The organism is Marinobacter lipolyticus SM19, assembly GCF_000397065.2.
GTDB classification, from domain to species: domain Bacteria; phylum Pseudomonadota; class Gammaproteobacteria; order Pseudomonadales; family Oleiphilaceae; genus Marinobacter; species Marinobacter lipolyticus.
In genome coordinates, this window is sequence record NZ_KE007327.1 from 209,919 (window position 1) to 266,970 (window position 57,052).

General features: G+C 56.9%; 50 protein-coding genes and 1 tRNA gene (1 of these 51 running past the window's edge). 21 read left to right on the forward strand and 30 right to left on the reverse strand.

Annotated elements, in window-relative coordinates:
- Positions 1-1,258 (reverse strand): ammonium transporter (locus MARLIPOL_RS15540; RefSeq protein WP_012139246.1); only part of this gene is annotated, 1,258 nt, incomplete at its 3' end.
- 71 nt (positions 1,259-1,329) lie between these two features.
- Entirely contained in the window at positions 1,330-1,668 is a 339-nt protein-coding gene (gene glnK / locus MARLIPOL_RS15545; RefSeq protein WP_004578958.1) for a P-II family nitrogen regulator, read from the reverse strand.
- A 386-nt stretch (positions 1,669-2,054) separates the two neighbouring features.
- Between glnK and MARLIPOL_RS15550 the strand changes: the two genes are divergently transcribed.
- From MARLIPOL_RS15550 to trmB, 3 genes are all read left to right on the forward strand, one after another.
- Positions 2,055-2,309: an accessory factor UbiK family protein gene (locus tag MARLIPOL_RS15550; protein ID WP_012139247.1), complete on the forward strand. Its 255-nt coding sequence runs from the start codon at positions 2,055-2,057 to the stop codon at positions 2,307-2,309.
- 69 nt (positions 2,310-2,378) lie between these two features.
- Entirely contained in the window at positions 2,379-3,902 is a 1,524-nt protein-coding gene (locus tag MARLIPOL_RS15555; RefSeq protein ID WP_012139248.1) for a YifB family Mg chelatase-like AAA ATPase, read from the forward strand.
- Between the two features lie 92 nt (positions 3,903-3,994).
- Positions 3,995-4,711, forward strand: a complete 717-nt coding sequence (gene trmB / locus MARLIPOL_RS15560; protein ID WP_012139249.1) for a tRNA (guanosine(46)-N7)-methyltransferase TrmB — start codon at positions 3,995-3,997, stop codon at positions 4,709-4,711.
- 14 nt (positions 4,712-4,725) lie between these two features.
- Here the strand turns inward: trmB and MARLIPOL_RS15565 are convergent, their stop codons facing one another.
- The 10 genes from MARLIPOL_RS15565 to MARLIPOL_RS15610 form a co-directional block, all read right to left on the reverse strand.
- Complete coding sequence (locus MARLIPOL_RS15565; RefSeq protein WP_012139250.1) at positions 4,726-5,259, reverse strand: hypothetical protein; 534 nt, start codon at positions 5,257-5,259, stop codon at positions 4,726-4,728.
- Positions 5,259-6,416: a radical SAM family heme chaperone HemW gene (hemW, locus tag MARLIPOL_RS15570; RefSeq protein ID WP_036192009.1), complete on the reverse strand. Its 1,158-nt coding sequence runs from the start codon at positions 6,414-6,416 to the stop codon at positions 5,259-5,261. Before hemW ends, MARLIPOL_RS15565 begins: the two co-directional genes overlap by 1 nt.
- A complete protein-coding gene (rdgB, locus tag MARLIPOL_RS15575) occupies positions 6,407-7,024 on the reverse strand; it encodes an RdgB/HAM1 family non-canonical purine NTP pyrophosphatase (protein WP_012139252.1) in 618 nt (205 codons plus the stop codon). Before rdgB ends, hemW begins: the two co-directional genes overlap by 10 nt.
- The gene (locus tag MARLIPOL_RS15580) at positions 7,024-7,473 is read right to left on the reverse strand and encodes a DUF4426 domain-containing protein (protein WP_012139253.1); all 450 of its coding nucleotides are present in this window, start codon (positions 7,471-7,473) and stop codon (positions 7,024-7,026) included. Before MARLIPOL_RS15580 ends, rdgB begins: the two co-directional genes overlap by 1 nt.
- Positions 7,473-8,075: a methionine biosynthesis protein MetW gene (metW, locus tag MARLIPOL_RS15585; protein WP_012139254.1), complete on the reverse strand. Its 603-nt coding sequence runs from the start codon at positions 8,073-8,075 to the stop codon at positions 7,473-7,475. The genes MARLIPOL_RS15580 and metW overlap by 1 nt, the downstream gene beginning before the upstream one ends.
- A complete protein-coding gene (gene metX, locus MARLIPOL_RS15590) occupies positions 8,072-9,220 on the reverse strand; it encodes a homoserine O-succinyltransferase MetX (RefSeq protein ID WP_012139255.1) in 1,149 nt (382 codons plus the stop codon). Before metX ends, metW begins: the two co-directional genes overlap by 4 nt.
- Positions 9,221-9,340: 120 nt before the next feature.
- Positions 9,341-11,305, reverse strand: coding sequence for a dynamin family protein (locus tag MARLIPOL_RS15595; protein WP_012139256.1), 1,965 nt, complete (start codon positions 11,303-11,305; stop codon positions 9,341-9,343).
- A 223-nt stretch (positions 11,306-11,528) separates the two neighbouring features.
- A complete protein-coding gene (locus MARLIPOL_RS15600) occupies positions 11,529-12,110 on the reverse strand; it encodes a YggT family protein (protein WP_012139257.1) in 582 nt (193 codons plus the stop codon).
- A 103-nt stretch (positions 12,111-12,213) separates the two neighbouring features.
- Positions 12,214-13,044: a pyrroline-5-carboxylate reductase gene (proC, locus tag MARLIPOL_RS15605; RefSeq protein ID WP_012139258.1), complete on the reverse strand. Its 831-nt coding sequence runs from the start codon at positions 13,042-13,044 to the stop codon at positions 12,214-12,216.
- 62 nt (positions 13,045-13,106) lie between these two features.
- The gene (locus tag MARLIPOL_RS15610) at positions 13,107-13,811 is read right to left on the reverse strand and encodes a YggS family pyridoxal phosphate-dependent enzyme (RefSeq protein ID WP_012139259.1); all 705 of its coding nucleotides are present in this window, start codon (positions 13,809-13,811) and stop codon (positions 13,107-13,109) included.
- 147 nt (positions 13,812-13,958) lie between these two features.
- On the opposite strand from MARLIPOL_RS15610, the gene MARLIPOL_RS15615 reads away from it, so the two are divergent.
- From MARLIPOL_RS15615 to MARLIPOL_RS15625, 3 genes are all read left to right on the forward strand, one after another.
- The gene (locus tag MARLIPOL_RS15615) at positions 13,959-14,993 is read left to right on the forward strand and encodes a type IV pilus twitching motility protein PilT (RefSeq protein WP_012139260.1); all 1,035 of its coding nucleotides are present in this window, start codon (positions 13,959-13,961) and stop codon (positions 14,991-14,993) included.
- 71 nt (positions 14,994-15,064) lie between these two features.
- The gene (locus MARLIPOL_RS15620) at positions 15,065-16,186 is read left to right on the forward strand and encodes a PilT/PilU family type 4a pilus ATPase (protein WP_012139261.1); all 1,122 of its coding nucleotides are present in this window, start codon (positions 15,065-15,067) and stop codon (positions 16,184-16,186) included.
- 122 nt (positions 16,187-16,308) lie between these two features.
- Positions 16,309-17,730, forward strand: coding sequence for an OmpP1/FadL family transporter (locus MARLIPOL_RS15625; protein ID WP_012139262.1), 1,422 nt, complete (start codon positions 16,309-16,311; stop codon positions 17,728-17,730).
- Positions 17,731-17,762: 32 nt separating this feature from the next.
- On the opposite strand, the gene MARLIPOL_RS15630 is transcribed toward MARLIPOL_RS15625, so the two are convergent.
- Both MARLIPOL_RS15630 and polA read right to left on the reverse strand, forming a co-directional pair.
- Positions 17,763-18,140, reverse strand: a complete 378-nt coding sequence (locus MARLIPOL_RS15630) for a hypothetical protein (protein ID WP_036192012.1) — start codon at positions 18,138-18,140, stop codon at positions 17,763-17,765.
- Between the two features lie 223 nt (positions 18,141-18,363).
- Positions 18,364-21,093 (reverse strand): DNA polymerase I, encoded by a 2,730-nt coding sequence (gene polA / locus MARLIPOL_RS15635; protein WP_012139265.1) that lies wholly within the window; start codon positions 21,091-21,093, stop codon positions 18,364-18,366.
- An 84-nt stretch (positions 21,094-21,177) separates the two neighbouring features.
- Here polA and MARLIPOL_RS15640 point away from each other — a divergent pair, with 84 nt between their 5' ends.
- Positions 21,178-21,516 carry a DUF2782 domain-containing protein gene (locus tag MARLIPOL_RS15640; RefSeq protein WP_012139266.1) on the forward strand — a complete coding sequence of 113 codons (339 nt, stop codon included), beginning with the start codon at positions 21,178-21,180 and terminating at the stop codon, positions 21,514-21,516.
- A gap of 133 nt (positions 21,517-21,649) precedes the next feature.
- Entirely contained in the window at positions 21,650-22,066 is a 417-nt protein-coding gene (locus MARLIPOL_RS15645) for a hypothetical protein (protein ID WP_012139267.1), read from the forward strand.
- A gap of 82 nt (positions 22,067-22,148) precedes the next feature.
- Here the strand turns inward: MARLIPOL_RS15645 and MARLIPOL_RS15650 are convergent, their stop codons facing one another.
- Both MARLIPOL_RS15650 and pyrE read right to left on the reverse strand, forming a co-directional pair.
- Entirely contained in the window at positions 22,149-22,790 is a 642-nt protein-coding gene (locus MARLIPOL_RS15650) for a DUF4124 domain-containing protein (RefSeq protein WP_012139268.1), read from the reverse strand.
- Positions 22,791-22,796: 6 nt separating this feature from the next.
- Complete coding sequence (gene pyrE / locus MARLIPOL_RS15655) at positions 22,797-23,435, reverse strand: orotate phosphoribosyltransferase (RefSeq protein ID WP_012139269.1); 639 nt, start codon at positions 23,433-23,435, stop codon at positions 22,797-22,799.
- A gap of 81 nt (positions 23,436-23,516) precedes the next feature.
- Between pyrE and MARLIPOL_RS15660 the strand changes: the two genes are divergently transcribed.
- The gene (locus tag MARLIPOL_RS15660; RefSeq protein WP_012139270.1) at positions 23,517-24,323 is read left to right on the forward strand and encodes an exodeoxyribonuclease III; all 807 of its coding nucleotides are present in this window, start codon (positions 23,517-23,519) and stop codon (positions 24,321-24,323) included.
- Positions 24,324-24,516: 193 nt separating this feature from the next.
- Here the strand turns inward: MARLIPOL_RS15660 and rph are convergent, their stop codons facing one another.
- On the reverse strand, positions 24,517-25,233 hold the full coding sequence (gene rph, locus MARLIPOL_RS15665; RefSeq protein WP_012139271.1) for a ribonuclease PH: 717 nt from the start codon (positions 25,231-25,233) through the stop codon (positions 24,517-24,519).
- A 191-nt stretch (positions 25,234-25,424) separates the two neighbouring features.
- Here rph and MARLIPOL_RS15670 point away from each other — a divergent pair, with 191 nt between their 5' ends.
- From MARLIPOL_RS15670 to MARLIPOL_RS15690, 5 genes are all read left to right on the forward strand, one after another.
- Positions 25,425-26,291, forward strand: a complete 867-nt coding sequence (locus tag MARLIPOL_RS15670; RefSeq protein ID WP_012139272.1) for a YicC/YloC family endoribonuclease — start codon at positions 25,425-25,427, stop codon at positions 26,289-26,291.
- A gap of 105 nt (positions 26,292-26,396) precedes the next feature.
- Positions 26,397-27,029, forward strand: a complete 633-nt coding sequence (gene gmk, locus MARLIPOL_RS15675) for a guanylate kinase (RefSeq protein ID WP_012139273.1) — start codon at positions 26,397-26,399, stop codon at positions 27,027-27,029.
- Positions 27,030-27,120: 91 nt separating this feature from the next.
- Positions 27,121-27,333, forward strand: a complete 213-nt coding sequence (gene rpoZ / locus MARLIPOL_RS15680) for a DNA-directed RNA polymerase subunit omega (RefSeq protein WP_012139274.1) — start codon at positions 27,121-27,123, stop codon at positions 27,331-27,333.
- A gap of 182 nt (positions 27,334-27,515) precedes the next feature.
- Positions 27,516-29,648, forward strand: a complete 2,133-nt coding sequence (locus tag MARLIPOL_RS15685) for a RelA/SpoT family protein (RefSeq protein WP_036192014.1) — start codon at positions 27,516-27,518, stop codon at positions 29,646-29,648.
- An 85-nt stretch (positions 29,649-29,733) separates the two neighbouring features.
- On the forward strand, positions 29,734-30,120 hold the full coding sequence (locus MARLIPOL_RS15690) for a RidA family protein (RefSeq protein WP_012139276.1): 387 nt from the start codon (positions 29,734-29,736) through the stop codon (positions 30,118-30,120).
- A gap of 51 nt (positions 30,121-30,171) precedes the next feature.
- Here MARLIPOL_RS15690 and MARLIPOL_RS15695 read toward each other — a convergent pair whose 3' ends face one another.
- Entirely contained in the window at positions 30,172-31,041 is an 870-nt protein-coding gene (locus tag MARLIPOL_RS15695; protein ID WP_012139277.1) for an NAD-dependent epimerase/dehydratase family protein, read from the reverse strand.
- 111 nt (positions 31,042-31,152) lie between these two features.
- On the opposite strand from MARLIPOL_RS15695, the gene MARLIPOL_RS15700 reads away from it, so the two are divergent.
- The 3 genes from MARLIPOL_RS15700 to MARLIPOL_RS15710 are packed head-to-tail and all read left to right on the forward strand — an operon-like array spanning position 31,153 to position 35,606.
- Positions 31,153-32,112, forward strand: coding sequence for a hydrogen peroxide-inducible genes activator (locus tag MARLIPOL_RS15700; RefSeq protein WP_012139278.1), 960 nt, complete (start codon positions 31,153-31,155; stop codon positions 32,110-32,112).
- 8 nt (positions 32,113-32,120) lie between these two features.
- Complete coding sequence (recG, locus tag MARLIPOL_RS15705) at positions 32,121-34,196, forward strand: ATP-dependent DNA helicase RecG (RefSeq protein ID WP_012139279.1); 2,076 nt, start codon at positions 32,121-32,123, stop codon at positions 34,194-34,196.
- A gap of 45 nt (positions 34,197-34,241) precedes the next feature.
- Positions 34,242-35,606, forward strand: coding sequence for an aminoacyl-tRNA deacylase and HDOD domain-containing protein (locus MARLIPOL_RS15710; RefSeq protein WP_012139280.1), 1,365 nt, complete (start codon positions 34,242-34,244; stop codon positions 35,604-35,606).
- Between the two features lie 303 nt (positions 35,607-35,909).
- Here MARLIPOL_RS15710 and MARLIPOL_RS15715 read toward each other — a convergent pair whose 3' ends face one another.
- From MARLIPOL_RS15715 to MARLIPOL_RS15735, 5 genes are all read right to left on the reverse strand, one after another.
- Positions 35,910-36,365: a DUF2489 domain-containing protein gene (locus MARLIPOL_RS15715; RefSeq protein WP_012139281.1), complete on the reverse strand. Its 456-nt coding sequence runs from the start codon at positions 36,363-36,365 to the stop codon at positions 35,910-35,912.
- A 19-nt stretch (positions 36,366-36,384) separates the two neighbouring features.
- On the reverse strand, positions 36,385-38,691 hold the full coding sequence (locus MARLIPOL_RS15720; RefSeq protein WP_012139282.1) for a molybdopterin-dependent oxidoreductase: 2,307 nt from the start codon (positions 38,689-38,691) through the stop codon (positions 36,385-36,387).
- A gap of 177 nt (positions 38,692-38,868) precedes the next feature.
- Entirely contained in the window at positions 38,869-42,096 is a 3,228-nt protein-coding gene (locus MARLIPOL_RS15725) for an Ig-like domain-containing protein (RefSeq protein WP_012139283.1), read from the reverse strand.
- A gap of 13 nt (positions 42,097-42,109) precedes the next feature.
- Positions 42,110-43,447, reverse strand: coding sequence for an alkane uptake protein AupA (gene aupA, locus MARLIPOL_RS15730; RefSeq protein ID WP_012139284.1), 1,338 nt, complete (start codon positions 43,445-43,447; stop codon positions 42,110-42,112).
- A 319-nt stretch (positions 43,448-43,766) separates the two neighbouring features.
- Entirely contained in the window at positions 43,767-46,937 is a 3,171-nt protein-coding gene (locus tag MARLIPOL_RS15735) for an Ig-like domain-containing protein (RefSeq protein WP_012139285.1), read from the reverse strand.
- 592 nt (positions 46,938-47,529) lie between these two features.
- On the opposite strand from MARLIPOL_RS15735, the gene MARLIPOL_RS15740 reads away from it, so the two are divergent.
- Complete coding sequence (locus MARLIPOL_RS15740) at positions 47,530-48,078, forward strand: PEP-CTERM sorting domain-containing protein (protein ID WP_012139286.1); 549 nt, start codon at positions 47,530-47,532, stop codon at positions 48,076-48,078.
- Between the two features lie 72 nt (positions 48,079-48,150).
- Here the strand turns inward: MARLIPOL_RS15740 and MARLIPOL_RS15745 are convergent, their stop codons facing one another.
- Both MARLIPOL_RS15745 and MARLIPOL_RS15750 read right to left on the reverse strand, forming a co-directional pair.
- Complete coding sequence (locus MARLIPOL_RS15745; RefSeq protein ID WP_012139287.1) at positions 48,151-49,542, reverse strand: GGDEF domain-containing protein; 1,392 nt, start codon at positions 49,540-49,542, stop codon at positions 48,151-48,153.
- 16 nt (positions 49,543-49,558) lie between these two features.
- Complete coding sequence (locus MARLIPOL_RS15750) at positions 49,559-50,722, reverse strand: acyl-CoA dehydrogenase family protein (protein ID WP_012139288.1); 1,164 nt, start codon at positions 50,720-50,722, stop codon at positions 49,559-49,561.
- Between the two features lie 357 nt (positions 50,723-51,079).
- On the opposite strand from MARLIPOL_RS15750, the gene MARLIPOL_RS15755 reads away from it, so the two are divergent.
- Both MARLIPOL_RS15755 and MARLIPOL_RS18875 read left to right on the forward strand, forming a co-directional pair.
- Complete coding sequence (locus MARLIPOL_RS15755; RefSeq protein WP_012139289.1) at positions 51,080-51,280, forward strand: hypothetical protein; 201 nt, start codon at positions 51,080-51,082, stop codon at positions 51,278-51,280.
- A gap of 41 nt (positions 51,281-51,321) precedes the next feature.
- Positions 51,322-51,447: a hypothetical protein gene (locus tag MARLIPOL_RS18875; RefSeq protein ID WP_267283625.1), complete on the forward strand. Its 126-nt coding sequence runs from the start codon at positions 51,322-51,324 to the stop codon at positions 51,445-51,447.
- 120 nt (positions 51,448-51,567) lie between these two features.
- Here MARLIPOL_RS18875 and MARLIPOL_RS15760 read toward each other — a convergent pair whose 3' ends face one another.
- From MARLIPOL_RS15760 to rpsU, 5 genes are all read right to left on the reverse strand, one after another.
- Entirely contained in the window at positions 51,568-51,867 is a 300-nt protein-coding gene (locus MARLIPOL_RS15760) for a hypothetical protein (protein WP_012139290.1), read from the reverse strand.
- 301 nt (positions 51,868-52,168) lie between these two features.
- Positions 52,169-52,245: transfer RNA gene (locus MARLIPOL_RS15765), tRNA-Ile, on the reverse strand.
- A gap of 113 nt (positions 52,246-52,358) precedes the next feature.
- Positions 52,359-54,197, reverse strand: coding sequence for an RNA polymerase sigma factor RpoD (gene rpoD, locus MARLIPOL_RS15770; protein ID WP_012139291.1), 1,839 nt, complete (start codon positions 54,195-54,197; stop codon positions 52,359-52,361).
- Between the two features lie 176 nt (positions 54,198-54,373).
- Positions 54,374-56,110 (reverse strand): DNA primase, encoded by a 1,737-nt coding sequence (gene dnaG / locus MARLIPOL_RS15775; protein ID WP_012139292.1) that lies wholly within the window; start codon positions 56,108-56,110, stop codon positions 54,374-54,376.
- Between the two features lie 154 nt (positions 56,111-56,264).
- On the reverse strand, positions 56,265-56,480 hold the full coding sequence (rpsU, locus tag MARLIPOL_RS15780) for a 30S ribosomal protein S21 (RefSeq protein ID WP_007153483.1): 216 nt from the start codon (positions 56,478-56,480) through the stop codon (positions 56,265-56,267).
- A gap of 240 nt (positions 56,481-56,720) precedes the next feature.
- Between rpsU and tsaD the strand changes: the two genes are divergently transcribed.
- Positions 56,721-57,052, forward strand: the 5' end (the start) of a protein-coding gene (gene tsaD / locus MARLIPOL_RS15785) for a tRNA (adenosine(37)-N6)-threonylcarbamoyltransferase complex transferase subunit TsaD (protein WP_012139293.1). It continues 724 nt past the right edge of the window; only the first 332 of its 1,056 coding nucleotides appear in the window; the start codon lies at positions 56,721-56,723; the stop codon falls past the right edge of the window.

The window sequence follows — 57,052 nt, forward strand, 5'->3', positions numbered from 1 at the left end:
TGACAAACTCCGGATAGGCTTCCATACCACACTCCGACAGATCGACGCCTTCGTATTCGTCTTCTTCGCTGACGCGGATGCCGATGACCGCCTTGAGGATACCCCAGACAATCAGGCTGGCACCGAAGACCCAGACGAAGATGGTGAGGGCACCAATGATCTGGCCGGTAAAGGTAGAGTCGCCATTGGTGATCGGCACCAGCAGCAGGCCAAGCAGACCGCAGACACCGTGAACCGAAATGGCACCCACGGGATCGTCGATGCGAAGCTTGTCCATGGTGACGATGCTCAGTACCACCAGAACACCACCCAGGGCACCAAAGATGGTTGCAGTCAGAGCTGTCGGCGTGGACGGCTCAGCAGTGATGGTCACCAGGCCGGCCAGTGCGCCGTTCAGCAGCATGGTCAGGTCAGCCTTACCGAACATTAGGCGAGCAGTGATCAGTGCGGCGATGGCGCCACCAGCTGCTGCTGCGTTGGTGTTCAGGAAGACCATGGCAACGGCATGCGCGCTGGAGACATCTCCCAGTTTCAGAACTGAGCCGCCGTTGAAGCCGAACCAGCCCATCCAAAGGATGAACGTACCCAGTGTCGCCAGTGGCAGGTTAGCACCCGGGAAGGCGCGAATCTCGCCGTTCGGGCCGTACTTGCCTTTACGGGCGCCGAGCAGCAGAACGCCTGCCAGAGCCGCGGCTGCACCGGCCATATGAACGATGCCAGAGCCGGCAAAGTCACTGAAACCAAGGTCGCCGAGGTTGAACATGCCGAAGACATCCTCACCGTTCCAGGTCCAGGCGCCTTCCATCGGATAGATGAAGCCGGTCATGACGACGGCGAATACCAGGAACGCCCACAGTTTCATGCGCTCGGCAACCGCACCAGACACGATGGACATGGCTGTGGCTACGAATACCACCTGGAAGAAGAAGTCAGACGCGCCGGAGTAGATGGAACCACCCTCGAAGCCGTCTTCACGGCTGGCGAACTCGCCCATCACACCGCCGACGTCCACGTCGCCCATGCCGGACAGGAAGATGTTGCCGCCGTACATGATTGCGTAACCGCAAATCAGGTACATGGTGCAGGACACCGCGAACAGGGCCACGTTCTTGGTGAGAATCTCAGTGGTGTTTTTGGCGCGAACCAGCCCGGATTCCAGCATGGCAAAGCCAGCTGCCATCCACATGACTAATGCGCCGCACACCAGGAAATAAAAAGTATCTATAGCATACTGCAGGTGAAAGATGTTGCTTTCCATATGAAGCCCTCCGCACGAGGCTTTTCAGGTTATAAGTTTTTTGCGTTGGCTATCGGGAATTCAGGCTGTTATCAGACCGCTTCCTCGCCGGTTTCACCGGTCCGGATACGGATCGCCTGTTCGAGTTCTGTCACGAAGATCTTGCCGTCACCGATCTTGCCGGTATTGGCAGCCTTGGTGATCGACTCAATAACCTGGTCCAGCAGGTTGTCACCGATGGCGACTTCAACCTTGACCTTGGGCAGGAAGTCCACCACGTATTCCGCGCCACGATAGAGTTCTGTGTGGCCTTTCTGCCGCCCGAAGCCTTTCACTTCGGTGACGGTTACGCCTTGCACGCCAATCTCGGATAGTGCCTCACGGACATCATCCAATTTGAAAGGCTTGATGATCGCTGTCACAAGTTTCATTGCTTTCTCCTTGGTAAAGCCGTCCCAACAGTGAGGGCCCATTGGCCGTTTGTGTTGAGGTCGGGATGCTGCCACCTCGCACACCAATTGTGCGGATTGCGTACGAGGTTTATTGCATCGGGTGTGCCAACGCAAAAAAGTTGCATAATTTCAAATTGTTAGAAATATAACGCTCCAGTTTGGAACATTATGCTGCACCAAAAAAGAGCATTGATCTCCACGGCGAGCCATATTGGCGCACCATGCAAACCGTCCTGCGGCGCTATTATACTGCGGACAGGGCACAGTATGGCAGGGCCAGTGTTGTGTTACACTCCCGCAAGTCCATTCCGGGCGCCTGATCGTCGGTTGGCACCGGAACCCGTTGATGCCAGAGAGGTGATGTTGTGAAAGGTCCGCAGGATTTTTTGGCCCAGTTACAGGGCCAGTTTGGCCAGTTCGTGCCCGATATGGCCCGTGCGGCCCGGGAAGATTTCGAAACCCAGGCAAGGGCAACGGTGATGTCGGTGCTTTCCCGCCTTGAGCTGGTAACCCGTGAAGAGTTTGATGCCCAGCAGGCGGTGCTGATGAAGACCCGCGAAAAGGTGGAGGAGCTGGAGAAGCGCGTTGCCGCACTGGAGAGCAAACTGCAGGACAACTGAGCCTGCACCGATATGGGCCGACGTGCCCATGGGTTGAACACCGAGAGAATCTGACCACGGAAGGTCGCTATGTTAGCTATTGTCCATGCCCGCGCCAGTATTGGCGTATCTGCCCCGGCCGTTACAGTTGAGGTGCACCTGTCCGGCGGCTTGCCGGCTCTTTCCATTGTCGGACTTCCGGAAACCGGAGTCCGGGAAAGCAGGGAGCGGGTCCGAAGTGCGCTGTTGAATGCCGGTTTCGAGTTCCCCGCCCGACGTATAACCATCAATCTGGCACCTGCCGATCTCCCCAAGGAGGGAGGCCGCTTTGACCTGCCCATTGCCCTGGGGATTCTCGCGGCCTCGGGCCAGATACCCCCGGAAAGCCTGACGGCCTGCGAGTTCGTGGGGGAGTTGTCCCTCGATGGCGCCTTGCGTCCCCTTAAAGGCATACTGCCGGCAGTGCTGGCCGCACGCGGGGAAGGCAGGAAGTTGCTGGTGCCACAAGCGAATGCGTCCGAGGCCGCCCTGGCGAGCCAGGACGACGTGCTCTCTGCCGCCCACCTGCTCACCGTATGTGAGCATTTGTGTGGTCGGGCGACACTGGTGCCCATTCCGCCTGCGTCACTGGACGAAGGTGCCGTTTCCGGACCGGATCTTGCGGATGTCCGGGGGCAGTCTGTACCAAGACGTGCGTTGGAAGTGGCGGCCGCTGGAGCTCACAACCTGCTGTTTTATGGCCCGCCGGGAACCGGGAAGAGTATGTTGGCCAGCCGGCTGCCCGGTATTTTGCCACCGCTCACCACCGAGGCTGCGCTGGAAGTGGCCAGTGTCCATTCGGTGGCGGGTCTGCCCGTGCGCGACGGATACTGGCGGCAGCCGCCGTTTCGTTCTCCCCATCACACCGCTTCTGCTGTAGCCATGGTCGGAGGTGGCAGCAGCCCCCGCCCGGGAGAAATCTCCCTCGCCCATCGTGGCGTATTGTTTCTTGATGAATTGCCAGAGTTTGAGCGACGGGTGCTCGAGGTGCTTCGCGAACCCATGGAGAGCGGGGAGATATCCATCAGTCGCGCCGCCCGGCAGGTGTGTTTCCCGGCCCGCTTCCAGGTCGTGGGCGCCATGAATCCGTGCCCATGCGGTTACAACGGCCATCCGACGATTGAATGCCAGTGTACGCCGCAGCAGGTGATGCGCTACCGGGGTAAGGTGTCGGGGCCGTTGCTTGACCGCTTTGACCTGCACGTGGAAGTGCCGGTTCAGGGTGGGGATGTGTTAATGCAAAAACAGGCGGATGGTGAATCCAGTGAGGCGGTCAGAGTCAGGGTGGCCCAGGCGCGTGATCGCCAGCTGCAGCGGGGAACCATCAATGCCGGCCTGGGTGGCAGCGAGCTGCATCGGCACTGTCGGCTGGACAGTCAGGGAGAGGTCTTGTTGTCCGGCGCGATGGAGAAGCTTGGACTTTCCGCCCGCGCCTTGCACCGAATCCTCCGTGTGGCGAGAACACTGGCGGACCTGGATGACTCCGATGGAATCGGCAATGGCCATCTCGTGGAGGCGTTGGGCTATCGCAAGCTGGACCGGCAGCAATCCGCTAATTCAGTTGTGTCGGCCTGAATCGATCCACTCTGGTAAACTGTGCGGTAATTTCTCCAGAACCAGAACCAGAACCAGAACCAGAACCCGCTTCCTGCGGTTGAGGAACCCAGATGACCGACGAAAAAGATCTGTCCAACGATTCCCCGGTAACCACACGCCGTGGCATTCGTAGTTTTGTTCTGCGCCAGGGGCGCATGACCGAAGGCCAGAAGAAAGCGTATGAGCGTAGCTGGCCGATCTATGGGTTGACCCGTGAGCAGGGCATGGTTGATCCGCGCCAGGTGTTCGGACGCGATGCCGTGCTGAATCTGGAAATCGGCTTCGGGATGGGCAAATCCCTGGCTGATATGGCCGAAGCGGCACCTGAGCAGGACTTCATCGGCGTCGAGGTGCACCTGCCGGGGGTGGGGGCGTTGCTGAAGGAAGTTGAGGATCGGGGGCTTGAGAATGTGCGGGTCTACTCCATTGATGCCAACGATGTCATCGACCTGTGCCTGCCGGATGCCTGTCTTGACCGCGTGATGGTGTTCTTCCCGGATCCCTGGCACAAGAAGCGGCATCATAAGCGCCGCTTGATCCAGCACGACTTTGTCCAGCGTATTCGCCACAAGCTCCGTGTCGGCGGCATTTTGCACCTGGCAACGGACTGGGAAAACTACGCTGAACATATGATGGAAGTGATGAATGAGGCGGAAGGCTTTGCCAATGCCGCCGGGGCCGGCCAGTATTCGCCCCGTCCTGACGATCGTCCGATGACAAAGTTCGAGAGGCGCGGTGAACGGCTTGGTCACAGTGTCTGGGATCTGCTCTTCCACCGTACCAACTGACATTGTTGATGGCGTTACCCGTGGGCGAGCGGGTGGCGCCTTGCCGCACGAATAATCACCAGCCCTGCTAGTCCCAGCATCAGCCCGGTGTATTTGACGAGAGCGCAAATCGTAGCGGACAGGCTGAGCGTATCCGTTGGCGGATTGAGGTTGTTCAGCAGAAGAATGTTCTCCAGCACGTCACTGACACCGGCACACACAAACAGCGCCCTGACCCAGCGCGCCACGTTGCGCTCACGAACCCCCGGGCGATCCCGCATAAGCAGGTTGGTCACCATCAACAGGGTAATGACATAAACGGGAATAAACAGGAAATCCAGCCACAGGGAGAGATGCGCCCAGATCATGATGTCTCCGCGCCAGCTGCGCAGAATGGCCAGGGAATGATCTGCAGTGGCGGCCAGCTGAAAGCTGATGATGCCCTGTGGAGCTGAACCGGTTTGCAGAGGTTGGTTAATGGCCAGCAGGGTCACCAGCAGGATGATGGAGAAGATCATGCCCAGCTTCAGGCGTTTGGGCAGTGATCGGATGATGCTTGGCATGTCCATTACAGAAAGCGCTCCAGCAGGCTGTTCAGGTACCTGTGGCCAAGTTCGGTGGCTTTGATCCGATCCGGGGCCAGCAGGTTTTCCTTTCTTAGTTGTTCAAGTTTTACCGCAACCGTACTCAGGGGTAAACCAGTTCGTGTGCTGAACAATTGATCATCCACGCCCTCTGTGAGGCGCAGCGCATTCATCAGGAACTCCAGGGGTAAATCGCCAGGTTCGATGGTCTCGCTGCCGGCGGTGCGGCTGCCAATGCGATTCAGGTAGGCCGAAGGCTGCCGGGTTTTCCAGTACCTTGATACGTTTCCGGTTCCGGTAATTTTGCCATGGGCGCCAGCACCAAGTGCCAGATAGTCACCAAAGGTCCAGTAGTTCAGGTTATGTCGGGAAGCCATGCCGGGACGGGACCAGGCAGACACCTCATAATCGCTGTAACCGTTCTGTCTCAGGAAATCGCCCCCTTTCTCATAGATATCCCATAAGCGTTCGTCATCCGGCAAAACCGGGGGGCGACTGTAGAACTCGGTATTGGGCTCCAGGGTCAGCTGATACCAGGAGACGTGGGGTGGTTCCCAGGCCAGTGCGGCTTCAAGGTCGGCAATGGCATCGTCCGGTGTCTGGCCTGGCAGGCCGTGCATCAGGTCCAGGTTGAAGTTGTCAAAGCCCGCCTGTCTGGCGGCCTGGATCGCTCGATGGGCGGCCTTGTCATCGTGGATACGGCCGAGAACCTTCAGATGTTCCGGGTTGAAACTCTGGATGCCCAGGGAGAGACGATTTATGCCGGCTTCATGAAACCCCTCAAATCGTGCCTGCTCCACGGTTCCGGGATTGGCCTCGAGGGTGATCTCGGCGCCGGGGCTGAAATCCAGGCGTTGTCTCAGAGCCTGAAAAAGCTGCTGATAGAATGCCGGCGACATCAGCGAGGGTGTGCCGCCACCAATAAAGACGGTCTGGATGCTACGACCTCCGGTCAGGGAAAGGTCCTGATCCAGATCCTCCAGTAGTGCCCGCAGGTAGGCCTCTTCCGGGATATCACCGCTAAAGGCATGGGAATTGAAGTCGCAATAGGGGCACTTGCGCACGCACCAGGGCACGTGGATATAAAGGCTCAGGGGCGGCAGTGTTGTCTCCGACCCTGCGGGGGAAGAGGTCACGACGATGCCGTCCTGGCCTTCAGCTGTTCCAGCAGTTGAGCCAGGGCTCGGCCGCGATGGCTGATCCGGCCCTTTTGATCACGACTCAGTTCGGCGGCACTGCAGTTTGTTTCCGGGACCAGGAACACGGGGTCGTAGCCAAATCCGCCTTCACCACGCCGGTTTCTCAGAATGCTTCCGGGCCAGCGGCCATGGCAGATAACGGGTGTTGGATCATCGGCGTGGCGCAGGTACACCAGTACACAGTTGAACTGGGCGCCTCGTTCTCCGTCCGCAACGGATGACATGGCTTCGAGTAACGCCTGGACGTTGTCGTCATCACTCGCGTTTTCGCCTGCGTAACGGGCGGAGCGAACACCGGGGGCGCCGCCCAGGGCATCAACCGCAAGCCCGGAATCGTCCGCCAGTGCTGGCAGACCGGTTTCGCGGGCGGCATGGCGGGCCTTGAGGATGGCGTTTTCGACAAAGGTAACTGCCGGCTCCTCCGCTTCGCTGACGCCAAGCTCACCTTGCGACACTGGCTGAATGCCGAGTGGGCTCAGCAAGTCAGTCAGTTCCGCGATCTTGCCTTTGTTGTTGCTGGCGATGACCAGCTGCGTAGGTGTTGAAGTCATCAGTTGTTAAACAGCGTGTGGGCGAATCGGATGGGCAGGTCCTTGCCAGCACCCGCGGGACGGGCGGTGATCTGGAACGTCATCAGTTCGGCATCGCGGTACTGGTACTCCGCTATAAAATACACGGACTCACCTTCCTGAATGCGACGGAATGCCAGGAATTTTGGCTGCTGGATATCATTCAGGGCCTTGCCTTCCACTTGCCCGGACACCGGTGTCAGGCTGCCGTTTTCCCCTTCGCGCATAATGGCGATGTTGACGATACCAATACCCCGGGAACGGGTGAGGTTATTGGCCTTGGCCACCTCAGGATCTAGGAAGGTGCTCGGAAATACGCTGTAGTGCACCTGATACTCGCCAAAGTCCTTCGAATCGGCGGCGTGGGTCTGAAAGCTGATGAAGGCAAGGCAGATCAGGGTGGCTGCCAGCCAGTTTCGGGCATTCCGCATTAGGTTTCCTCCCGTGTAATACGATAGATGGCAATCTCTCCCAACATATTAGGCCATAGGCGGGCGAGCCAGCTATTCTGGTGTTGTCCGTCCACCACCCGACGACTTTTGATGCGGATGTTTTTCTGACGGCACAAGGCTTCAAAATCCCGGAATGTGCACAGCCGGATGTTGGGCGTGTTGTACCATTTGTATGGCAATGCTTCGGACTCCGGCATGCGCCCTTTCAGGGTCAGGCCCCATCTCAGGCGCCAGTGGGCAAAGTTGGGGAAGGTGACGATGCCTTCACGGCCAACCCTGAGCATTTCCTCCAGCACCATGTCTGGCCGTCGTACGGCTTGCAGTGCCTGGGTCATCAGTACGGTATCGAAGGTCCTGTCGTCGAAGTTGCCCAGTCCCTGGGTGTCCAGGTTTTGTTCAATCACCGAAACGCCACGACCCATGCAGGTGGTAATGTGGTCTGGATTAATTTCCAGGCCAAAACCGCTGGCACCGCGCTCGCGCTGTAGAAAGTCCAGCAGGGTGCCGTCACCACAGCCCAGGTCGAGCACCCGATTGCCGGGTTTGACCCATTGCTGAATGATTTCCAGATCCGGTCTCATGCGCCCACCTCCCGTGCAACACGATCCATATAGGCGTTAAAGATATCGGTATACCTGGGGGTGGGAATCAGGAAGGCATCGTGTCCCCAGGGCGCGTCGATTTCCGCGTAACTCACCCGTTTTTTTGCTGCGATCATGGCATTGACCATTTCTTCGGAGCGGGCCGGCGTGAAGCGCCAGTCGGTGCTGAAGGACAATACCAGGTATTCACAGTTCGAAGGCGCCAGCGCCTTGGACAGATCGCCACCATACTCGTAGGCAGGGTCGAAATAATCGAGGGCGCGGGTCATCAGCAGATAGGTGTTGGCATCGAACATCTCGGAAAAGCGTTCGCCCTGATAGCGCAGGTAACTCTCCACCTGGAATTCCGCGTCATAGCCGAATTTGTAGGCCTGGTCCCGCAATTCCCGGCCGAATTTTTCACCCATGGAGGCATCGGAAAGATAAGTGATGTGGCCCACCATTCGTGCCAGCATCAGGCCGCGACGAGGCACGGTATCGAAATCCTGGTAACGGCCGTCGTGAAACTCCCGGTCCGAGGTGATGGCTTGCCGTGCCACTTCGTTGAAGGCAATGTTCTGGGCCGTCAGGCGGGGGGTGGAGGCAATCACTACCGAATGGCGCAGCCGGTCTGGGTAATCCAGACTCCACTGCAGCGCCTGCATGCCGCCAAGGGAGCCGCCCACGACAGCGGCCCAGCATTCGATGCCGAGCCGGTCTGCGAGCAAGGCCTGACTCTGTACCCAGTCGCTGACAGTTATCACCGGGAAATCCGGGCCGTAGGGTTTGGCCGTCTTCGGATTGACGCTGTTGGGGCCGGTGCTGCCATGGCAGCCCCCGAGATTGTTCAGGCTGACGACGAAGAAGCGATTTGTATCGATAGGCTTGCCCGGGCCAATGCAGCTATCCCACCAGCCAGGTTTTCGCTCTTCCATGGAGTGGTAGCCGGCGGCGTGGTGATGGCCGCTGAGGGCATGACAAATCAGAACGGCATTGCTGGCATCGGCATTCAGTGTGCCGTAGGTTTCGATCACCAGATCGTAACTATCCAGCGTTTGCCCACACGCCAGGGTGATGGGCGCGTCAAAATGTAACGTCTGCGGGGTGACAATCCCGACAGAATCCGTTGGCAGGGAATCGGGCATCGGCGCGACAGGTTCCTGGTTCAGTCAGTGAAAGTCTGGAACAACGCAGGGAGAGCGGTTGCCAGCCCAGCAGTTTAAAGGCCGCTCTCCGTGCCTGCAACCGCAGGATGACCGGGCGCCTCAGACGGCGCCGGATATATTGACGACTTTCTGTTGAATCAGCGTGGGGGCGGGCTTGCGGATTTGCCGATGCATAGCGTCCGCCAGTTCCAGTTGCCGGCACAAATCGCTTATGGCGTTCTGCAGGCGTTCTCGCTCGGCACGACTGTCTCGATCATTACGTACCATGTCTCTCAGGCGTCGGATCTGGTGTTCCAGAAGCTGCTTCTGTTCCATCGAATACTGCATGATCGGTAGCAGGGCCTCCGACGGCCAGCGTTCCACATCGTTCCTGGCTCTTTGATGCAGGGTACGGGCTTCATTGACCATGACATTGAAGAAGCGCCTGACCAGCACGGATTGTTCGGCCAGCAGGTTTTTTGGGTTGGCCCGGAAACGCCGGGCTTTCTTGCGCAGTTCTCTGAGGGAAATGATATGGCGGCCTGAACGCAGGGGAATGGGCTCCAGGTGACGGGCGCGGGTGTCTTCGTTATAACGACGGTAGATGGCTCCGACCATCTTTTCCGCCAGTAAGCCCTCGCTCATGAGGTTGTTCAGGTCGCTTTCCAATAGCTCGAAAAAATGTTCCATGCCACGGTTCATGCCGACGGTCGTCCAGCTTTTTGACATGATTGTACGAACTTTGCTGGCGTGTGCTTCAAACCGCTGCTCATCGACCAGCTTTTTCAGCATTTCGCCCTGGGATTCCATCAGTCGACGGCTGGAACGCAGGGTGATCAGTTTCTTGTAGTAGAAGTCGTAGTCGTTCTGGGCCCGGTCAGCGAGGCGGCGCAACGCTTCCTTGTCCATGGTGACGCCGGAACAGGCGTGTAGTTCCTCTTCCAGGGCATCAAGGCGGGTTTGCATGGCGGCCTGACTGTTCTGCAGCATGCCCAGCAGATCGTTGATCAGGCTCTGGGTGATCAGTTCTTCCTTGTGCATCAGGATGCGTTTGACGATCAGCTGTTCCAGCTGGTCCAGATTGGAGCGGTCAAGCAGGTCCGGATTCTGCTTGATGCGGGCTATGAGGCCTTGCTTGGCTGACAGCGGAATGACATCACCACTGCGGATGCCAAGATGGTCCGCCGTGTACCCGCAAACCCGGTCAATGGCGTCGCGGGTGTGCTGCTCGCCCTGAAGGTCGTCCCAGAGCACGTCGATCTTGTTGAGTACAGCGAACCGGCCAGCACGATGATCGGCATGCTCGGTGTCGATGTGGTCCTTCCAGATGGTCATGTCACTGGCGGTGACTCCGGTGTCGGCGCTGAGAAGGAAAATGATGGCATGAGCCCGCGGCAGCATGCTGATGGTCAGTTCGGGTTCCGATCCCAGGGCATTCAGGCCGGGTGTGTCGAGAATACGCAGGCCGCGTTCGAACAACGGGTGACGGATGCTGATCTGGGCGTTGCGCCAGGCGGGAACCAGTACGTTGCCGGGGTTGTTCCGGTCGTGCTCCAGCATGTTTTCGTCGAAGCCCAGGTTCCGTGCCTCAGCGGGGGTAACGCTTTTGACCCGTGCAACCTCGGCGAGGACTTCCCGCATGACATCGGGGTTGCGCTCGTCCAGCTCATGTTTGACCCAGCGGTCGGGCTGCTTTCGAAGCTGATGCAATGACAGCTCCCCGGTGCGGGTTTCGATAGGGAGGAGTAACAGATAGTTGGCGTTTTCGGTGCGATCAAAGAACAGCTCCGTAGGGCACATGGTCGTGCGTCCAGCCTGGGACGGCAGCATGCGCTGGCCATACTCGGAGAAAAACAGGGCATTGATCAGTTCGGTTTTGCCACGGGAGTATTCCCCGACAAAGGCAATGGTCAGTTCGTCTTCGATCAATAATTCCAGGCCGTGCCGGATGCGGCGGCTCACGTCCTCTGAGAACAGGTTGTTATCCTGCAACCACAATCGATATCGACCTATCTGGCGGATCAGTTCCTTTTTCCAATTGTGGTAGGCCTCTACCTGCTGCGACAGAGTTCCTTGTTTGTTCATCGGAATTTCCTTCTGCGCGACTTCCGGGTAACGGTGTTGTTGCATTAATTAAAGGTAATAGTATCCCAATTTTTGTGGGTGTCTTTGTGAGCTAAAAGGGATGTATATAGCAGGGCAGCAGGTGTTGGTCAAAAAAAGCCGCAAAATCAACAGGATGAAGTGGCGGCTCTGGAATGATGTTTTGCGTTGATAACTGTAACGAAATGTATTTCCGAGACCTGGTTTACATTCCGGCCAGGGCACCCATGCCGGCACCGATCTTCAGGTGGTTGATAACCACCGATATCACGTTAAGGATCAGGAACACGACAATGGGCGACAGATCCAGGCCACCCATGGACGGTATCACGTTGCGTACCGGGCGCATGACCGGCTCGGTAATCTGAGCCACCAGTTGAATGGCGGGATGATGGCTGCTGGGGGCAATCCAGCTGACAATGACCACGGCAATCACCGACCAGAAGTAAATCTTGACGACGAGATCCAGCACGTTAAGGGCTGCCCACACCAGCAGGGTGATCGGATTAATGCTCGGTATGCCGCTGTTCATGGCCACCAGGATCAGCAGGAACGCGATGGCCTGAATGACGATTGCAAGCACCAGTGCGGCACCGTCGATGCCTCCCCAGCCCGGAATGACTTTCCGCAGCGGCCGTAGCAGAGGGTTGGTGGCTTTCACCACGAACTGGGAAATGGGATTGTAGAAATCCGCTCTCGCCAGCTGCAGCAGAAAGCGCAGCAGGACGATGGTCATGTAGAAGGTCGACGCGATGAGCAGGATCGTGATCAGAATGTCAGCCAGCATGAAGCCGTGTCTCCGTTATCGGTTACTGTTTGCCTTGGAGCCTCTGAATAACTCCTGAATCGCCTCTGCGCGCTCTGAAAGCCAGAGGCGATCCAGGAGTTGTTCAGAGGCTCCTCAATTCTTTGGCCATTTCTTCAGAGCGTGAGAATGCCGCGGAATAGGCTTTTTTGACCAGATCCCGCAGGCCACCGTCCTCAAAGGTATGGATCGCACGCTCGGTGGTGCCCCCCGGGGACATCACGTTACGTTTCAGTTGCGCCGGGTCGTGCTCGCTGCGACCGGCCATTTCTGCGGCGCCTGCCATGGTCTGGATCGCCAGTTGGCGGGCCGTCTCCGGAGCAATGCCGGCCTCTGTGGCCGCATCTTCCAGAGCTTCAAGCATCAGGAAAAAGTAGGCGGGGCCACTGCCCGACAGGGCTGTGACGGCGTGCAGCAGGGATTCCTCATCAACCCAGAGAGCGGAACCGATGCTGTTGAAGACGGTTTCGACCATCTTCTTCTGTTTGTCGCTGACCTGATCGTTGGCGAACAGTCCGGCGGCGCCTTTGCCAACCAGGGAGGGCGTATTGGGCATAACCCGGGCCAGTGGCAGGCCACCGCCGAGCCATTCGTCCAGTGTGTCGGCTTCCAGGCCGGCGGCAATGGAGACCATCAGCGGGCGGGTATTCTGTACCACCGGGGCGATGTCGCGGCAGACATCCGCCATGACCTGAGGTTTCACCGCCAGAATCACCATGTCGGCCTGCTGGGCGCAGTAGCGGTTATCCGTGGTCACGCTGACTCCGAAACGCTTGCGAATGGACTGCAGGTGACTGTCATCGGGAGCGCTGACCCAGATATCGGCTCCTTTGAAACCGTTGTCCAGCATACCGCCAATGATGGCGCTGGCCATGTTGCCTGCCCCGATAAACGAAATGGTTGGTGATGTGCTCAAAGTTCACTCCACAAGTTGATCTGTCGTTGATCCGGCCCCGATGATAACAGGAACTGGCCGATTCAGCTCTTTGGTGACCGTTTGCCGAAGAGGGCGGTACCAACGCGAACCCAGGTAGCCCCTTCTTCTATGGCCGTTTCCATATCCCCGGACATGCCCATTGAAAGTGTATCCAGGGGCCCGGCTTCGGGCTGGGCCTGGCGCAGGGTTTTCAGAGCATTGGCCAGTTTGCGGAAACTGGCCCGCAGTTTTGCCTCCGGCTGGTTGGGGGCTGGTATGGCCATCAGTCCCCGGAGGCGGAGATTGGGCAGCTCACCGATGGCGCTGGCCAACCCTTCCAGTTCTTCGAGCGAACACCCGGATTTGCTCTCTTCTTCATTGATATTGACCTGCAGGCAAATATTCAAGGGCGGCAGGTCGGAATTCCGTTGCTCGCTCAGGCGGCAGGCAATTTTCAGGCGGTCGACACTGTGGACCCAGGAAAACGCATTGGCAATCTGGCGGGTCTTGTTGGATTGGATGGGGCCGATAAAGTGCCAGTCAATGCCTGGCAAATCCTCCAGCGCGGCAATCTTGTCCAGGGCCTCCTGCAGATAATTCTCGCCAAAGGCTGTTTGGCCGGCGGCTGCAGCTTCCCTGAGGTCTTCTGCTGCACGTGTCTTGCTGACTGCCAACAGGTGCACAGAACCGGGAGGCCGCCCGGCTTTCAATGTTGCTTTTTGTATGCGTCGGGTTACGCTCCCGATGTTGTCTGCTATGCTGCTCATAGTGTGAATCCGCCGAGTCCGGTCTGTCACTGTCTCGCTGACACGTTACCCGCAGGTTACTGAAATGCCAAGTGATACTGAATGCGGGGGCCGTACCGGATCTGGCTCCAGACCGGGATAAAAGAAAAACGCCTTCCGAGGAAATCTATGGATATTACTGAACTGCTTGCCTTCTCGGCCAAACAGGGTGCGTCTGACTTGCACCTGTCCGCCGGATTGCCCCCGATGATTCGTGTTGATGGCGATGTGCGTCGGATCAACCTTCCGCCCATGGAGCACAAAGAAGTCCACGGGCTGATTTACGACATCATGAACGACAAGCAGCGGAAGGACTACGAAGAATTTTTCGAGACCGATTTTTCCTTTGAAGTTCCCGGTGTCGCCCGCTTCCGTGTCAACGCCTTCAACCAGAACCGGGGTGCGGGTGCGGTATTCCGGACCATCCCGTCCAAGGTCCTGACGATGGAAGATCTGGGCATGGGGCAGGTCTTCAAGGACGTGTCCTCGGTACCGCGGGGGCTGGTGCTGGTGACAGGCCCGACGGGTTCCGGTAAGTCCACGACCCTGGCGGCGATGATCGACTACATCAATGACAGTCGTTATGAGCATGTCCTCACCATCGAGGACCCCATCGAATTCGTGCATGAATCCAAGAAGTGCCTGGTCAACCAGCGCGAAGTGCACCGGGATACCCTGGGCTTTAACGAAGCATTGCGCTCGGCCCTGCGGGAAGACCCCGACATTATCCTGGTGGGCGAATTGCGGGATCTGGAAACCATCCGCCTGGCGCTGACCGCGGCGGAAACCGGTCATCTGGTATTCGGCACCCTGCACACCACCTCCGCGGCCAAGACCATTGACCGGGTAGTTGACGTGTTCCCGGCGGAAGAAAAGTCCATGGTCCGTTCCATGCTGTCGGAATCCCTGCAGGCGGTTATCTCCCAGACCCTGATGAAGAAAATGGGTGGCGGCCGGATTGCCGCCCACGAAATCATGATCGGCACGGCGGCGATCCGCAACCTGATCCGGGAAGACAAGATCGCCCAGATGTACTCGTCTATCCAGACCGGCGGTTCCATTGGCATGCAGACCCTGGATCAATGCCTGGAGCGCCTGTTGCAGAAAGGCCTTATCTCGCGTGAAGCGGCAAAGGCCAAGGCAAAAATGCCAGACAATTTCTGATCTGGCCAGCAGGCACGAACAACGTATCCGGTGCGCCCTTGCACCATAGATCGACGAATAGGTAATAAGTCATGGAATTCGAGAAACTGTTGCGGCTGATGGTGGAGAAGGGCGGTTCCGACCTGTTTATTACCGCTGGTGTGCCACCGAGCATGAAGGTGAACGGCAAGGTGCTCCCGGTCACCAAGAACGCTCTGACCCCAGAGCAAACCCGTGAGTTTGTCTACGGTGCCATGAACGACAGGCAGCGGGCCGAATTCGAGGAGAGCCACGAATGCAACTTTGCCATCAGTGCCCGGGGCATTGGCCGTTTCCGGGTGAGCGCCTTCTTCCAGCGTAACCTGTGTGGCATGGTACTGCGTCGGATCGAAGTGAAGATTCCCCTGATCGATGATCTCTCCCTGCCGGAGGTGATCAAGGACCTGGCGATGACCAAGCGGGGTCTGATCATGTTCGTCGGTGCCACCGGCACCGGCAAGTCCACATCCCTGGCAGCCATGTTGGGCCACCGTAACCGTAACAGTCGTGGCCACATTATCTCTATTGAAGATCCCATCGAATTCGTCCACCAACACCACGGTTGCATCGTGACCCAGCGGGAAGTGGGGATTGATACCGAAAGTTTCGAGGTGGCCCTGAAGAACACGCTGCGCCAGGCGCCCGACGTTATCCTCATCGGTGAGGTGCGAACCCGCCAGACCATGGAGTACTCGGTGCAGTTCGCGGAAACCGGTCACCTGTGTCTGGCCACGCTCCACGCCAACAACGCCAACCAGGCGCTGGACCGCATCATCCAGTTCTTCCCGCCGGAACAGCACAATCAGATCTGGATGGATCTGTCTCTGAACCTCAAAGCCATTGTGGCCCAGCAGCTGATTCCGACCCCGGACGGTCAGGGCCGCAAGGCCGTAATCGAGGTACTGATCAACACCCCGCTGGTGGCGGATCTGATTCGTAAGGCCGAAGTGCACAAGCTCAAGGAATTGATGTCCAAGTCCAATGAAGCCGGTATGCAGACCTTCGATCAGGCGCTTTACAAGCTTTATGCTGAAGGCTCGATCACCTACGAGGATGCCCTGGCTCACGCGGATTCCGCCAATGACCTGCGCCTGATGATCAAGCTTGGTACTGATGCCCAGGGCGCCGACCAGCTGTCATCATCCGTGGATAAGTTGTCGATTCAGGACGATTGATCAGTCGTCCTGCGGATTAGACTTTAGTATGAAATGATTAGCCTCCCGAACCAGTAGGGATGGCATTTGAGGCCATTGGCCCGAGATGCGTATACTCCGCCGCCAAATTAACAGGAGGAAGTATGCGCCATAACAAAACCAATCTCTTTTATGCCATCCGTTTGGTCACCCTGGCGTTCGCTGCGGCCCCCGTCAGTGTTCTGGCCGGTGGTTTTGCCTTGAATGAGCAAAGCGCCAGCGCCATGGGTGTTGCCAATGCCGGCACCGCCGCCAATCCCGAGAACGCGACCACCGTGCTGTTCAACCCAGCGGGCATGAGCCAGCTGTCTGGTACGAACCTCTCATTCGGCGCAGCTGTGCTGGATATTGATGCGGAAGCGAAACGGGGTGTAGAAGCTACCAGTCAGCTGGGGCTTCCGGTACAGGGTTCGCGTGGTGGAGATATTGCAGACCCGGCGGTACTCCCGAACGTGTACATGACTCATGAAGTCAGTGATTCCGTCGATATCGGTTTCGGTATTCATGCGCCGTTCGGCCTGGCTGCGGATTACGACGATGACTTTACGGGGCGCTTCTTTGCTGATGAAACGGAGTTGACTGCGATCTCCTTCAGCCCGTCCATTTCCGTTAACAACGGCAAGGGGCTGTCCATGGGGGCAGGAATCAACATCATTTATGCGGAAGGCAAGTTGACGCGGTTCATGGATAACTCGCTGGCCAGTTTTGCTGTGACGGCTCCGAGCGGCAACCCGGATCCCGGATTTTATGATCAGGGATATGCCAACATTGAAGGGGACGATGTTGGCGTCACCTTCCGTGTGGGTTTTCTGTATGAACTGTCTGAGAGAACCCAGTTCGGTTTGTCCGCCCAAACAGGTACCGAGCTGAATCTTGAGGGTGACGCCGATCTGACCGGCTATGTGAACCCGGCTGCCGGCGTGGTTACCCCAACCAGTGTTTCCGAGAAGGTGCAGGTGCCGCTGGCGATTCCTGAAAGCATTACCCTGGGCGCACGCCATCAGCTGACGGATGCCGTAACGGTCCTGGCTGGAGCGACTTATGCGAAGTGGAGCCGCTTTGAAGAGTTGGATATCGTAAGCCGTGAAGCGGGTGGGGAGATTACCCGCGCGCCGCAGGAAGGTGCGGTACTGAGTCATATTACCGAAAAGTGGCAGAATACCTGGCAGTTCAACCTTGGTGGTATCTGGCAGGCGACTCCGGAGTGGGCCTTAAAGGCCGGATATGCCTTTGATGAGTCACCGGTGAATGAAGACTTTGTGACGGCGCGGATTCCCTCCAACGATCGTCACTGGCTGACTCTCGGTGCCCAGTGGGCCGACCATAGCAGTGGCTGGACCGTTGATGTGGCGGCCGGCACCCTGATCTTCGACGGTAATGGCAAAGTGGACGAGCGCAACTACCAGCATGAGAACCCGTCGCAGGTCGCCCAGCTACCTACGGGCACTGAAGATCCGAGCAACTACCGGGGTGAGTACGAACTCGACGCCTGGAGTGCGGGTATCCAGGTCAGCAAGTCGTTCTAAGCGGATGATGCTGACTGGCTGACCGGATCCGGTCAGCCAACCACCTGGCCACGATAAATCACCTTGGTGCGTCGTGGTCGGGCTTTTTCTCTCTCCTGATGGCTGTTCTTGTCATCACTCTCTTCCGCTATAGCTTGCCCGCGGTAGGTTCGCTTTGCGTCTTCAGTTTTGTCGGTCTCAAGGTCCGCGATATCGAGATGAGGTACCCGCTCTTTCAGGGTTTCCCAGGTGCGTATCAACTGGTTTGAACGTGTTTTACTGGCGTAGTCTGCCAGCCTTTGCTCGAGATGCTCCTCGGTGAGGTGCAGCTTGACCCCGAACTCGGCGTGAATCATTCGACGGCACTGGTGGACGAGTTTGAGCAGGCCAGGGTCCAGTAGCCAGCTTCGTTCAGATGCCAGAGATGTCATGGTAACGGCCTCGGAAAAGAATTGTCACAACCTGGCTCCAGTGTGGATATGGGAGCCGACAGGCAAATAGCTAGCGAATTTCATGCCGTATCGTGAGGGCCCGCCGTTGTTGGGGTGGCGGTGTATAAGGCGGGCCGAAACGGGGCATTTTGACCGGAGTCTGCCCCAAAATGGTACCAGTAGGAGTTGGGCGGGCCGGATGGTAGCCCGGCCCGCCTGCAAATCAGTGCGCCTCGTCCCAGTTGTTGCCGACACCGGCCTCGACCAACAGGGGAACGTTGAGGCTGGCAGCCGCGGACATCCGCTCCTCAAGGCCTTTGCAGATTTTCTCCACCGCGCCCTCCTTGACCTCCAGTATCAGCTCATCGTGTACCTGCATGATCATGCGTGCGTCGTCTGCGTGGTTATTCAGCAGCCAGGTTTCAACGTCGATCATGGCGCGCTTGATGATATCGGCTGCGGTTCCCTGCATCGGTGCGTTGATGGCGGTGCGTTCAGCGGCCTGCTGCATCTGTTTGTTGCGAGCATTAATTTCGGGAAGGTACAGGCGGCGGCCGAACAGGGTTTCCACGTACCCGTCGTCGTGGGCCTGTTTACGGATGCTGTCCATGTACTTCAGAACACCCGGGTAGCGCTCGAAATAGCGGTCGATGTACTCCTGGGCAACGTTGCGCCCGACATCCAGTTGTCGCGCCAGGCCAAAGGCGGACATGCCGTAGATCAGCCCGAAGTTGATGGCTTTGGCGCTGCGGCGCTGATCTCCAGTGACGTCTCCCAGCGAGACGCCGAAGACTTCGGCGGCGGTGGCCTTGTGGATGTCCTCGCCGTGTTCGAACGCAGTCAGCAGCCCCTTGTCGCCAGACAGGTGAGCCATTATCCGTAACTCAATCTGGGAATAGTCCGCCGCCACCAGTTTGTGACCTTTGGGCGCAATGAAGGCCTGACGAATACGACGACCCTGCTCGCTGCGGATGGGGATGTTCTGCAGGTTGGGCTCCGACGACGACAGCCGTCCGGTGGCAGCAACCGCCTGGTGATAGGAAGTGTGAATGCGACCGGTGCGATGGTGGATCAGTTCCGGCAGGGTGTCGGTATAGGTCGACTTGAGCTTGCTCAGGCTGCGGTGTTCCAGAATCAGCCGGGGCAGGGCGTGTTCGTGGGCCAGTTCCTGTAGCACTGGTTCCGCGGTGGACGGAGCCCCTTTCGGTGTCTTCTTGATGACCGGCAGGCCCATTTTGTCGTAGAAGATGACCTGCAGTTGTTTGGGGGAGCCCAGGTTGAAGGTTTCACCAGCTTCCTCGTGAGCCTCTTTCTCCAGTTCCGCCATTCGCTCTGCCAGTTCCTGGCTGTGCTGTTTCAGGGTGCTGGCGCTGACCATCGCACCGCGCTGCTCCATGCGGGAAAGTACTGGCACCAGGGGCAGATCAATGTCCTCGTATACGAACTTCAGTTTGCCGGTTTCCGCCAGTTTCGGGCGCAGTACCTGGTGCAGTCTGAGGGTGATGTCAGCGTCTTCGGCGGCGTAGGGGCCCGCTTTTTCCAGATCGATCTGGTTGAATGTCAGTTGCTTGGCACCTTTGCCTGCTATGGATTCAAAGGTGATGGTTTGTTCATCCAGGTACTGCCGGGCCAGAGTGTCCATGTCATGGCGCGAAGCCACGGAGTTAAGCACATAGGACTCCAGCATGGTGTCTTCGGTGATGCCTTCCAGGGTGATGCCATGGTTCGCCAGCACGTTCTTGTCGTATTTCAGGTTCTGTCCCAGCTTTCTGGCGCCAGGGTCCTCCAGCAGCGGTTTCAGTTGCGATAGTACCTGATCCCGGTCCAGTTGTTCCGGAGCGCCCATGTAATCGTGGGCCAGGGGTACATAGGCGGCTTCACCGGCTTCGATGGCAAACGATACCCCGACAATCTCCGCGTCCATATAGCGCAGGCTGGTGGTCTCGGTGTCGAAGGCAAACAGGGGAGCCTGCTTCAGGCGGTCAATCCAGGTGTCCAGTTCTGCCTGGTCCGTGATGACGCTGTAGCGTTTCTCCAGCGTTTTATTGTCGTTGCTGGTGGGTTCAGCCTCACTGTCGGAGGGGGTGTCTCCCGCGTTTTCAAGTTCGGCAATCCAGGCGCGGAATTCATACTCCCGAAACAGTTCACGCAGGGTGCTGTCGTCCTGTTGGCGCAGTTGCAGGTCTTCCAGTCCAAAGGCCAGGTCGACGTTGGTGCGGATGGTAGCCAGTTCCCGGCTCAGGGGCAGGGTATCTACAGCCTCTCGCAGGTATTCGCCGATCTTGCCCTTGACCTTGTCCGCGTTAGCGATGACATGGTCCAGGTCCTGATGTTCCTGCAGCCATTTCACGGCTGTCTTGGGGCCGCATTTGTTGACCCCGGGAATGTTGTCCACCTTGTCGCCCACCAGGGCGAGATAGTCGATGATCTGCTCCGGTTTGACGCCGAACTTTTCAACCACCCCATCCCGGTCCATCCGGGTTTCGGTCATGGTGTTGATCAGGGTGACGTGGTCACTGACCAGTTGCGCCATGTCCTTGTCACCGGTGGAGATGACCACATCAATACCCTTGCTGGTGGCTTCATGGGCCAGGGTGCCGATCACATCGTCCGCTTCCACTTCCGGCACAATCAGCAGAGGCAGGCCCATGGCTTTCACAATCTCGTGGATTGGTTCGATCTGAGTAGCGAGATCGTCCGGCATAGGCGGACGATTGGCCTTATAGTCTTCGTACATGTCATGGCGAAAGGTTTTGCCCTTGGCGTCAAAGACCACCACCATCTTCGATCCCGGAAAATCCTGCTCCAGGCGGCGCAACATGCTGATGACGCCCTTGATGGCGCCGGTGGGTTGATTCTTGCTCGTGGTCAGGGGTGGCAGGGCGTGGTATGCCCGGAACAGATAGGATGAGCCGTCTACAAGAACGACCGGTGGGGTCTGTTGCTGTGTCATATCAAGCAGGTCCGAATTCTGATTGAAGCAGGGGTTGCGTTGTGCAACTCTGTAGCCATGAATGGACAAAAGGGTATCACGAAAATGAAACGAATCACCTGCCTGGGTGTTGTATCCGCGCTGCTGTGTATGCCGGTGGTGGCGCAGCAAAGTGGTGGGCTGGATGAGGAGGTTGTGGAGACCCCTAAAGAGCCGGTTGTGGTGTCGGATTACCAGCCGTCATCCGAGGGCCCGCAGATCGTGATTCGGCCCGGCGAGGAGGAAGTGTTTTACGAATACCGGGTGAATGGTCAGCTGGTGGAGATCAAGGTGGTGCCGGAAGTTGGGCCGGAATACTACCTTGTGCCGGCTGATGGCGGTGGCTGGATCCGTGAGGATGAAACCGAGATGTTGGTGCCCAGCTGGGTTATTTTCCGCTGGTAACGGTCCGATCATCATCTTGATGAGGTAGGCGCCGCTTTTAGTATGAACATTCTAATTTTAAACCGTAGCCTGAGCGAGTGTTATAAGGATCCTTAACGAATCCACAACCTCGAAAATCTCAGGAGAGAATATTATGGGTAAACTCAAGTCATATCAGGAACAGCTTCAGGACATCGTAGAGAAAGGTATCAACGCCGCAGAAGAGCAGCAGAAGAAGCTCGCGTCCAAGCCGTTCGACTATGCTGAGAAGCTGGAGTCTGAAGTGCGTGAATACAGCGTGAAGACCCTGCGTACCCGTTACGATGGCTACAGCGAGAGCCTGTTCGAGCAGCTGCGCAGCCTGAACAGCCGTTTTAACGGCTTTGCTGCTGATCTGGTTGCCAAGCTGGAAAAAGAAGCCGCAGAAGGCGCAGAAGCTGTTTCCGAAGCTGCGGAAGAAGTTTCCGAAGCAGCCGAGACTGCCAAGAAGTCTGTTGAGGCCAAGAAGCCTGCGGCGCGTAAAACTACCGCCAAGAAGAGCACTGCCAAGAAGAGCACTGCTTCTGCCTGATCGGCCTGGTGGTCAGGAATAAAAGGGGCTGCCCCAATCGGGTGGCCTTTTTTTTGTTCGGGGCGATGTTTCTGAGTCGGGATTACTGCGGTTCTTCCGGGAGCTCCAGGGGGAGTGTTCGCTCCTCACCGGTGAGCGATTCAAGGCGCTTGATGTCGGCCTCGAATTCGTCACGAAGTGAGCGGATGTCAGAATTCTGGGAAGCGATTTCTTGCTCGATATCGCGGACCTGGTCTTCCAGACGCCGAATCCTTTCCAGGGTAGATGCAGGCACCTCGCGCCCGGCGCGTTCCATGTCGGCAGCCCGGTCTTCTTCACTATTCAGCTGATTGACGATCACCGAAATGTTGCCCCGCTTGAGCTGGTTCAGGCTTTCCAGTTCTCGAATCTTGCGATGCATGGCCCTGACGGCTTCGTCGGGGTGGCTGTAGCGCTTTAGCAGTGCCTGATCGTGTTCCAGTTGCAGCCGCTCGGCTTCCTCGCGCTTCTCTTCAGCTTCCCGGGCGGCAATTTCTTCCGGGGTGGGGGCGGGGGCGACCGAGTCAATTACGCGGCCTTTTGAGTTAAGGATGTCGTAGCCGCGTTTAGAGGCTTCCTGAGGGACGGTATTGCTAATGACCAGTTGGCCGTTTTCATCCGTATAACGGTACATCCTCGCTTCTGCGACAGCTGTTGTCATAAGCAGGGCAGAAATGACGATAGAAAACCTGGTCAGATGCTTCATATGAACTCAGACTCCGTAACGATCCCGGTATTGTGCAACGTTACTGGCATGTTCGGCAAAGTCTTGTTGGCTGCTCAGGTAATCAAGAACCTGATCCAGCTGAATGATGCTGACCACTGGCAGGCCAAAGTCCTGTTCTACTTCCTGAATGGCGGAGAGGTCTCCGGTGCCGCGTTCCTGCCGGTCAAGGGCAATCAGGACGCCAGCGGGCTCGGCGCCAGCCGCGCGGATCAGATCAATGGACTCGCGGATGGCGGTGCCTGCGGTAATGACGTCATCGACAATCAGCACCTTGCCCTCAAGTGGGGCGCCGACGATGTTGCCGCCCTCTCCGTGATCCTTCTTTTCCTTGCGGTTGAAGGCGAACGGTTTGTTCTGGCCTTCAGAAGCCAGTGCCATGGCCGTTACAGTGGCCAACGGAATGCCCTTATAGGCAGGCCCGAAAATAATGTCATAATCCAGGCCGCTGCGCTGCAGGGCTGCGGCATAGGCTTTGCTTAGTTCGAGCAGGTCCTCACCGGTGTTAAACAGGCCGGCGTTGAAGAAGTACGGGCTGGTACGGCCGGACTTGAGCTGAAACTCGCCAAAACGGAGAACGTTACGGCGAATGGCAAATTCAATGAAATGTTGTTGATAGTCGTGCATGACAAGGCTTCTGGCGGGTGTGGATCTTTAATTAAAGCGTAAAACCGGTATCATACACACAAACCGAATCAGGGAACACGTATGCGGGTAGTATCAATCAGCGTCAACGGTCTGGCCCAGGCTGTTGAAAAAGGTTTTTTCGAGTGGCTGGCCGAGCAGGACGCTGATGTTGTGTGCGTCCAGGATCACCGCATGCGGGCCTATGAAATTGAGGACTTTAACCTGATACCGGAGGGTTACGAGGCCTATTTCATTGATGGTGAGAATAACGAGGATGGCGGTGTCGGTATCTATACCCGTCATTTCCCGAAAGCCATTATGTATGGGTTCGCTAATGAGCAGGCGGACCGCGAAGGGCGCTTCATTCAGGCGGACTTTGACAAAGTTTCGGTTGCCTGTGTCCTCGCCCCCTGTGCTCTGGGCCGGGAAGACGAGCTGATCGGCGACGATGACCTGACCGTGCTGGACCACAAGGACGACTTCATGGACGCCTTTGGTCTGCACATGCAGAAGACGTTGCGTAAGCGTCGTCAGTTTGTTTTCTGCGCCAACCTTCAGACTGCCCACCATGTGACGGATGCGAGTCCTCTTTATCACAAGCTGGATGTGTCTGGTTTCATGCCTCACGAGCGGGCGTGGCTGGATCGTCTGTTTGATGAGATGGGCTGTATCGACGCGTTCCGCGAGATCAACAAGCAGAGCAATCAGTTTACCTGGTGGCCGGAGCAGATCGAAGGTTCGCGTAAGAATGCGGGGATTCGCGTGGACTATCAGTTGATGACGCCGGGCATTCGCAAGACCATTCAGGACGGCTGGATAGACACCGGCACCCGGTTCTCCGATCACGCACCGGTGATCATGGACTACGACATCGAAATCGGCTTTTGAGTCTGGGGGAGGCGCCGGTATTGGGCCTTCTGCCCAGACACGCTGCAAGTACATCCCTGTACGCTTGTTTCCGGCCATCCATGGCCTCCAACAGTCTGGGCAGAAGGCCCAACACCGACGCCCGGACTTGCGGGGGGCACCGGTAGGTCGGATTAGGCGTCAGCCGAAATCCGACTCTCACAAGCCCCGGAAATCACCCCTCCAGAGCTGCCTTCTGAATCTCAAACAGCTGATCAATACCCTTCTTCGCCAGCGCCAGCATGCTGTCCAGTTCTTCCTGAACAAACGGCGCACCCTCGGCAGTACCCTGAATCTCGATAAAGCCACCCTGATCGGTCATGATGACGTTCATGTCGGTTTCGGCTTCGGAATCTTCCGGGTAGTCCAGGTCGACCACCGGCGTGCCTTTGTAAACGCCAACCGACAGCGCCGCTACCATCTGCTTCAGCGGTGATTCCTTCAGGCGCTTTTCAGCGACCAGGTGGTTCAGCGCATCGACCAGGGCCACGCAGCCGCCGGTGATGGCTGCAGTGCGGGTGCCGCCGTCAGCCTGGATGACGTCGCAGTCGATGGTGATGGAGTGTTCGCCCAGAGCGTTCAAATCAACTGCCGCACGCAGGGAGCGGCCGATCAGGCGCTGGATTTCGACGGTGCGGCCGCCCTGTTTTCCGCGGGCGGCTTCGCGGCCCATGCGGCTGCCGGTGGAACGGGGCAGCATGCCGTATTCGGCGGTGATCCAGCCTTTGCCTTCGCCGCGCAGGAACGGCGGTACCTTGTTTTCGACAGACGCGGTGCAGATGACCTTGGTGTCGCCGAACTCGATCAGTACGGAGCCTTCTGCGTGGCGGGTGTAGTTGCGGGTAATTCGGATGTCTCTCGGTTGTTCCGGAGTTCTTCCGCTTGGTCGCATAGTGTTTCCTGATAGTGGTAGTGGGTGTCCGGGCGTTTTACCCGGTTGTTGAATATATGGAAGACCGCCGAGTATAACACGGGGAATTTCCGGTCTCTGCCGTGGATGATCACGGTGTTGGTGGGGTTCGCGGTTTTGCACGCTGGCCTGCTAAACTTGAACGATTGCATTTGATGACAAGCGGAGTCGCCATGATCAGAAGTATGACTGCCTTTGCCCGACAGGATACCCAGGGAGAATGGGGAACACTGACGTGTGAGATTCGCACAGTGAACCATCGGTACCTGGAGCCGTCCTTTCGGCTACCGGAGGCGCTCCGTGAGTTGGAGAATGCATTCCGGGATGAGATACGCCAGCAGCTCAAGCGTGGAAAGGTGGATGTGTCCATGCGCCTGCAAACGGCTGAGAGTGCGAGTCAGGAATTCGAGGTCTGTGAAGAGATGGCTCATGCGGTGAACGAGGCGGCTAACCACATCAATCGGATGCTGGATAACCCTGCCCACATCAGTGCCCTGGATATCCTGCGCTGGCCGGGTGTGCTGTCGGTCAAGGAGATGGACTATAGCCCGGCACAGAAGGCTGCGGGAGAGCTGTTCAAGCGAACGGTCGCGGAGCTGGTAACTGTTCGTGAGCGGGAGGGCGAGCGTTTGCGTCCGCTGTTTGAGGATCGTCTCGAGACCATGAGTGAATTCGTCAGTGAGGTGCGCAGCCTGATGCCGGAATTGCTGAAGGCCCAGGAGAGGAATCTGAAGGATCGGTTCGAGAAGGCGAAAGTTGAGTTGGACCCGGAGCGGGTCGCTCAGGAGATGGTGATGCTGGCCCAGAAGAGTGACGTGGCAGAGGAGCTGGACCGCCTGGAGGCTCATATCACCGAGGTATCGGAAACCCTGCAGTCGGATGGCGCCATCGGTCGTCGCCTGGATTTCCTGATGCAGGAGCTCAACCGCGAGGCCAATACACTCAGCAGCAAGAGTATCGACGCCCGAGTGACCCGCGTGGCGGTGGATCTCAAGGTGCTGATCGAGCAAATGCGGGAGCAGGTGCAGAACCTGGAGTAAGGGATTTCCGCATCGTGTATAATCCCGCCCCTTGTTATTTGCGGCAGCGGGTTGTGACCGGCGGGATGCCGCGGAATTCAGTCAGGATCCGGAGTGTTGTGCACCATGAGCCAGGTAGTTGAACAAGGTACCCTCTATGTGATTTCGGCCCCTTCCGGGGCGGGGAAAACCAGCCTTGTGGCTGAAATGCTGCGCAGTGATGAGAAATTGGGAGTATCGGTTTCCCATACCACCCGCCCGATGCGAGAGGGTGAGCAGGACGGGGTGAACTACCATTTCGTCAGTCGTGACACCTTTGAAGCAATGATTGGTCGTGGCGATTTTCTCGAACACGCGGATGTGTTCGGTAACTATTATGGTACGTCCCAGGTCTGGGTGCGTGAAACGCTCGCCAAGGGCCGGGAGGTGATTCTGGAAATCGACTGGCAGGGCGCTGAGCAGGTGCGTCGGCTCATTCCGGAGTGTGTTGGCATTTTCATCGTGCCGCCATCCCCGGAAGTGTTGCGCGCGCGTTTGACCGGTCGCGGTACCGACGCGCCGGAGGTGGTTGAGCGCAGGCTGCAGGAAGCTGCCGATGAGTGCAGTCACGCGGTCGAATTCGATTACCTGGTGGTGAACGATGACTTTGGTGTGGCGCTCGATGATCTGTTGGCAATAGTTCGCGGCCAGCGCCTGCGAATGACGGCCCAGCAGGTTCGCCATAAGGGCTTGCTGGCGCGCCTGTCGGCACAGGGTTGACGTCGCGTTTCCGCTGTATACAAATTGAACCGGCCGCAGTAAACTATGCGGTCTGCTGAAACAGTCATTTTTTTATTTTGTCGGGGAATTTATGGCACGAGTTACCGTTGAAGATTGTCTGGAAAACGTTGATAACCGTTTCCAGCTGGTTATGCTGGCTACCAAGCGCGCTCGCCAGATTGCCACCAAGGGCTTCGAGCCGATGGTGCCGGAAGAGAATGACAAGCCTACGGTTATTGCCCTGCGTGAAATTGCCGAGGGCAAGGTTACCCGCAGTCTCCTGACGGAAGAAGATCCCGAGTAAGTCTCGGCGGCCGGGAGAGATCCCTGGCAACTTGCCTTAAGCATTGAATTCTGTCCCTGTCGTTTTATAGTGTATCTATAAGGCATAACTGGAAGGACAGTGGAAGGACCCGGATGCTTGCATTCGGGTTTTTTTGTTCCCGATTCTCACTCTTTACTCTTCAATCTTTACTGGGAGGCGCGGTGTCGGCAGAGGCAACGGTTGAAGGACTGGCGAAAGAGCTCAGCTCCTATCTGGATACCAATCGCATCAACCAGGTGCGACGGGCCTACTATTATGCCGAACAAGCCCACGAAGGCCAGATGCGCCGCAGTGGCGACCGTTACATCACCCACCCCCTGGCGGTTGCCCATATCCTTGCTGACCTGAAACTGGACCATCAGAGCCTGATGGCGGCTATGCTTCACGACGTCATTGAAGACACCGGCATTCCCAAGGATGCCCTGTCGGACCAGTTTGGCGAGGATGTCGCCGAGCTGGTGGACGGTGTCAGCAAGCTGACCCAGATCGAATTCCGCTCCCGTGCCGAAGCCCAGGCCGAAAACTTCCAGAAGATGACCCTGGCGATGGCCCGGGATATCCGCGTGATTCTGGTGAAGCTGGCGGACCGCCTGCACAATATGCGCACCCTTGGGCCGATGCCCTATGAAAAGCGTCTGCGCATTGCCACTGAAACCCTTGATATCTATGCCCCCATTGCCAATCGCCTGGGCATGCACTCGATATGCACCGAGCTGGAAGATCTGGGCTTTTCGTCCCTGTATCCGATGCGCTCACGCTACATTTCCAAGGCGGTAGAGAAGCTGAGGGGCAGTCACCGGGAAATCATCGATGAGATTCGTGGCAGGCTCCAGGAGAAGCTGGAAGAGCGAGGGTTACCGGGCCGCATCCTGGGGCGCGAAAAACACCTGAACAGCATCTACAACAAGATGAAGTTCAAGCAGAAGTCGTTCCACGAAATCATGGACGTGTACGCCTTCCGCATCATTACCGATACCGAGGACGACTGCTACCGCATTCTGGGTGCTGTGCACAGCCTGTACAAGCCACTGCCCGGGCGATTCAAGGATTACATCGCCATGCCCAAGGCCAATGGCTACCAATCCCTGCACACCACGCTATTCGGCATGCATGTGAACATCGAGATCCAGATCCGTACCGAGGAAATGGAGCACATCGCGAACAACGGTATTGCCGCGCATTGGATGTACAAGAACGAACCCAGCAGCGTGACCAGTGTGAACCAATCCCGTGTGGATCGGTGGGTGCAGGGTTTGATGGAAATGCGGGAGCGGGCGGATGATTCCCTGGAATTTATCGAACACGTCAAGGTTGACCTGTTCCCGGATGAAATCTACGTATTCACGCCCAAGGGCAAGATTATGGAGCTGCCCAGCGGTGCGACACCGGTGGACTTCGCTTACGCCATCCACACTGATATTGGTAATGCCACGGTCGCCTGCCGAATTAATCGTAACCTGGGGTCATTGAGTCAGCCGCTGCAGAGTGGCCAGACCGTGGAGGTCATCACCGCCCCTGGAGCGCGCCCGAACCCTGCGTGGCTGAGTTTCGTTGTTACCGGCAAGGCACGCAGCAGCATCCGCCACGTGCTGAAGAATCAGAAGCGGACTGAATCCCTGGAACTGGGCAAGGCCTTGCTGAAGAAATCCCTCAAGGGTTTTGGTACCAGTTTGTCCAAAATCAGCGACAGTCAGATCGATGCGGTGGTCAAGCATAATCAGGTCACCAGTATGGATGATCTGGTCAGTGAGATTGGTTTGGGTAATCGGATGGCCTATCTGGTGGCCCGGCAATTGGTCAGTGGTGAGTCGGAAACCGCCGATACAGGATCCGATGACCAATCCCGGGGTAGCCCAGTGACAATTCGTGGCACCGAGGGCCTGTTGGTTCGTTTTGCCAGTTGCTGCAAGCCGATTCCCGGAGATCCGGTGGTGGGTATTATGGACTCGGGCAAGGGCATGATGATCCATTCCGACACATGCTCTCGTCTGCCCGAGGACGATGAAGGTCGGGCACGTCTGACCCATCTGAAGTGGGCCAAGGACATTACTGATGAGTTTTCCGTTGAATTGCGCGTAGAGCTGGAGCGTCAGCGTGGTGTGATTGCCGAGGTGGCGAACGCTGTCGCCATGGCTGACGGCAATATCGAGCGCATCAACGTGGAAGAACAGAATGCGCGGCTGGGCGTTGTCAGTCTGGTGGTGCATGTCAACGGGCGCCGCCACCTGGCGAGAGTCATGCGGCGAATTCGCAATATTCGCGCCGTAACCCACATCAACCGGGTGCGTCACTAACCCGGAATGCCGACCAACGGCTGGTTGACAGGGTGCGCTCCAAGGGGCGACGATTGGCGTTTTGGAAGAGAGGAACCCAAAGGTCATGACCAATAAATCGATTATCCAGACCGAAAACGCACCCCAGGCAATCGGTACCTATTCCCAGGCGGTGAAAGCTGGCGATACCGTATACCTGTCGGGCCAGATTCCTCTGGTACCGGAAACCATGGAAGTGGTTGCCGGTGATTTCGCCGCCAAGACCCGTCAGGTGTTCGAGAACCTGAAAGCGGTCTGCGAAGCCAGTGGTGGTGAGCTGAAGGACATCGTCAAACTCAACATCTACATGACGGACCTGGCTAACTTTGCCACAGTCAACGAAATCATGGCGACGTATTTCCAGGAGCCATACCCTGCCCGTGCTGCTGTCGGTGTTGCGGCACTGCCAAAGGGTGTGCCCATTGAGATGGAAGCGGTGATGGTTCTGAGCTGATTGGCAAAGGCCAGTAGCGAGAAAAGCGGCCACTTGAACGGGCCGCTTTTTTTATGGGCGCTCGGCAATCATTTCCCGATAGCCTGCCCGGAAATCCGGGTAGCGAAAGTGGTAACCGCTGCCCAGCAACCGCTGGTTACTGCACCGTTTGCTGCCGGCCCGGCCGCCGATACGGGCATCGGCTTTCGGAGTGGCGCAAGGCTGCTGCTCCTGAACCCATTGGACCACCTCATCCAGCCTGACCGGTTCGCAATCGCTGGCAATGTAGCAGTTATCGATGTCTTCGCCACTGAGTGACTTGTGGAGCAGGTGAGCGACGACCGCTGCTGCGTCGGCTTCGTGAATGCGGTTACTGAACGGGCCGGGACTGACCGGATTCATGTTGCCGGCGACCACCGCATCCAGAAAGCGCCGGCGAGAGGGTCCGTAAATCCCGCTGAAACGAACAACGGTGGTGGCGAACCCGCTGTCCAGTGCGAGATTCTCGCCGGCCAGTATGGTCTGGCCACTGAAGCGCGATGGTTTCGTCGGGCTCGATTCGTCGACCCAGCTATCATCGTCCTGAGCGTAGACACTGGTGCTGCTTATGAAGATCAGACGTTGAAGTGTCTGGCCCGACAGCGCGTGCAGCAGGTTGTTCAGGCCGTTCACATAGGCATCCTGATAGCCCTGCTCATCATAGCTGGAGGGAGTCAGGCAATAGATCACGGCATCAAGTTGGTCAGGTATGACGCTATTAAGCTGGTCTGCCTGCAAAAGATCGGCGCCCAGTGGATGAATGGCGGCGGGTATCCTGTCCGGGTTTCGTCTGAGTCCGAACACTTCGGCCTGCTCGCTCAGTAATGAGGCAATGCTGCCACCCAGCTTGCCACAGCCGGCGACAAGAATTCGCGGCAGTTTATTGCTTTCAGTGATTGCCATAGACAATTTCAATCCTTATGCTTTGGCGTATCGACCAAAGGGACATTTAAATACACCGACCTCTGACCCGGACGAATTTTTGACCTGGAAAAACCCTGACCGGAGCTCACCATGACTCTCACCGAGTTACGATACGTTGTTACCCTGGCACGGGAAAGGCATTTTGGCCGCGCTGCCGAGCGCTGTCATGTCAGTCAGCCCACACTGAGTGTGGCGGTGAAGAAGCTGGAAGACGAACTCGGTATTCCCCTGTTTGAACGAAGTAAAAGCAGTATCCGTGTCACCGAAACCGGTCTGCGTATTATTGAACAGGCCCAGCGCGTTCTGGATCAGGTTGGTGTGATCAAGGACATGGCCCAGGACGGCAAGAACCAGCTGAACTCTCCGTTGAAAGTCGGTGCTATTTATACCATTGGTCCGTACCTCTTTCCTCACCTTTTGCCTGAATTACGGCGTGCCGCACCGGATATGCCGTTGTTCATAGAAGAAAACTACACCGCCAGCCTGCGCCAGAAGCTCCGTCACTCAGAGCTGGATGCCATTATTATCGCGCTGCCGTTCGAAGAGCCTGAAGTAGTAACCCTGCCGCTGTATGACGAGCCGTTCGTCGTCCTGCTGCCTGCAGGCCACCCGCTGGCGGAGCGAGAAAGCCTGACCGCGGAAGAACTGGCAAAGGAACAACTGCTGTTGCTTGGCCCCGGCCACTGTTTCCGGGATCAGGTACTGGAGTCCTGCCCGCCATTGGTGGAAGCCGTTACCCGTCATGCCGGTGCGACTTCCCCGGCACTGGTCACCGAGGGCAGCTCCCTTGAAACCATTCGCCACATGGTCGCTTCCGGGCTGGGTATTACCGTGCTGCCACTCTCAGCAGCTACCGCCATGCAGTATCACGAAGACATCCTGGCGGTTCGACCGTTCGCCCCACCGGTGCCGTTCCGTACGGTGGCTCTGGCATGGCGGGTGACATTCCCACGTCCGAAAGCCATCGATGTATTGTCGCTGGCGGCGAGCCAGTGTCGTGTCATTGAAAAGGCAAAATCCGATACCCCGGCCGTTGCAGCCAGCGCCTGAGGCCTGCCATGACCTCACTGGATGATATTCCGGTCACCACACTCAAGGGCGTAGGCAGCGCCCTGGCGGACCGGCTTGCCAAGCTGGGGATACACTCCCTGCAGGATCTGTTGTTTCATCTGCCCCATCGGTACGAAGACCGCACCCGGATCATCCCCATGGGAAATCTGCGCATTGGCGATGTCGGTGTGGTGGAAGGCGAGGTGATGAAAACCGATCTGGTCATGGGGCGGCGGCGCAGCCTGCAGGTCACCCTGAAGGACCACAGCGGCTTCCTGGTCATGCGGTTTTTTCACTTCAACGCAGCCCAGAAGAACCAGCTGACCGAAGGCACTCGGGTACGCTGCTTTGGCGAAGTCCGCCCTGGCCGGGCCGGCTACGAGTTTTACCACCCCGAGTATCAGACCAATCCGCCCCCGATGCCTGCGGAAGGTGAGGCTACCCTGACACCGGTGTACCCCCTGACGGAAGGTATCCAGCAGCCGCGGGTGCGTTCCCTGTGTGAACAGGCCTTGTCCTACCTGAAACGCTATCCCATTCGTGACTGGTTGCCTGCGGCTCTGCTGGCGGACTATCAACTGCCCGGTATCACGGATGCCGTAGCGCTGGTGCATTCGCCTCCTGCCAACGCTCCGGTTCACTTGTTAATGGAAGGCAAGCACCCGGCCCAGCAACGGCTGGTGATGGAAGAGTTGCTGGCCCACCAGCTCAGCCTGCTGCAGGTCAGGGAGCAGATCCAGGCGAAGGAAGCTTTGCCGTTGTTACCCACCGGCGACCTTGTGGAACGCTTTCTGGATGCCTTGCCCTTCCGCCTGACCGGAGCCCAGCAGTACGTTGTCGGTGAGATCCGCCAGGATCTCAGTCAGCCGTTGCCGATGTTGCGCCTGGTCCAGGGCGATGTTGGCTCGGGGAAAACCGTGGTGGCCGCGTTGGCGGCGCTGCAAACCATAGGCGCAGGGGCTCAGGTTGCGTTGATGGCTCCTACCGAAATTCTCGCGGAACAGCATTACCACAACTTCCGGGAATGGCTCGAGCCACTGGGTATTCGTCTGGCCTGGCTATCCGGCAAGGTCAAGGGCAAGGCCCGGCGGGAAGCGCTGGAACAGGTCAGTAGTGGTGAGGCGACGGTGGCCATTGGCACCCATGCACTGTTCCAGGACGATGTGGTGTTCAATCGTCTGGCCCTGGTGATCGTCGATGAGCAACACCGCTTTGGTGTCCATCAACGCCTGGCATTGCGCGAGAAAGGGGTGGGTGGTTCTCTTGCTCCTCATCAGCTGATCATGACGGCAACGCCGATTCCGAGAACCCTGGCCATGAGCGCCTATGCCGACCTGGATACTTCGGTGATCGATGAATTGCCGCCCGGGAGAAAGCCTATTGAAACCATCGCGATACCCGATAGCCGCCGGGACGATGTGGTCGATCGGGTTCGCAACGCCTGCCAGGAGGGACGCCAGGCCTATTGGGTCTGTACACTGATTGAAGAATCCGAAGCGCTACAGTGTCAGGCAGCGGAGGTTACCGCCCAGGAGTTGTCGGAGCGCCTGCCGGACCTGACAATTGGGCTGGTTCACGGGCGTCTGAAAGCGGCGGAAAAAGCCGAGGTTATGGCCCGGTTCAAGCATGGGGAGTTGGACCTGTTGGTGGCAACAACGGTCATCGAGGTTGGCGTGGATGTCCCCAACGCCTCGCTTATCATCATCGAAAACCCGGAGCGGCTGGGGCTTGCACAGTTGCACCAGCTGCGAGGTCGAGTGGGGCGGGGTGAACAGGCCAGCTTCTGTGTCCTGATGTATCACCCGCCACTGTCCCTGAATGGCAAAGCCAGGTTGCAGGCTCTGCGTGATAGCCAGGATGGTTTTGTGATCGCGGAGAAAGACCTGGAAATTCGTGGGCCGGGTGAGGTGCTGGGAACGCGTCAAACCGGCATGATGCAGTTTCGATTGGCTGATTTCGAGCGTGACAAAGGTTGGATTGAGCCAATCCGGGAAATGGCACCGGGGTTGATGAAACAGCCCGAAGTAGTCGGTGGCCTGATTCGTCGTTGGCTGGGTGAGAGAATTCGATACGGCGACGTCTAAAGTCATTGTGTCACGAGGTGGCACGTCAGACATTGGGGAATAACCATGGAATTACCGGTTTCGGTCCGGGAAGCGCTGGGCGACAATGCGGGGGAGGTGGCCCTGCGGGATATACGTCAGGCAGAGAGTGACCAGTTGCTGAGAATGGTGTTGCTCAGTGACGATCAGGGAAACGTGCAGGCCATCTGCCGGCATGATGATCTTCTTGATATCAATTCGCTCAATCGCCAACTTGGGCGGGATCTGCGGGTGATGAAGCGTCGTGAGCAGCTGAGAGTCAGGGAGCGCGCGGGGCTGACGGAATTGCCGGCGTTGCCGTCACTGACCGGATGGCCCACTATTGTGGACAATCGCGTGGACAGCCTGGAGGCCATCGCCATCGTTCTCGGTTCGCAAGACCTGGCCATGGTGATGCCAAGTGAGGATTTTCGTGCGATGACCGCTCAGGGTGAGAGGGCGGATTTTGCGGTGGCTCCGGAAAGCATCCGGATCAATCTGGATTACCCGGAGAAGGATCTGGATCAGCTCCATTCTGCCATCAAGAGATTCACCGGGCTGAGAATCCAGCAGCGCCTGGAAGATACGCTCGAGCTGCCACCACTTCCCGAGACTGCCCAGCGTATTATTCGCTTGCGTGTAAATCCCAACGCGGAGATGGGGGACCTGGTTGATATTGTCGAGAGTGATCCCAGTCTGGCGGCACAAATCGTGAGTTGGGCTTCATCGTCCTTTTATGCTGCGGCCGGACAGGTCCGGTCGGTGCATGACGCCGTCTCACGGGTGCTGGGGTTCGATCTGGTGATGAACCTGTCAATGGGGCTGGCCCTCGGCCGGGCTCTTGCCAAACCAAATGACCACCCGGAAGGGTATGTGGATTATTGGCAGCAGGCCATCTGGCAGGCTCAGGCCGCGAGCATTCTGAGTACGATGATGCCTCGTGGTGAGCGCCCCGTATCCGGTCTGGCGTATCTGGCCGGACTGTTACACAACTTTGGTTATCTGGTATTGGCTCAGGTTTTCCCTCCGCATTTCAAGCTCGTGTGTCGCTCACTGGAGGTGAATGCCAACATGGACCCCGCGGTGACCGAACAATATTTGCTGGGAATAACCCGCGAGCAGATAGCGGCCGAGCTTATGCAGAACTGGGGGATGCCCGATGAGGTAGTCCTGGCTATTCGCTATCAGAAAAACCCGGACTACGACGGTGCGCACAGTGCCTACGCCAGATTACTTTGGTTAGGTCGTCAGTTACTCACAAAACGTGGTGTGGTTTTGGGAGGCAGTGAAGAAATACCCCGGTCCCTTTACGAATCACTGGGACTTGATCAGGCTGCCGTCGAAGAGCAATTTGACAAACTGGTCGGGAACAAGGCCAGCGTCATGGCCATGGCCGGCATGATGACGTCTTGATTTTACTATAAAAAAGCCGGCCAAAAGGCCGGCAAGCTCACCCGCTTGTTGCAGAGTCGTCCAAACTTATCAGGAGAAAACAACGTAAGGTGTCCGCAGAGATTGGGTAGGACTACCTTGTCTTTAAATTTAGACGATGAGCTTGAAATTAAAAGTCAACCTTGGTAACGAAAATCGGTCAGGTTGACTGTTTCATTTTTTAAACACTGGAATACGTTGATTTCCAAAGTTAAATACCCCTGGGTTCTTGGTATTCCTGTTACAAAATGTTACAAATTAATCCGGCGGGAGTAAGGGTTAACGTCAGAAGGTGTGATGCCGAAGGGCGGTTGCCGCACGACGGATCGCGTCCGCGTTCTTTTCTTCTATGGTACGGCGTTCTTTGTCCATCTTTTCGATGAAGCGGGTGTTCGTAGCCTGCCGAGCCCTATGCGTCGGCATATGCTGGATCTGGTCGTAGACTTCCTGGAAGACCCGGAAGGGTGACTGTGCCAGCAGCTCCGGAGCTACGTGGTCCAGTAATCCCTTCAGCCGCAGACAGGCCTCTGAGTATTCGACCTGATCCTCTTCGACCGCCATGGCAATGACATGGATGCTTTCCACCATGGATTGCCGGCGTTCCGACTGGAACGCCCGGTTTTTGTCTGCCCGCTTGCGGTATGTCTTCAGCAGTCTGGCCTGGCGCACAATGAAAGCCGAAAGCACGGCGATGGCGATCAGGCCAGCAATAATCAGTGTCCACTGGAGCCACACGGGCATAGGTTCATCCTCGTTTCTATCACGCGCGTTTACGCTGACGCTCCGCACGCCAGACCTTCACTTTAACCTTCTGGCCGTTGAGGACTGACGTGCCCACGAGGGGGTCCACCTGCTGGTCGCTCAGGACATCATTGATACTGGCCCCGGCATGAGCCGATGCCACAGACTGACCGGTGCCCGGGCGATGGTGGCCCCAGCCATGGGGGACAGACACGACGCCGGGCATGATGTCTTCGGTAATCTCAACGGGCAGCACGATGTTACCGGAAACGTTGCCAGAGTCCGAGGTGATTTCCGCTGAATCGCCAGGCTGGAGTCCACAACGCGCAGCGTCCCTAGGGTGGATGATGAGCGTGCAGCGATCTTTGCCCTTGACCAGTCTTTGACTGTTGTGCATCCAGGAATTGTTGCTACGTACGTGTCGGCGGCCAATCATCAACAGCTCGTCCGTGGCAGGACTTGCCAGCAGCTCGTGGAGTCGGTCCAGATCCTTCAGGTAGCGCCTTGGCGCGAGGTTAACCTTGCCGTCACGGGTGAACAGTCTCTCGGGCATGCAGGGCCTGAGGGGGCCCAGGTCGACACCATTAGGGTTGTCCCGTAGCGTTGCCAGCGATAGTCCTTTGGGTAAATCCTGCCAATGGCGGTTTAGCGGGCTGAGCTTGGCCATGCCCCGGAGTGGGTGACGGTTGGGCAGGATGTCCAGGGCCAGGTCGACGGCTGGTTGTACCAATCCTCTGGCCGGACCTATATCGGCCCCGTAGGGTCCGGAGCGCAACAACAGGTCCAGGATCGGGTCGGGCCCGATCTGCTTGAATGCTCGCCAGCCCAGTTCGGAGCGCAGGGGCAGGCGACCACCCTTACGTTTCTTCTCCAAACGGTGTGCCAGTTCCAGCAGGATCTGCCAGTCATGGCGGGAATCCTCGCCGGCCTCGAACAGGGCATCACTGTATTTGGCGAAGTTGCGCACCGCAAACATACTGAAAATCAGGTCGTAATGGCTGCGTTCGAGGGCGGCCGTGGGAGGCAGGATCACGTCCGCGTGACGGGTGGTCTCATTCAGGTAGTAATCCACCGACACCATGAAGTCGAGGCCTTCCAGGGCCTGATCCAGCCGTCCGCCGTTGGGATTGGACAATACCGGGTTGCCGGCGACGGTGACAAACGCTTTGATCTGACCTTCGCCAGGTGTCAGCATCTCATCCGCCATGGTACTGGCGGGGTATTCACCGGCAAATTCCGGCAGCTTTTTCACACGACTGTAGCGCTTGCCGAAATGTCCCTGTTGGCCGGAAAATCCGCCAAGTGCGACCAGATCGATTGCGGGCTGTGTGAACATCACTCCGCCGGTAGCGTCCAGCTTGCCAGTCAGGATGTTCAGGCAGTAGGCCAGCCAGGTCGCCACGCCCCCGAAAGCCTGGGTGCTGGTGCCCATTCGGGTGTAGAGCGCGGCTTTTTGTGTGGTGGCCAGTTGTCGTGCCAACTGGCGGATGGAGTCTGGTTCCAGACCTGTGTGTGCGCTGACCGCCTCCGGGGTGAAACTCAGGGACGCGAGGCGCAGCAGGTCGACGTCTTTGGTCCAGTTCTCAGCGTGGCCAAGGTTGACCAGGTCCTCATCGAACAGGGTATGCACCATGGCCATCAGCAGCAATGCATCGGTGCCGGGGCGGATGAAATGGAACTCGTCGGCCAATTTGGCGGTTTCCGTACGCCGCGGATCCACCACGATCATTTTTCCGCCACGACCTTTCAAGGCTTTCAGCCGCCCGCGGACGTCCGGAACCGTCATCAGGCTGCCGTTGGAGGCCATCGGGTTCGCGCCGATGCAGATAAACAGATCGGTGCGGTCGATATCGGGAATCGGAAACAGGATCTGGTGCCCGAACAATTCCAGGCTGGCCAACATGTGGGGCAGTTGATCGTTGGAGGTGGCAGAGAACCGGTTCTGGCTGCCAATGGCCCGCAAAAACGGCATGGTGGCCACCAGCGACCCATGGTTATGGACGTTCGGGTTGCCCAGGTATACCCCGATGCTGTTGCGGCCCTGTTCCTTGCGCACCCGATGCAGGCGATCGGCCACCAGGTCGAAGGCTTCGTCCCAGTCCATTTCCTTCCAGCCGTTGGCGGTTTTGCGCATCGGCTTTCTGAGTCGTTCCGGATCTTCGTGCAGATCCTGTAGAGCGACTGCCTTGGGGCAGATATGGCCATGGCTTAACGGGTCGTCTTCATCGCCTTTGATGGAAGCGATGTGGCCATCTTTGACTTCAATCGCCACGCCGCACATGGCTTCACACAAATGGCAGGTGCGGTAATGGGTGCCGTTTTCCATGGGGGCTCTCCTGAAAGGATCTTTTTATTAACCTAGGTGCAGCAACAAGGGGGTTAGTTTCAACAGGCAACCAGATTAGCAGGAAATGCAGGTGAGGGGAAAAGCGTGATCTGGCAGAAGCGGCCATAAAAAAGGCCAGCCCGAAGGCTGGCCTGGAGTGCGGGTGAGTATCGCAGGTTAATACTCTTCCGGGATCTCCTTGATTGGGTTGGTAATGAAGTTCAGGGAAATGCCCTGTGTGGGAATAGCCAACGGGATAATGATGTCTCCGCTCTCTGTAGTGTCAGGATCTGACAGGCAGCTTACAATTCCTGTTGGACCGCGGGCTGCTACACAATCGGAGTATGAAAGGAACTCATTGATGATAGGAATGGTAACCGTAATATTTACGGTGATCGCGGGTGAATTGTTGTTGAGAATCCCGATCTGCATACGGCCATCGTCGAAGAAGATAATAGGTCCGTCCAGATCCAGCGGGATAACCTTACTGTAGAGGTCGTGCTCCAAGGCTTGAGCGAGCGGCAGTGACAGATTGGGCGCATCCAGGCTAAGGTCCGTCTGGGTCACGAATCTAGGTTCGCCATTGGGGCCTTCTACGATGACACCCTCAATTAACCCCATTGGGTTGTCCTCAGTTGGCGTAACATAACGCATGCGCAGTGCCAAGGGACCGGTGGCGTTTTCGCCAAAACCATCCAGGAACACGCTTGACGAGGTGGCAGCCACCATGGTCGGGTAAAGCAGCACCCGGACGCCGATGTTGTTGCCGTCGTCGTCGTAGGCCGGCCCCACGACTTCAACATTGAGTCCCATGGTTTGGTAAATAAATTTGCTCTCCGGGCAGGACTCGTCTGCCGGGCAGCCCACACTAGCCCCTACTGGAACCCCTAGTGCTGTCGCCTCCTTGTTGGTTACCGCCATTTTGGCGGCGTTTCGGACCGGGGCAAACTCGCCGGGCGTCTTGCTGGCCTTGTGGGCAAATGGCTCTTCGCAATCTGTGTCTGCCAAGGTGGGGCAGTCGATCGCGAAGTTGGCATTGGTGTCCCGGGTTGTCAGGTTTCGCAACGGCGTAAAGACGGAGCTGACAGCTGAAGTACCCTTGAAATAGATTTCCATGTCCGGGCCGCCAATATCTTCGGGATCCACCAGCAGGTCTGTCTGTAACGGATACCCTTCTGCAGAGCAGAGGGCGTTGGCACAGTTATCGACTGCCGTCGCCGAGGCTAGTGTATAGCGGTAATAGCTGTCCACTTCCCAGGGCTCGTCCGGATAGAAGCGGATACGGTGTTGGTTTTTCTCGAGTCGTCCGTCCACCGTCGCAATCGGGTCACCAGTGTTCGGGTCAATCTTCTCGACAACGAAAGTTTCTTTGTCACGAATAGACGCGAGGTCCATCATCTGCGAGAACAACACCACAATCGGGCGGTTTTCCGGCAGTGTAGTGAGCGGCAGGACATCGCCGCGCGGACCGTCTGGGGCGGCGTCGACACACTGGCCATGAGTTTCGTTGGTAAGGTCCAGCCCGGTCGTAACGCAGGGGTAACCCGGGTAGGTGGTCAATGCGATTGGGGACGCTTCTGCTGGAGCAATCTCGGGCAGCGCAAACTCCAGGGTTTGCGACGTTGTGCTGTTGCCTGCCAGATCGGTCAGCGAACCATTGATCTGAAGGGCGTAATCAACACCATGCTGCAGGCCACCAACGGGGTTCAACACTACAACGGTACCGTCCAGCTTGCGACGCAAATCCTCAGCCGCAATGGGGGTGCCGTCGGCCAACAATGTAAATTCAGAGGCAACGCTGTCGCTGTCCAGTGGCTCATCAAAGTTGAGTACAATCGGATCGCCCGGGCGTTGTAGCTGGTCGCGATTGCCGGGTATGGCTTCATCCGGACCAGGCATCCAACTGACCAGTTGTGGGCCAGTCAGGTCTTCCAGTTCGGTATTTCGTTGATCGGAGGCATCGAGCTGTGAGGTGGCGTCGGTTGCCGCCTCGATATGGAAGGCAATGGTGGAGTCAGTGACTTCCTGGCCCAGCAGGTTGGGCTCTACCATGCCGATGGCATCGATTGTCAGTGTACCATCCTCCACCAGGGCAATACCGGTGAGTTCAACACCTAGCAGGTTCTGGGACAAAGACGCATTAGGTTGGGCCGCTTCGGTGTTCATGGACACATCCATGAACAGCTTGACGTGCCTTGGTGCGCTCAGGTCATTGGTATAGGGGTTGGGCATCAGATAGCCGGTGGCGTCCGACAGCATGGTGACTTTAATGTTACCGGTCTTCTGGATCTCGCCGGTATTCGGATTAATGACAGGCACTGATCCGTTTATGAGCACATCTAGGCTGCTGCTATTCAGCACGCTGCCTTTGGGTACGCGCAATGGCAAAGGTTCGTCTGCCTCGAATGCAGGCGCAAAGGCCAATTCGGCAAACAGACCACCGGTCTGTTGTGAGGGACCTGCGGTGCCCTGTAAAACGGAGTTCAGGGTGACGCCGTTGATGATCTGGCCATTGAGCTTTGAGCGGCGGGCGTCGCTTTCAGTGCTGCCCGCGTTCAGGCCGGAATCGATGACCTCCTGGAACAGGACAACTCTAGGGCCGGTATCACGCGGCGTGAGCTCTTCACTGAAGCTCTCCAGTACACCGCCATTAATTCCGGGCAGGTTTCGGACGGAGATCGTGTAGGTTTCGCCTGGGGTCAGGAAGTCGTCATCTCGACCGCACAGTTCCGGAGTGTCCGGTATACAGGGATCAATGGTAACAAGGCGACCTTTAACCAGAACGATGGCTGGGACCGTTTCGCCGTTGCTGTTGGTGATTTCAATGACGCCACCCAGCTCTTTCCACTCGGGGTGCACCGGTTGTGTCAGGCGCAGGCGGAATGTGGAAATGTCCATGGGCTTGAACACGGAGCCTGCCGCCGGAATCATCTCGGCCACCTTGAAGGTGGCATCGGTGTTGTCCAGCCCTGCAATACCGGTTAAGCCACCTCGTGTAGAAAACTGAATGCCTGCAGGGCCGACGGCATTGGGTGTCGCAATTCTGCGGTTACCTTCGGCCTGAAGGTTTTCAGAGAATTCCACGGTGTAGTCGGTGCCGGGTTGCAGTTCGTCCTGCGGCGTGATCTTGAGGCTTCGGCCACCGTCCACGGCTTCTGTGGAAAACGCGACCTCGCTGCCACCGCCAACGACGCGGATTTTGCTGGCAACATCCTCGTCAGAGAGGGCATGGGAGAAGCGCAATACCAGATCGGATTTCGGGCTGACTTCACCCTGACCGTCGGATGGATAAGAGTAAACGACGGCCCCGGGTGTCTGCGGTGCGTTGATTGTTTGTCCATCCCCGCCGCCACAGGCGGCAAGGATAGCAGCGGGTAATAGTGCCAGTGTATTTTTGTAGTTCATGGCAGACCTCTTATCAGAACTTCAGGGTGATGGAGCCGCTGATTACGTGGATATCGCCATCGGCCGTGGCTTCCTGCTCGTTGCCGTCAAAGTCGACGATGGTGAAATCTCTTTCCTGCAACTGCTGGTACTGATAACCGAGATCCAGACGTACCGGGTAGGCAAGCAGACGGGTACGTTTGTAGGTCGCGCTGATACCAAGGCCAGCTACGATTTTATTGGTGTCCAGATAGTTCAGTTCAGGATTTCGAGTGGTTTTGAGCGGGGATTCCTCGTATGCCAGGCCACCGCGAACGGCAAAGTGTTCACCAAGATCGAATTCCGCGCCTATGCGGGGGATCAGCACATCGTCAAAGCGGATGCGATCGCCGGAGCTGACATTCTCCTGGTCGCGGATGGTGTCTCGACCAAACTCATCTTCCAGTTCGGACCAGTTCTGTTGCTCGATACTGCCACCAACGCGCCAGCCATCGCCCTTGTACTGTGTCCCAAAGCCAAATGTTTCCGGCTGGAAGGAATCGATGGTTGCCACGGCCAGGCTGAGGCCCGGATCCGGGATCGTCTGGGTCACGATGATGTTGGAGTTGACCGATGTTGAAGCGGATGAGCGGGTGCGATAGGTGAATGCGCTCTCCCAGCCATCCAGGAAGCAATCGCTGTCCGGGCAAAGGGTTTCACCCCAACGGATGGTGGTGCCAAGAATGGATTTCAACGACGGCTCGGCATTGACCGAAAGCTGCTCGCGACTGGTTTCACCGCCCAGTGTGGACACTGCATCGAGCTGGGCCTCTGCTTCCAGCGTTACCCGAACCGAGAAACCACCCGAGATGCCGCGCCAGAGTGGGGTCGCGCCGCCGATATTCAGGAACAGAGGCTCTTTTCCGTACTGGAGGTACTGGCCCGTTTCAGACGTTTCGGAAGAAAACGCCAGCATTTCCTTGCCGTATTTTTCAACGCCGGCGATAAAACCCAGATAAATCGGGTGGTCAAAGCGTGTGAGTGAGCCTAGGTTGGTTTTCATACCAATGAGCACATGCTGGCTGGGAGAATCGGAAACTATGTCGCCGTCGGCGTCAGAACGGGCTGAGCGAAGTTCCTGCTCGGCGTGGAGAATACCGCCGGTCAGCTCGCCACGTTCGTCAGTGGTCAGGTATGACGGGTTGTAGTAGGTAGCCGAGACCTGATCGTTAAACATGGACAGTGACTGGGCTGTAGCGACGTCCACTGGCATGACGCCGTAGGCGGTGCCAAGGTTGCCCATGCTGGCGGAGGCAATGCCCGCAAAGCCTGCTGAAGTGGTGGCGATGGCGAGCGTAAGCGCCCGCACTGTGAAACGGTGGGAACCGGACATGAATGTGACTCCTGTTATTTTTGTCTGTCGTGCTCGTGTGACTGAGGTGATGAGCCTGATCACACTAATGGATACTGGTAAAACTGTGTCTGAGTGTAACCACCTTGTCTTTTTGGGACGTTGGCTTCAATGACATGAATCATCGTCGAAAAGAACACTTCTGTGTTTTACCTATGATTGACGAGAGAGCGAGGTAAAGCGAGGTCATAACTAACAGACTTTGTTGGGAATGTGTGAATGAGTGCGAGGTTTTGTGTCTGATCAATGCAGAAGAGGCCAGCGGGTGCTGGCCTCTTCGCGTTCTGGAGACGGACGCCGCCTAGTGTTGGGTATAGGGCGAGATGTAATTCAGGCGCAGTTGCCCCGCCGGGATCTCCAGGTGGATGCGGGTATTGGCATCAATCGCTTCGTTTGCAATGCCTTCGCACAACCACTGGAACAGAATGCTCCCGCAGATACCGTCGGTGTTATCGGCAGTGATATCGATTTGTCCTGTCACTTCGACATCGATCGGGACCGCCTCCACGTTTTCGAGCGCAATCTGCATTCTGCCGTCATCCAGGAACGTGATAGGCCCCTTTAGAACCAGTTGGTCAATCGGGTAACTGCGCAGGTTGTGCCCCAGATTGGCGGGGCCGATGCTGGGGTTCAGATAAGGCGCATCGAGGTAGACGTTCAGGGTGGTCTCAAATGTGAGGTCCCCGTTTTCGTCGGAACGGATTTTGCCCTTTGGCGGAACGGAATGGCCGTCGTCATTCTCATCGTAGCGGATGCGCATGAGCATCGGTCCGGTGGGTATTTCCTCGTTTTCACTGAGATCCACACTCAGCACGAAATCGGGGAAGGCATCAACAAAGCTGGTATCGATAAAAGCCCATACGCTGCTCGAGGTGGTGGCGAGTATTGAGGGCAATATATCAACGGGGATGTTGCCATTGTCATCGGTGTCACCTGCCACGATGGTGTCCAGCATGGCGCTCAGGTAGATGTACTGGTCTTTTTCGCAGTCGAGCGCATACGCGCAGCCAATGTTGGCACCTTGCACCAAGGTCTCTTCATTGATGGCGCTGACGCCCGACGCTCGCAGTCCTGCGGCGTTGGGCATGCTTTCTCCGGAAACGGAGCCGGCCTCAAGGCCGGACTGATACGCGAGGTCTGCATTGGCATCTGCCGCAGGCAGGTTCCTCAAGGGCAGGGCGACACGGTCACTCAGCGGCTTGGCGGCGGTAAAGTAGTTTACCAGCGGCTGGCCGCCGAATGTCCGGTTGCCCTGATCCCGCGTGCCTTGAGTCAGGATTTCCGTTTGCAGTGGCAGGTTGGCGACTGAGCGAATCGGCGTGTTGGCGTTGAGGGTGTAGCGATACAGTGTGTTTTCACTCCAGCTCACCATTGGGGTGATCAGAAGATGTCTCGGGCCGGTTTGGAGCGTGTAATCAGCGGTTGGCACTGGTGTCCATCCGCCGTCTTCAAAGGATTCAATTGTCAGCGAATCGCCGGCGATAATGGTAGCCGGCTCGATGTCCTGTGAGAAGCGAACCGCAATGGGCTGGTTTCCCGGGTGTTGCGTAATTGGCAGTAAATCATCCGATGCCTGGCCCCCGGAGCATCGTCCCTGGTGCCCGTTGGCGGTGTCGACAGAACTCTTGGCGCAGGGGAATCCCGGTAATGTCGTCAGGGCAATGGGAGACTGGTCGGAAGGGGTGCCATCAAGCGTGGGAGCCAGTTCGAAATCTAGTTGAGGCGCCGACAGGCTATGACCAGCGAGATCCGTTATACCGTTCAGTAGCAGGCTGTAGTGTGCGCCGTGTTCCAGCGCAGATGTAGGCCGAACGGAGAGAACTGAACCATTGAGTGAGTGGGTGAAAGGTTGCTCTACGCCATCTTTTATCAGGGTAATGCTTTCACGGGTGACGGACCCCGGCAGTACCGGTTCGGATAAATAGACAATGACAGGATCGCCTGGCCGAAACTTGTCCTGATTGTCCTCGCCTGGCACCCAGCTTTTGATGGTTGGTGCTTCACTGTCTGCGAAGCTGGATTCAGCAGGCGCATCATCCGGGTTGCGATAGCTTTCCAGGCGGAAGGAGATCAGTCCGGAGGCGACATCCACGCCCATGACGTCGGGCTCTATGACGCCAACGGCTTCAATGCTCAGGGTGCCGTCTTCAACCAGGGCGGTTCCGACCAGGTGGACATGAAGGAGCTCCTGACCCAGAGCCGCGTTGGCGATGGTGTTGCCCGTATTCAGGGCCATGTCGATGTAGAGCTCGACGAGGCGGGGGGCGTTCTCGTTGTCGGTGTGCGGATTTTTCATCAGGAAGCCGTTGGCATCGGACAGGAAACGAACCTCCACCGCTTCCGATGAGAACCCGGCGGGCAGTGCTCCGGCCACGTTTACGACCACGTCAGAACCGGTCATCAGTGCGCCACGTTCGATGCGAAGTGGCACGCTCTGCCCGGCGTTTTCGAATTTTGGAATAAAACCGAGTTCGGCGAATACGGTGCCGGTCGCGGTGGTGGTGTTATTGCTGCCCAGTAACAGAGAACTCAGGTTCACGGAATTAAAGTTCTCTCCCGACAGCGCCAGCTTTCCGGTATCGGTTGTGGCCGTCTGGGCCATGCGCTCGCGGACCCCCTTCGGTGAGGTTGAATCCAGTGGCGTAATCGTCCACGGCGCTTCCGGTGGTAGTTCCAGCGGTGCGTCGGCAATGGTGCTGCGGATTCCCTCGGTCAGGCTGATGGAATAGGTCTGGGACGGATCCAGATCGCCCTCCGGATCCACTGTGACCCGGTGGCCCTGAACGTACATTTCCGCCGGGACTGGTTCGTTGCTGGCATCCAGGAGGCTGATGGTGTCGCCATAGATCAGTGTTTGCTCATCCACCGGCTCGGTAAACTGGATACGGATTACCGAGATGTCCGTGGCAGGGTAGGCGTCGTCTCCCTTGGGAATAAAGCGGGCAACGCGAAAGCCGTTGCCTTCGGTGCGATCGAGCAGCGGCCCTTGGGTTGCAGGCGCCGTGGTGAAGGAAATGCCGCCCCCGGGCAGTGTGATTTCACCCATCTCGGTCCCCAGGCCTTTGTTGATCAGGGTGTAGCGGGTGCCCGGTTTCAGAGGTTGTTGCGGCCGGGCAGCAATGCCCTGCTGGCCACTCGTCATGGTCAGGTCGGTCAGGGCGATTACTTCCCCCTGGTCGCTTTCAAGGCGCAGCAACTCCGGGGAGAGCTCGTTCTCATCCAGTGATAATGCCCGGGTAAAACGCATGAAAACCGGCGCGGTCACAGGAACAGCCGCCTGGTCAGCTGCCGGGTAGCTGAAATAAAGTTCGCCAGGGCTATTGTCTATATCCTGGATGGATTGTTTTTCGCCACCACAGCCTGCCAGGCCGATACCGACCATCATCATGATGAGGAGGGCTTTTCGGGGAAAAGCCATAGTCGGGACGGCTACTTGCAGCAGTCCCTTGCTGGAAATGGGAGAGCCATTCATTCGCGTACTCCATTGTTATTGTGAGTCGTTGCGGTTCTTGTGACCGCTTTATCATTGGTTGGGATAGTAGGCCCATTGATTGGGCCAAAGGTTTGGCTTTGGCGACGTTGGAGGTGTCGGGGGTAGGTCAATTCGCGATTAAGCCGGCACGGTTATGGGATTCGTGGTGGATTCCAATAAGCCATGACATCAGTTTTTGTTGTGTTTTTGTGATGTGGTTGGCAATTGGTACTTGGTAAACAGGTTTGTAAATAAAACTGACGCAAAGAAGCTGGCTGCCCAATACCTGTGGCCTGATGGCCAGCTCCTTTTAGCCGGATTGCGGCTGATTATCCAAAAATGTCGACGAAATTTACAGTTGTGAATATGGCTGGCGTAAATGAGGCCGCTGAGTGTTATTCAACTATATGTTTTATATAAAAATTATATCATTGGCGTGGCTTGTGCTTGCTCATTCGAAGAGGCCAGATTCGGATTAAGGGCTGATTATCCAAAACCCGGACCTTGGCTGATCAGGCGTAAGGCGTCCAAATAAGGAAGAAGTCTGTTTGAACGATTGTCATTAACAGGCGATGTTTAATGGAGAAATACTATGAGAGCGTTCTCTAAATCCTTGGTGCTGGTGGCGTCTATGTCGCTTGCCGGTACCGCATGGGGATATATGATCGGGGGCGTTGATGTTGGGGATGTAGACCCTCTTGCAGCGGAAACCAACGACCTCAATTCACTGGGATTCTGTGGCAGTGGCAGTAGTGAATCTGTTGAGTCGTGCTGGATAAACAATGTACTTGGGACTGACACCACCTATGGCGTCAAGGAAGAGGATGTCTCCTACGAGTTCGTGGATGGAAGTAGTACAGTGATCGGGTTTGGGCTGGACAGCCCGACCGAGTACTTCATGATCAAGAACTCTACCTGGTGGGGACTGTTTGAAAATAACGAAAGTCTGGACTGGGCAGTCATCGACGCTGCGTTGCTGAGTGCTGGTTTCAACCTGCCCGATGGCGAGGAGCTGATCATCAGTCATGTTGCTCCCATAGGCGATACGGTCACGGTGCCCGAGCCAGGTACGCTGGCATTGCTGGGTCTTGGCTTGTTTGCCATGGGTCTCAAAGGTCGCTGGGCCAGAAAGCAGTCCTGATACAACAGCTTGCCGTCGTTGTATACGCATCCGTCAACAACCGAAACGCTCCTCCATGAGGGGCGTTTTTCGTTAGCCGTCGTGATCCGTGCAAATGCGGTTACGCCCGTCCTGCTTGGCGCGATACAGTTGCTGGTCTGCCGCCTGGATCAGCGGGGTGGGGTCGTCGGAATCGGGCACGATAGTGGCAATGCCACAACTGAAGGTGATCTGATCGCCTACCGGGGAATCCGGGTGTGGGAGCTTTGCTTCCGCCAGCCGTTTCTGGCAGTGCGCCATTAAGGTTTTGGCTTGCTGATATCCGGTATGGGGCAGCAATAGAATAAACTCCTCGCCTCCATAGCGCGCCAGCATATCGCTGGAACGGCGAACAGTCTGTGACAGAATCTCGGCGACCTTTCGCAAGCACTCATCCCCTGCAAGATGACCAAGACAGTCGTTATAACGCTTGAAATGGTCCAGGTCGAAAATGGCCAGGCTGATAGGTGCCTGTTGTCGACGTGCTTCAGGCCAGGCCTGCTCGAGGGCTACATCGAAACGACGCCGGTTTGCAACGCCGGTCAGACCGTCCTGGAAGGATAGTTTTTCCAAATGTCGATTCATCAAGTTCAGTGCGGCCTGGGCCCGTTTGCGGACGCTGATATCATTGACGAACAGTGACAGGCCGAGCATATTGTCCTGCCTGTCCCTGATCTGCGACAGCTTCAATTCCACCTCACGTAGAGCGCCTGAATTGAGTCTGCACTTTAACTCCGCTGTCATGTAGCTGTCCGCGCCGTTGAGGCACTGTGCCAGAATCACCGGCAATTGGTCATGCCACTGATCGGAAGCAACAGTTCGGACATTCCGGTTCAGCGCTGTTTCGCTGTCGATTCCGAAAAGGTGTGTTGCCGCCAGGTTCCACTGGACCACCGTACCGTCGACGGTCGTCGCGATCATTGCCTCGTTGGCGGTCTCGAAAAGATGGTTCAGAAAGTCGGCGGATTGAGTAAAGCGCTTCAATTCGTGCAGTGGATCCCTGGGCGATACGCTGAGCTGTCTGTTTATGTTGGCGAGTCGGTCGCGATGATTGTACCGTTGTTGGCTTTCTTCCAGCAGTTTTTGAATGTCCTGAGGAGAAAGATAGCGTTCCGATGAGAAGTATTTCCCCATTCGGCTAAAGGGAGAGTGGATCTGGCTGGCGAGTGGGGAGTGGGCATCGACACCCACAAAACTCCAGTGTGCCAAAGGCGCCATTGGGGCCAGTGTTTGCGCGCATACCAGTGGTTGCGCCATGCCCACATCCAGAACGCCCAGGAGCAACTCGTTTCCGATTTGCTGCTCCTTGTCCAGTATTTCTCTGGCTCTGTCCAGGGTCCCACAAACATACAGCGGCACGGAGGAGTCCAGGAGCGCCTCCGTCAGTGTGTCACGATGCGAAGAGGCCGTATCGGCCGTTTCGAGGAGCAGTACAAATCCATCCACGCAGGCGTGCTCCAGTCTAGAGGAGTGGCATGCCCAAAGCCTGCCGACCGATCCACAATTTTAACAGGTCTGTTGTGGGTGACATGACGTGGGCGGCCCGAGCATCACGCAGACGGCGCGCCTGGGCATCGTTATCCTGGTAGGCCCTGCCGCCACAACAGCTCATGGCCTCGTTTGTCACGTATACGGCAGTATCTGCCGATTCAGCTTTCGCCATCATGATCTGGGTCAGTGCTTCAGGGTGTCCCTGATCCACGAGATAGGCTGCTCGGTAGAGCAGGGCGCGGCATCTGTCGACCGCAATCTTCATCTGGGCAACGCGATACTGGATGACATCTTGATCGGCCAATCCATTGCCGGCGTGGGAATAGGTTCGGTGGCTGATCTGGTCGATGGTCTGGTTGAGCGATGCCAGAGCCAGGCCTGTATAGGTTGCTGCCATGGCTGTAAGAAAGTACGGGGTAATGACCTCAAATACATACCAGATCTGATCACCCTCTTCTCCGAGAAGGTTGTTCGTCGGAACCTGGACCTGGTCGAGCTGCATGCCGCGAGATGAATTCCCGCGCATGCCGAAACCTCGCCAGTCCGGCAGCCAACGGATGCCGGGAGTGTCGTGGTCGACCATCAGGCAGTTGAAGTCACCGCCACCGGAGGTCTGGCCACTGACCTGGGTAGAGATGACATAGGAGTCAGCATGTCCGCCATTGGTCACAAACTGTTTGGTGCCATGGATATCAAAATGGCCATCGACTCGCGACAACTGTGTTTGCGGAAGATAAAAGTGAGCACCGGTGCCGGCTTCTGAAAGGGCGAGAGTGGTGATATGGCGGTTATCTGCAATGGGGACAAGGTATTTATCCTGCTGATACCTGGTGGCCTTGCTCGCAATGACGGCGGAGCCGACACAGTGCATGGCGTAGCACAGGGCCGAAGAACTGCACCCTTGAGCCAGGGTTTCGATGATTGCAGCGAGTGCAAGAAGTCCCTGCTCGTGACCGCCCAGTCTTTTGGGCACATGAAGCCCCATCAGATCCGCCTGTGCCAATGCCTCAAAGGCATGGCTCGGCCACTGTGCGTTTTCGTCCACCTTTTGCGCTTCCGGGGCCAACACCTGGTCGGTGATGTCTTTGGCGACATGGCGGAGTTTTATCAGGTTGGGAGGGAGCAGTTCATCCATGAGCTTGGGATACCTTTTACTGCCAATTTTTTGAATGGACCGTTACAGTTTTAGCAGACTATAACGTGACTGCCTATCCTGATCTGTACGAGATTGCAGAAAAGTTGATCCTGCCCCGGAGTTTCGGACCATTTAAAACTAGGGGCAGTTCACCTCCGCTATTCGGAGGTGAACTTGACGATGCAGTATGCATATTTGTCGGCTGGTGCATTGGCGGAAGTGGTGAAATTAGGACCTTTTCTTGATGGTCGGTCATAGGCCGCGCTTATTCGATTGTGATATGCAATCAGAAAAAACGATATCGAAACGATATACAATGTATATACTTAAATAGATTCTCAGTTCATTGGGTATTTCATGGCCGACGAAGGTATTTCCGAAAAGAAGTTGAAGCCCCGCAAGAAGAAAGCGGGCAAGAAAGACTCACAACTACTCATACGGATTAACAGTGCAGAGCGGGATGAATTTATCTCGTTGTGCGAAGAGCTGGATACAAGTGCAGCCAGAGAGGTAAGAAAGTTCATTCGCAACTTTATCCGAACGCACAAGGATGACTGAGGACGTTTAACTCAAGCAATCACACATTTCGGAGTGAAAACATGTCTAAGAAAGCTTCTAAGAAAGTGACCAGCCTTAAAAAAGAAATCAAAACTCGTAAGCAAAAGATCGCCAAGCAAGAAGGCAAGCTGAAGAGCCTAAAGAAGAAGCTGAAGAAAGCGGCCTAAGCGGTCGTATAGCGACTCGTATTCACGACCTTGTGGGTGCGTTAGTTTGTATTACGTGAAGGAGCCCTGCCCATGTGCGGGGCTTTTTTTATTTTGGGTGAGCCTGTTGCAGGTTTAGGGTCAGCCAGGTCGTTGTGGATTGTAGTTAGTGAAATTGGATGGAGCTCGGCGCTTTGAGCCAGGCACTTTGGTAAAGGCTTTCCAATCAACGATGTTGCCTTGGGTATCAAAATGGACAAAGCCTGCATAGTCCTCTTCGTCATGCCAGGTTTTTATATAGCCAACGACTTCACCATCTTCAGACAGCATTTCAAAAGAACGGCGATTTCTTTCGCGGGACACCATTTCGGAGGCTTCGTGGATGATTTCGTTGAGGTGGCAGTTTGGATCGTTCAGAAGAGTGAGCAGATCGGGATTCATTGGGGGGGGCTCCCTTTCATTCATCAAAAGACTGAAAATCAGTTCATAAGCTTGTCGAAGTTTATACCAACAATGTTTCAAGGGAATAACATAGTTAAATACTAATTACGTATAAAAATGGTCAGCTAATAACCCAGGTTGCAATTAGACGGCGGTGCGCAATCAGATGGTTTTGGCCTCGAGCCTGTTGTCTTTCGCAAGAAAAACTGAGAAGGAATGCACTGCGTTAGTTTTGTCGTTGACGGTCGGTTGACACCTAGGCGGCATGAGAGGTGGGGGTGTATCGTAAGTATTGGAAAAATGGTGGGCCCACCTGGACTCGAACCAGGGACCAAAGGATTATGAGTCCTCTGCTCTAACCAACTGAGCTATAGGCCCTTATGCAGCGACTGCTGTTTTAAGGTTTGCTTTGTGGAGTCGTCCCGGAGGGAAGAACAAAGCGGGCGCCATTATACCGGTGAGGGGTGGCGCCCGCTACTGTTGTTGCCGTGTTATCCGTTGCCCTGGTCGTCAATGAAGCCGCGCAGGTGATCGGAGCGGGAAGGGTGGCGCAGTTTGCGCAGGGCCTTGGCTTCGATCTGACGGATACGCTCCCGGGTGACGTCGAACTGTTTGCCGACTTCTTCCAGGGTGTGATCGGTGTTCATTTCGATCCCGAAGCGCATGCGCAGTACCTTGGACTCGCGAGCGGTGAGGCCGGCCAGTACTGAGCGGGTGGCTTCCCGCAGACCTTCGGCGGTCGCGGAGTCCACCGGCGAGAGCGCCTGGATGTCCTCAATGAAATCTCCCAGATGGCTGTCTTCATCATCGCCGATCGGAGTTTCCATGGAGATCGGTTCTTTGGCGATCTTCAGCACCTTGCGGATCTTGTCCTCGGGCATTTCCATACGCTCGCCAAGCTCTTCCGGCGTGGGTTCGCGACCCATTTCCTGCAGCATCTGGCGGGAGATGCGGTTGAGCTTGTTGATGGTTTCAATCATGTGCACCGGAATACGGATGGTGCGGGCCTGGTCCGCAATGGAGCGGGTGATGGCCTGACGAATCCACCAGGTGGCGTAGGTTGAGAACTTGTAGCCACGACGGTATTCGAACTTGTCGACAGCCTTCATCAGGCCGATGTTGCCTTCCTGGATCAGGTCCAGGAACTGCAGGCCGCGGTTGGTATATTTCTTGGCGATGGAAATAACCAGTCGCAGGTTGGCTTCAACCATTTCTTTCTTGGCGCGGCGGGCCTTGGCTTCGCCGATGGAAACACGACGGTTGATTTCCTTGATGTCGGAAACTTCCAGGTCCACTTCGGTCTGGATGTTATGGATGCGCTTTTGCAGACGCACGATTTCGTCAATGCGCTCACCCACGGCAGAAGCATAGGGCTTCTTGCTCTTACCAATCTTTTCGGCCCAGTCCAGGCTGACTTCGTTGCCCGGGAACGACTTGATGAAATCCTTGCGGGGCATTTTGCATTCACGTACGCAGATCTGCATGATCGCGCGCTCGTTTTCACGCACCAGGTCGTTGGTGGAGCGAACAACGTTGACCAGCTCCTCGAAGGCCTTATTGCCCAGCTTGAAGGGGGCGAATACCTGTCCCAGCTCGTTCAGGGCCAGCTGGGTTTTCTTGTCGCCACGGCCGTACTTTTCCAGTGCCTCGTGGGCGGCATCAAGCTTTTCCTTCAGCAGCTCGAAACGCAGGCGAGTCTCTTCAGGATCCGGGCCGCTTTCGGTTTCTTCTTCCGAGTCGTCATCGTCGTCGGATGAGTCGCTGTCATTGCTGCTTTCGACCGGTGTTTCCTCGCCCATGAATGGCTCGGCGTCGTCCGGATCCAGAAAGCCGGTAACGATGTCATTAATACGACCTTCGTTCTCGATAATACGCTCGTACGCCTGCAGCACCGTGCCGGCAGTGCCCGGGAAATGGGCCACGGCCGCCATCACATCGCGAATACCTTCCTCAATGCGCTTGGCAATGACGATTTCGCCTTCGCGGGTCAGCAGTTCAACGGTACCCATTTCCCGCATGTACATGCGGACCGGGTCAGTGGTACGACCGGCGTCAGTCTCTACAGCGGCGAGGGCAGCAGCGGCTTCAGCGGCAGCAGCTTCGTCGGCGGTGGAGTCACCTTCGGTCATGATCAGGGTGTCGGCGTCGGGGGTTTCCTCGCACACCTGGATGCCCATGTCATTGATCATGCGAATGATATCTTCGACCTGATCCGGGTCGGCAATGTCTTCCGGAAGGTGGTCGTTTACCTCGGCGTAAGTCAGGTAACCTTGTTCCTTGCCTCGTGCAATGAGGTCTTTCAAACGTGATTTCTGCGAATTGCCTGACATAGACACCCTGTGAACTCGCTGGTAAAAGGAAAAAAAGTTAAACAGCCATTATAGCTGTCGCTCGGTTGCTCTGCCACCGGATGGTTAGATGGTGATCAACGCTTCAAGTTTCAAGTGCAATACGGGTTTGACCCTGTATTTTCCCGTTTTTGTCCCGGACAACCATGGATTGCTGGTCAGTCCTCGGCTCGCTCGCTCAGGGCTTTTAACTCCTGGCGCTCTTCCGGCGTAAGGTCCGCCAGACTTCGCTTGGCAGACAGTAATGACATCAGGCGCTGCTTGCGGGCCGCTTCCTGATTCGGGGACAGCAGTTCCCTGGCGCCGGCCAGGGTGCTTTCCCTTGACGGTATGTGTTCAATGCCGTCGAAGAGGTGGTAAAAACGCTCCCGCGCCTGCTTGTCCGTGGCCAGTGTGCGCACCAGTTTGCGGCGGTCACGGATCTGGCGTTCCAGTATCCAGTCCGCAAAGCGTTTTGCCTGGCCAAACTGTCGGGACTGGCGTGCCAGTTCGACGACATCACTGGCCATGTCAGGGGCTTCCAGTAGGGCCAGGCACAGAGTGCTGTCCTTGCTGAGCCTGACGTCAATCCGCTCTTCCTGAATCCTGTCGCGGCGTTCACCGAACCGTTTCTGCCCGTTTTGTGGGCGGCGGTTCTGCCAGTCGTTGCGGCCACTGCAAAGGCGCAACATTTCGTGCCACATGGCATCCCGCAGGGTGCTTTTGGGCATCTTGTTCAGCAGTGGTTCCGCCCGGGCCCGGAGTTCTCCCCGATGCTCCGGCAACTGCAGGTCCAGCCCCTCGCTCTGTCGGTCAAACAGATAGCGGGACAATGGCGTGGCACCCTCAATGCGTTTCTGGAAAGCTTCCGGGCCTTCCTTGCGGATCAGTGTGTCCGGGTCTTCGCCGTCCGGCAGCATCAGGAACTGCAGGTGCATTCCATCCGCCATCAGCTCAAGGGCGTTCTCCAGGGCGCGATCCGCGGCGCGGAATCCGGCCTGGTCACCATCAAAGCAGAACACCAGGTGCCGTACCTGCCGGAGCAGGGCGGTCAGGCTGTCCTGATTGGTCGCTGTGCCCAGTGTGGCGACGGCAAAGTGGATGTCGTGCTGTGCCAGCGCGATAACATCCATATAGCCTTCCACGACCAGCAGCTTGTCCAGTTGCCGGATGGCCTGTTTGGCTTCATACAGGCCGTAAATCTCGCGGCTCTTGTGAAAAACATCGGACTCCGGAGAGTTGATGTATTTGGCCTTGTCGTCGCCAAGGGTTCGTCCCCCGAACGCCACGGTTTTTCCGCGGCTATTGCGAATCGGGAACATTACCCGATTGCGGAACAGGTCCCTGGGGCGGCCGTACTTATCGGAAACCGTACCGGTTTCAAGCAACGGTCCCTGCAGATCACGATTGCAGGCATCAAATAGTGCCGTGCCCGTCGCAGGTGCATAGCCCAGTTGGTAAAGCTGGATTATGTTGTCGTCCAGCCCGCGTTGCCTGAGGTAGTCTCTCGCGAATTCGCCCTGTGGGCCGCGCAATGCGGACTGATAAAAGCGACTGGCATAATCCAGGGCGTCGGTCAGTGTCCGGGCCTGCTGGATTTCCTGCCGTGCACTTTGATCGTAAGGCACTTCCAGGCCGGCACGTTTCGCCAGTTCCTCGACCGCTTCGGTAAAACCCAGTCCTTCAAACTCCCGCACAAAGCTGATGGCGTCACCGTGAGCGCCGCAGCCGAAGCAATGGTAAAAGCCTTTATCAGGGCGTACGTTGAAAGACGGTGTCTTCTCATCATGGAACGGGCAGCAGGCTTTGTAGTTGGCGCCGGCCTTCTTTAGCGTGATGCGTGATCCTATAAGCTCTGCCAGGTCCACTCTATCCAGCAGATCTTCAACAAAACGTTGAGGGATCAGTCCGCTCATGATGACTCCGGTTGCGCAGTAATGCCGGCCTAGCGCCGCCAATAGCCAAAAATGCCGCCGAAGCCAGGCCTCGGCGGCATTTAGGAATCGCTCTGTGCAGCCTGCGGCTTAACAGGCGATTATTGGTATGCAGTCAAGCGGCGTCGGCTAAAGCTTAGTACAGACGCTCGAACTTGCGCTGTTCCCGCTGAAGCTTCTTGAGATGACGCTTAACGGCAGCGGCTGCCTTACGCTTGCGAACGGCTGTCGGCTTCTCGTAGTGCTCGCGACGACGTACTTCCGACAGTACACCTGCTTTTTCGCAGGAACGCTTGAAGCGACGCAGGGCTACGTCAAACGGTTCATTCTCTTTCACTTTAACAGCTGGCATTCGAAAATCACCTACCTGATGTATTCGGTTTCTGTTTTGTCTGATCGACTCGTGCGTCGAATCGACTCGATACCTGGTCAGATTGGCTAAAACTCGACCAGTGCATATTTAAGGGCGGCAATGATAGCCCCTGCTCCGGGGTAAGGTCAATGTTTGTTCGATGAAACTGCCAGTGGGTTTCGGCTTTCTGCTAAAATAGCCGCCTTGACCATTCATGCTACCCGTTGTGATCCATTATCTATGCTGATTCTCGGAATTGAAACCTCCTGCGACGAGACCGGTGTCGCCCTCTACCACAGCGAGCAGGGGCTGTTGGCCCATGCACTGTTCAGTCAAATCGACATGCATGCGGACTATGGTGGCGTGGTGCCGGAACTGGCGTCGCGTGATCATGTTCGCAAGTTGCTGCCCCTGTGTGATCAGGTGTTGGCGGAAGCCGGATGCAGCCGCCAGGATCTCGAGGGAATCGCTTACACCGCCGGTCCCGGCCTGGTAGGGGCTCTGATGGTGGGCGGTTCTGTTGCCCACGCGTTGGGCTTTGCTCTGGGAATTCCGGTGTTGGGCGTGCATCA

Excerpts from the sequence above, each read along its gene's own strand:
- glnK (WP_004578958.1), bottom strand. The coding sequence starts at position 1,668 with ATGAAACTTGTGACAGCGATCATCAAGCCTTTCAAATTGGATGATGTC.
- MARLIPOL_RS15555 (WP_012139248.1), top strand. The coding sequence starts at position 2,379 with ATGTTAGCTATTGTCCATGCCCGCGCCAGTATTGGCGTATCTGCCCCG.
- trmB (WP_012139249.1), top strand. The coding sequence starts at position 3,995 with ATGACCGACGAAAAAGATCTGTCCAACGATTCCCCGGTAACCACACGC.
- MARLIPOL_RS15565 (WP_012139250.1), bottom strand. The coding sequence starts at position 5,259 with ATGGACATGCCAAGCATCATCCGATCACTGCCCAAACGCCTGAAGCTG.
- rdgB (WP_012139252.1), bottom strand. The coding sequence starts at position 7,024 with ATGACTTCAACACCTACGCAGCTGGTCATCGCCAGCAACAACAAAGGC.
- MARLIPOL_RS15580 (WP_012139253.1), bottom strand. The coding sequence starts at position 7,473 with ATGCGGAATGCCCGAAACTGGCTGGCAGCCACCCTGATCTGCCTTGCC.
- metW (WP_012139254.1), bottom strand. The coding sequence starts at position 8,075 with ATGAGACCGGATCTGGAAATCATTCAGCAATGGGTCAAACCCGGCAAT.
- metX (WP_012139255.1), bottom strand. The coding sequence starts at position 9,220 with ATGCCCGATTCCCTGCCAACGGATTCTGTCGGGATTGTCACCCCGCAG.
- MARLIPOL_RS15595 (WP_012139256.1), bottom strand. The coding sequence starts at position 11,305 with ATGAACAAACAAGGAACTCTGTCGCAGCAGGTAGAGGCCTACCACAAT.
- MARLIPOL_RS15600 (WP_012139257.1), bottom strand. The coding sequence starts at position 12,110 with ATGCTGGCTGACATTCTGATCACGATCCTGCTCATCGCGTCGACCTTC.
- MARLIPOL_RS15610 (WP_012139259.1), bottom strand. The coding sequence starts at position 13,811 with ATGAGCAGCATAGCAGACAACATCGGGAGCGTAACCCGACGCATACAA.
- MARLIPOL_RS15615 (WP_012139260.1), top strand. The coding sequence starts at position 13,959 with ATGGATATTACTGAACTGCTTGCCTTCTCGGCCAAACAGGGTGCGTCT.
- MARLIPOL_RS15620 (WP_012139261.1), top strand. The coding sequence starts at position 15,065 with ATGGAATTCGAGAAACTGTTGCGGCTGATGGTGGAGAAGGGCGGTTCC.
- MARLIPOL_RS15625 (WP_012139262.1), top strand. The coding sequence starts at position 16,309 with ATGCGCCATAACAAAACCAATCTCTTTTATGCCATCCGTTTGGTCACC.
- MARLIPOL_RS15630 (WP_036192012.1), bottom strand. The coding sequence starts at position 18,140 with ATGACATCTCTGGCATCTGAACGAAGCTGGCTACTGGACCCTGGCCTG.
- polA (WP_012139265.1), bottom strand. The coding sequence starts at position 21,093 with ATGACACAGCAACAGACCCCACCGGTCGTTCTTGTAGACGGCTCATCC.
- MARLIPOL_RS15640 (WP_012139266.1), top strand. The coding sequence starts at position 21,178 with ATGAAACGAATCACCTGCCTGGGTGTTGTATCCGCGCTGCTGTGTATG.
- MARLIPOL_RS15645 (WP_012139267.1), top strand. The coding sequence starts at position 21,650 with ATGGGTAAACTCAAGTCATATCAGGAACAGCTTCAGGACATCGTAGAG.
- MARLIPOL_RS15650 (WP_012139268.1), bottom strand. The coding sequence starts at position 22,790 with ATGAAGCATCTGACCAGGTTTTCTATCGTCATTTCTGCCCTGCTTATG.
- pyrE (WP_012139269.1), bottom strand. The coding sequence starts at position 23,435 with ATGCACGACTATCAACAACATTTCATTGAATTTGCCATTCGCCGTAAC.
- MARLIPOL_RS15660 (WP_012139270.1), top strand. The coding sequence starts at position 23,517 with ATGCGGGTAGTATCAATCAGCGTCAACGGTCTGGCCCAGGCTGTTGAA.
- rph (WP_012139271.1), bottom strand. The coding sequence starts at position 25,233 with ATGCGACCAAGCGGAAGAACTCCGGAACAACCGAGAGACATCCGAATT.
- MARLIPOL_RS15670 (WP_012139272.1), top strand. The coding sequence starts at position 25,425 with ATGATCAGAAGTATGACTGCCTTTGCCCGACAGGATACCCAGGGAGAA.
- gmk (WP_012139273.1), top strand. The coding sequence starts at position 26,397 with ATGAGCCAGGTAGTTGAACAAGGTACCCTCTATGTGATTTCGGCCCCT.
- rpoZ (WP_012139274.1), top strand. The coding sequence starts at position 27,121 with ATGGCACGAGTTACCGTTGAAGATTGTCTGGAAAACGTTGATAACCGT.
- MARLIPOL_RS15690 (WP_012139276.1), top strand. The coding sequence starts at position 29,734 with ATGACCAATAAATCGATTATCCAGACCGAAAACGCACCCCAGGCAATC.
- MARLIPOL_RS15695 (WP_012139277.1), bottom strand. The coding sequence starts at position 31,041 with ATGGCAATCACTGAAAGCAATAAACTGCCGCGAATTCTTGTCGCCGGC.
- MARLIPOL_RS15700 (WP_012139278.1), top strand. The coding sequence starts at position 31,153 with ATGACTCTCACCGAGTTACGATACGTTGTTACCCTGGCACGGGAAAGG.
- recG (WP_012139279.1), top strand. The coding sequence starts at position 32,121 with ATGACCTCACTGGATGATATTCCGGTCACCACACTCAAGGGCGTAGGC.
- MARLIPOL_RS15710 (WP_012139280.1), top strand. The coding sequence starts at position 34,242 with ATGGAATTACCGGTTTCGGTCCGGGAAGCGCTGGGCGACAATGCGGGG.
- MARLIPOL_RS15715 (WP_012139281.1), bottom strand. The coding sequence starts at position 36,365 with ATGCCCGTGTGGCTCCAGTGGACACTGATTATTGCTGGCCTGATCGCC.
- MARLIPOL_RS15720 (WP_012139282.1), bottom strand. The coding sequence starts at position 38,691 with ATGGAAAACGGCACCCATTACCGCACCTGCCATTTGTGTGAAGCCATG.
- MARLIPOL_RS15725 (WP_012139283.1), bottom strand. The coding sequence starts at position 42,096 with ATGAACTACAAAAATACACTGGCACTATTACCCGCTGCTATCCTTGCC.
- aupA (WP_012139284.1), bottom strand. The coding sequence starts at position 43,447 with ATGTCCGGTTCCCACCGTTTCACAGTGCGGGCGCTTACGCTCGCCATC.
- MARLIPOL_RS15735 (WP_012139285.1), bottom strand. The coding sequence starts at position 46,937 with ATGAATGGCTCTCCCATTTCCAGCAAGGGACTGCTGCAAGTAGCCGTC.
- MARLIPOL_RS15740 (WP_012139286.1), top strand. The coding sequence starts at position 47,530 with ATGAGAGCGTTCTCTAAATCCTTGGTGCTGGTGGCGTCTATGTCGCTT.
- MARLIPOL_RS15750 (WP_012139288.1), bottom strand. The coding sequence starts at position 50,722 with ATGGATGAACTGCTCCCTCCCAACCTGATAAAACTCCGCCATGTCGCC.
- MARLIPOL_RS15755 (WP_012139289.1), top strand. The coding sequence starts at position 51,080 with ATGGCCGACGAAGGTATTTCCGAAAAGAAGTTGAAGCCCCGCAAGAAG.
- MARLIPOL_RS18875 (WP_267283625.1), top strand. The coding sequence starts at position 51,322 with ATGTCTAAGAAAGCTTCTAAGAAAGTGACCAGCCTTAAAAAAGAAATC.
- MARLIPOL_RS15760 (WP_012139290.1), bottom strand. The coding sequence starts at position 51,867 with ATGAATCCCGATCTGCTCACTCTTCTGAACGATCCAAACTGCCACCTC.
- rpoD (WP_012139291.1), bottom strand. The coding sequence starts at position 54,197 with ATGTCAGGCAATTCGCAGAAATCACGTTTGAAAGACCTCATTGCACGA.
- dnaG (WP_012139292.1), bottom strand. The coding sequence starts at position 56,110 with ATGAGCGGACTGATCCCTCAACGTTTTGTTGAAGATCTGCTGGATAGA.
- rpsU (WP_007153483.1), bottom strand. The coding sequence starts at position 56,480 with ATGCCAGCTGTTAAAGTGAAAGAGAATGAACCGTTTGACGTAGCCCTG.